Below are 57,671 nucleotides of genomic sequence, written 5' to 3' on the forward strand. Positions count from 1 at the left end.
CATGCCGGCCGGTGCCGAAGAAGGCATCAAGAAAGGCATGTACCTGCTCGAAGAAGACACCCGCGAAGCGGCACACCACGTACAGCTGATGGGCTCCGGCACCATCCTGCGTGAAGTGCGTGAAGCGGCGAAGATTCTGCGTGAAGAGTTCAACGTCGGCGCCGACGTGTGGAGCGTCACCAGCTTCAACGAACTGCGTCGCGACGGCCTGGCCGTAGAGCGCAGCAACCGTCTGAAGCCTGGCCAGAAGCCTAAGCAGAGCTACGTTGAAGAGTGCCTGAGCGGCCGTAAAGGTCCGGTTATCGCCTCTACCGACTACATGAAGCTGTTCGCCGAGCAGATCCGTCAGTGGGTACCGTCCAAGGAATTCAAAGTCCTGGGCACCGACGGTTTCGGCCGCAGCGACAGCCGCAAGAAACTGCGTCATTTCTTCGAAGTCGACCGTCATTTCGTGGTGCTGGCAGCCCTGGAAGCACTGGCTGACCGTGGCGATATCGAACCTAAGGTCGTGGCTGAAGCCATCACCAAGTTCGGCATCGACCCGGAAAAACGCAACCCACTGGACTGCTGAGGAGAAACTCTGTGAGCGAACTCATTCGCGTACCTGACATCGGCAGCGGTGAAGGTGAAGTAATTGAACTGTTTGTGAAGGTCGGCGACCGCATCGAAGCCGACCAGAGCATCCTGACTCTGGAATCGGACAAGGCCAGCATGGAAGTGCCGGCCCCGAAGGCTGGCGTCATCAAAAGCCTGAAAGTGAAGCTGGGCGACCGCCTGAAAGAAGGCGACGAACTGCTTGAGCTGGAAGTCGAGGGCGCCGCGCAAGCGGCCCCTGCGCCTGCCGCCGCGCCTGCTGCCAAAGCCGAAGAAAAACCGGCCGCCGCACCTGCTGCTGCCGCGCCAGCCGCTGCCCCTGCTGCCCCTGCTGCCGCTTCGGTTCAGCAAGTGCACGTGCCGGACATCGGTTCGTCGGGCAAGGCCCAGATCATCGAGATTCAGGTCAAGGTCGGCGACACCGTCGAGGCTGATCAATCGTTGATCACCCTGGAGTCCGACAAGGCCAGCATGGAAATCCCGTCGCCTGCTGCGGGCGTGGTCAAGGCCATCAGCGTCAAGCTCAACGACGAAGTCGGCACGGGCGACCTGATTCTGGATCTGGAAGTGGCAGGTGCTGCGGCACCGGCTGCAGCCGCTCCAGCTCAGGCCGCTGCGCCAGCCGCTGCTGCTGCGCCGGCTCCTGCTGCCGCTCCAGCGGCACCTGTAGCCGACAGCGTTCAGGACATCCACGTTCCGGACATCGGCTCGGCCGGTAAGGCCAAGATCATCGAAGTGTTGGTCAAGGCTGGCGACACCGTCGAGGCTGATCAATCGCTGATCACTCTGGAATCCGACAAGGCGAGCATGGAAATTCCATCGCCTGCTGCTGGCGTGGTGGAAAGCGTTTCCATCAAGCTGGACGACGAAGTCGGCACCGGCGACCTGATCCTCAAGCTGAAAGTCAAAGGCGCGGCCCCTGCTGCTGCCCCGGCTCCAGCCGCTGCTGCGCCAAGTGCTCCTGCGCCTGCCGCTGCTGCTCCGGCAGCCGCTGCACCTGCTGCTGCCGCGCCGGTTGCGGCGCCGGCCAAGCCGGGCGCCAAAGTGCACGCCGGCCCTGCCGTGCGTCAACTGGCCCGTGAGTTCGGTGTTGAACTGAACGCTGTCGGCGCCAGCGGTCCACACGGTCGCATCCTCAAAGAAGACGTGCAGGTTTACGTCAAAGCGATGATGCAGAAGGCCAAGGAAGCACCGGCCGCTGCTGCTGGCGCAACCGGTGGCGCAGGCATCCCGCCGATTCCGGTCGTCGACTTCAGCCGTTTCGGCGAAATCGAAGAAGTGCCGATGACTCGCCTGATGCAGATCGGCGCGTCGAGCCTGCACCGCAGCTGGCTGAACATCCCGCACGTGACTCAATTCGACTCGGCTGATATCACCGAGCTGGAAGCGTTCCGCGTTGCCCAGAAAGCCGTTGCAGAGAAGGCTGGCGTCAAGCTGACCATCCTGCCGCTGCTGCTCAAGTCATGCGCGCACATGCTCAAGGAACTGCCGGACTTCAACAGTTCGCTGGCGCCAAGCGGCAAAGCGATCATCCGCAAGAAATACGTGAACATCGGCTTCGCCGTCGACACCCCGGATGGCCTGCTGGTACCGGTCATCAAGAACGTCGACCAGAAGAGCCTGTTGCAACTGGCCGCCGAAGCCGCTGCGCTGGCCGCCAAGGCCCGCGACAAGAAGCTCACCGCTGACGACATGCAAGGCGCCTGCTTCACCATTTCCAGCCTCGGCCACATTGGCGGCACCGGCTTCACGCCGATCGTCAACGCGCCGGAAGTGGCGATCCTCGGTGTTTCCAAGGCAACCATCCAGCCAGTCTGGGACGGCAAAGCCTTCCAGCCGAAACTGATGCTGCCACTGTCGCTGTCCTACGATCACCGTGTGATCAACGGCGCCGCCGCTGCACGCTTCACCCAGCGTCTGGGCAGCCTGCTGGCGGACATCCGCACCATCCTGCTGTAATCCCAAGCGGCCCTCCGGTAACGGAGGGCCGCTTGTGCTTCACGTTTTCGAGCGCCACACGCTCGCACCTCAACCCCGTCAGTTTGACGGGGCTTTTTTTTGTCTCGCGAAAACCATGCTGCGGTTTTTTCCCACAGGTTGTACTGACATCAGCTACGACCACCGTCCACTTCGCGACGATATTTTTGTCCCCTACATAACTAGTCTTGATACAGCAAAGTTAATTAAAAATTCTTGCCTTAGTTATTCCCAATCAAACGTTAATTCGAATGGATTCGAACATGTTCAAACCGACTATCGGCCCACTCATCGGCCACATCACAACTAACCATGCGCGAATCCTTATTCGCGGCGACTATCAAAGCAATGCAGCAGTATTTGCTGCAATCCGTTACCGCAGTTCCGGATCACAACACTGGTCAAAAGGCACATTCGCCAAGTTAAGCGCGCTACGCGACATGATGGAAGTACTGACACTCAACAACTTGAGTACTGATACCGAGTATGAGTACCAGGCGGTATGGTTCAGCCCGATGAATCCCGTGCATACCGTCCACAGTGTGGCGGAGTTGCCGCTGCAGTGGCCGAGGGAGATTTACCGGTTTCGCACCCGCTCCAGCAAGGCCTTGCAACCTCGTGCTTACATCGTCGGCTCATGCCGCTACCTGCGCATGACAGCAGGTATCGCATCGCTGCCCCATTTAGGCGACCGGATCTTTGCATCTATAAACCAGTTGATCGAAGGCGCACAGCCGCCGATCAGTGCAACGCTCATGACGGGAGACCAAATCTATGTCGATGACCTGAACCTGATTGCACCGGATCGGGAATATAAAGATATTCTTGCAAAGTACCGCGCAGCGTTTTCACAACCCAACATACAACGACTGATGTCAACTACTTCGACCTACATGATTCTTGATGATCATGAGATCGAAGACAACTGGCCGGCAAACGCCGGTAAATCCGATCACGAGTTGTATCGCAATGCCATGGCCGCTTATGAGTTGTATCAAGTCAGTCACAGCCCGGCACACTCACTCACAACGAGTGGTCAAGTTGATCGTTCAACGCTTAAGCATTATTGGTATCAATTCAGCGACGGCGATATCGAGTGGTTTGTGACCGACAGTCGCACTCGCCGCAACGTGTCAGCCAGTGACCGCCGCATTCTCGATGAGGCGCAAGAGCAAGCATTGCTTAAATGGCTGATCAACAGCCCGGCACGGGTCAAGTTCGTGGTCACCAGCGTCATGTTCTACCCGGATCGCAAGCTTCACGGCGATGACGCCTGGAAAGCCTTTCCGGAACAGCGTCTGCGCCTGCTCGAAACCATCCGCACCCGACAGATCAAGAATGTCGTGTTCGTTTCTGGCGACGTACACGGCTCACTGACGTCGCGCCTGACACACAGCCAAGACCCGGACTTTGAAGTCCACACCATCGTTTCCTCGCCGCTGTGCAACAGCAAACTCTTGCCGTACGCCAAGGCGTCCACCTTCATCCTTGATCAGCCGTTGGTGCGCACGGCGGCGGGCGACTATATGCATGAATTGACCAGCGAGGTGGTCAGCAAGGACAACTTCGCCCACCTGGTGGTCGAGACTGATCAAATTTTGGTCAATTACCACGATCGCGACGGCAAAAAGCTGCAAACCATCAGCCTGAAACTGCGCTGAAACGCAAAAAAACGCAGTCTTCGGCAGCGCCTGCATAAGTTTCAACCCCCTGTAGGCACTGCCGCAAGCTGCGATCTTTGGCTCTTTTATCGCACCCACTGCAGAAATGCTCCGAGCAGCCGACACATTCTTATAGCACTTGGCCTTCATCACTCTTGTCAGTCAGTGCCGCAATGATGCAACCTTGCCGCAGGCAACAGTAAAGAGGGCGAGAGCCCGGCGCGTTCAGCATATTTCCAAGCGAGTTTCCTTCATGAAGAGCCAACCCGATGCCGCCAGCCGTATGGTGGCCGAGGTAGTGACACAGTTGCCTGTGCCCTCCCGGCTCGGCATGCTGCGTTTCGAGCGCTTGAATGAAGCCAGTTGGGCGATGCTGTTTCTTGATCCCAACTGCGAACGCCAGTTCGGTCAACCGGCCGTCGAACTCTGCGCACTGGTTGGCTCGCCTTACGCCAGCCTGATGGAGCCCGAAGCGCGTTATCAACTGCATGACGCGATCCAGCAGCAACTCAGCACGGGGCCGCACTATCTGGTGCGCTACACGTTGCACACCATGGCAGGCGTGTTGAGCATCCTCGAACTCGGCGAGGCGTATAAACAGCACAACCGTCATCTGCTGCGCGGCTATCTGCTGGCGGTTGATAACGTCTTTGACGATGCGCCGCCACTGCCCTCCGTTGACCTCGAAACCCAGAATTCCCGCCTGCAAATCGCTCTTGAACTGAACCAGCGCGCCCAGCAGGAACAACTGCAACATCTCGAACGCGTACGTGCCCAGCAAGATTTGATTCTGCTGCTCACCCGCCAACGCTACAGCTCGCACAACTCGCTGCAGGAAGCTGCCGAACTGATCACCCGCTGTGCCTGCGATATCTACGAAATCGACTGCGCCAGCCTGTGGAACCTCGACGGCCAGCAACTGGTGCCGATCTCGGCTTACCACCGCGCGACGCAGGAGTACATCCTGCCCGACGTGATCGACGTCAGCAGCTTCCCCGACTATATGGAGGCGCTGCACAGTAGCCGCGCCATTGACGCCCACAACGCGATGCGCGACCCGCGCACCCGCGAAATGGCCGAGGCCCTGCGCCCGCGTGACGTCAATGCCATGCTCGACGCCAGCATCCGCGTCGACGGCCAAGTAGTCGGCGTGTTGTGTCTGGAACAGACCGGTGTCACCCGCGCCTGGCAGTCCGACGAGATTGCCTTCGCCGGTGAGTTGGCCGACCAGTTCGCACAAGTGATCAACAACCACAATCGCCGCACCGCCACCAGCGCCCTGCACCTGTTCCAGCGTGCGGTCGAGCAAAGTGCCAACGCTTTTTTGCTGGTCAACTGCGACGGCGTGGTCGAGTACGTCAACCCCAGCTTCACCGCCATCACCCAGTACACCACCGAGGAAGTCCACGGCCAGCGTCTCTCGGAACTGCCGGCCCTGGAAAACCTCAGCGAGCTGCTGTTCGACGCGCCCTCGGCGCTGGCCAAGAGCAACAGCTGGCAGGGCGAATTCAAGAGCCGCCGCAAAAACCTCGAACCGTACTGGGGCCAGTTGTCGATCTCCAAGGTTTACGGCGACAACCGTGAGCTGACCCATTACATCGGCATCTACGAAGACATCACCCAGACCAAATTGGCGCAGCAACGCATCGAGCGTTTGGCGTACACCGACAACCTGACCAACCTCGGCAACCGGCCTGCATTTATTCGCAATCTGGACGAGCGCTTCGCCCGGGATAGCGACACCCCGATCAGCCTGCTGCTGGTGGACATCGACAATTTCAAACGGATCAACGACAGCCTCGGCCATCAGACCGGCGACAAACTGCTGATCAGCCTCGCCCGCCGTCTGCGCAACAGCCTGAGCCCGAGCGGCAGCCTCGCCCGTTTCGCCAGTAACGAATTCGCTGTGTTGCTCGACAACACCGACCTTGAGGCCGGCCAACAGATCGCCAGCCAGTTGCTGATGACCCTCGACAAACCGATGTTCGTCGACAACCAATTGATCAGCGTCACCGGCTCCGTAGGCCTGGCCTGCGCGCCGCTGCACGGCCGTGATCCACAAACCCTGATGCGTAACGCCGGTTTGGCCCTGCACAAAGCCAAGGCCAACGGCAAACATCAGGTGCAAGTCTTCACCGAGGCGCTGAATGCCGAGGCCAGTTACAAATTGTTCGTTGAGAACAACCTGCGCCGCGCCCTGACCCAGAATGAACTGGACGTGTTCTACCAGCCAAAACTGTGCTTGCGCAGTGGTCGCCTGCTGGGCATGGAAGCGCTGCTGCGCTGGAATCACCCGGAACGCGGAATGATTCGCCCGGACCAGTTCATCAGTGTCGCCGAAGAAACCGGCCTGATCATTCCGATCGGCAAATGGATCGCCCGTCAGGCCTGTCGCATGAGCAAAGCCCTGACAGCCGCCGGCATGGGCAATCTGCAAGTGGCGATCAATCTGTCGCCCAAGCAGTTCTCCGACCCTGACCTGGTCTCCTCCATCGCCAACATCCTCAAGGAAGAAGCGCTGCCGGCCAATCTGCTCGAACTGGAACTGACCGAAGGCCTGCTGCTCGAAGCCACCGAAGACACGCACTTGCAACTCGATCAGCTCAAGCGCCTGGGTCTGACCCTGGCCATGGACGACTTCGGCACCGGTTACTCGTCGCTCAGCTACCTGAAAAAATTCCCGATCGATGTCATCAAGATCGATCGCAGCTTCATCCACGAAATCCCCGACAACCAGGACGACATGGAAATCACCTCCGCGGTGATCGCCATGGCCCACAACCTGAAACTCAAAGTCGTGGCCGAAGGTATCGAGACAGCCGAACAACTGGCGTTCCTGCGTCGTCATCGCTGCGATGTCGGCCAAGGCTACCTGTTCGACCGGCCGATCCCGGGCGCCGAGCTGATACAGGCCCTCAAACGCTACCCACGCGGCCCGCTCTGCCTTTAACCCCTCCCCCGTGAGAAAGCCGCACATTTTGACTAGTGATTAACTGGGCATCATTGGGCACACTGGCGGTCTGACTTTTTACATCCCATCCTGACTGAGAGGAACGATCATGGTTCTGCGCTCGGAAATTCTGGTGAACAAAAACGTGCTCCCGACTAAAGATCAAGCTCTGCCCGGCCGCGAAACCGCGATGACCCTGCCGGAAAAACACTTCGTCTTCGAAGAAACCCCGCTGCTTGGCCCGTTTTTCCAGGACGTCGATTTTGCGATTTTCGGTCTGGGTTGCTTCTGGGGCGCCGAACGCCGCTTCTGGCAGCGTGAAGGCGTGGTCAGCACCGTGGTCGGTTACGCCGGCGGTTTCACGCCGAACCCGACTTACGAAGAAGTCTGCTCAGGCCTGACCGGCCACGCTGAAGTGGTGCTGGTGGTGTATGACAAGGCCAAGGTCAGCTACGAAGAGCTGCTGGCGATGTTCTGGGAACTGCACAACCCGACGCAGGGCATGCGTCAGGGCAACGACATCGGCACCCAGTACCGCTCGGTGATCTACGCGACCAGCCCTGCACATCTGGAAGCGGCGCTGAAGAGCAAGGCGACCTATCAGGCTGAGCTGTCGAAGGCGGGCCTGGGTGAAATCAGCACCGAGATCGAACAGGCACCGACCGTGTACTTCGCCGAGGCGTATCACCAGCAGTATCTGGCGAAAAATCCGGAAGGTTACTGCGGGATTGGCGGCACCGGCGTGTGCATGCCACCGAGCCTGGCGGGTAATTAAACCCCTTTGCTGATCGTTCCCACGCTACGCGTGGGAACGATCACTCAGTGATCAGCTCTCGGCAATCAACCAATCCATCTGCCACCCACCCTGGGTCTGGCCCAATTTCTTGGACAGCCACGGCAGCAACTCACGCAACTCTTCCTCCAGCCCCCACGGCGGATTGGCAATCGCCATCCCGGAGCCGTTCAGGCTGTTCGGCGTGTCCAGCGGATGCACCAGCAACTCCACGCGCAGCAACTTCGGCGCACCGGTGCCAGCCAAGTCCTGATAGAAACGGCGCAACGCGCGCTGATCCTTCACCGGATACCAGATCGCCGCCACGGTTTGGCGCATCCGGCCAATCGCCTCTTTCATCGATGCCGCACACCGCTGCATTTCATCGAGCTGTTCGAACGGCGGGTCAATCAACATCACCGCACGCTTCTCCTGCACAGGCAACATCGCCCGCGCCACATGCCAGCCCTCGCCCAGATGAACTTTCACCCGACGATCGCCGGCCATGTTGTCCTTGAGCAGCACGCCGTCTTGCGGGTGCTTCTCGTTGAGCATCAGCCGATCCTGCGGGCGGGTCAGACGTCGCGCCAGCTCCGGCGAGCCCGGGTAATAGCGCAACTGGCCATCCGGGTTCATCGCGTGCAGCACCTTCATGTAATCGGCGGTCAGCGCCGGCAAGTCGGGCTGATCCCACAACCGCGCGATGCCTTCCAGGTACTCGCCGGTGCGATTGGCCTGATCGCCCTGCAAGTCATACAGACCGATGCCGGCGTGGCTGTCGAGATAGGCAAACGGCTGCTCCTTGCGCGACATCAGGGCGATGAGGCGGGTCAAGGTCAGGTGTTTGAACACATCGGCGTGATTGCCGGCATGGAAGGCGTGACGATAATTCATGGCTGCTCCTGCGAAGGGCGCAAAGTTTACCTTTTACCGGCCGGCAAGTCAGGGGTTGGCGGCCGAGCGGCCTCTTACATGTTAAGAATCTGACCCACCCCCCTCGCCACAGGTCATTTATCTCGCTTAACTGGCAGGTACTCGCCGACAGGAAGTCCACCCCATGCGTCACCCGATCTTTTTCTCTCTGTGCCTGATCGGCTCAATGCACGCTGTTTCGGGCGAAAACCACATTGCGCAGGCCCGCCAAATGCTCAAGAACTACGGTTTGAGTCACTGCATCCTGAAGCCATTCAAAGAAAATTCAGCATTGAAAAAGGACATCGGTCTGTCCGCTGGTGCTTACTCGTTCATGGGCAAAGGCATGCAATCCGTCCTGCAAAATGAAGACACGCTGCAAGCGCTGCACGATCCATATAAAGAAACCAGAAACTATGTGTATGCGGCCTACGAGCAGACACCGTCGATCAGCAAACACTCGAACAGCAATGTCGTTTTTTATGGGTGCCTGGAGGTCTACAACTCAGAGGCTTTCGACAGTTTTATCAAGACTCAGGATCGCTACATCGCAGACTGACTGCCGTACCCTCAACGTCAAAAGATCGCAGCCTTCGGCAGCGCCTACAGGGAATTCTATGAGCTGCCGAAGGCTGCGATCTTTTGATCTTGCTCCTGAAAATTCAGGAAGGCATCGCGCGCAACCGCTTGCCGATGACATCGAGGACATCACACCCATCACGTAACGGAATCACGCAGAGCTGGGCGAAGTCGCTGAGGATCATCGAGTCGCACTCGATCGAGCCGCGCATGCACAGGTTTTCCAGCACCTGGACGACCGTGCGGATGCGATGGTTGGCAGCGTCCATCAGGATGTCGGAGGGGACGTGGGTGTCGATGAACAGGGTGGGCATGTCGCTGCAATTGCCGGTGAGGGCCATGAAGCGATTGTCGGGATGGGGGATGATTTTTTCGTAGGGTGGATCGGGATGCAAAGTCGTCATTTTGTTAGCTCCATGATTGATAAACGTAAGTCGCCAACGCACCTTCCTACAGGTTTGGGTGGCAGCTGTGCGCAAGAGTAGGAACCGAGCAATCATGGACCTCGGTCACGCCGAAGCGTGTCCCACGCACAGCCGCCGCGAACGATCTTACGGACTTGAATCAAGTGCCGCAAAAATCCAACGAACTGTAACGTCATGAAAGCGAGGGTTCCTACACCCTGCCACCACTCTCGCAGTGACAACGAAAAGACTATCCCTGCAACCCATCGCCCACCAGTTCATGAAAACCGCCGCAACTCGAAGGAAACGTCCGAAGCCTTCGCCCGGAAATGTCACTCCGACTCTGCCAGCAAATACGCCAACAACGCCGATTGCGACGATTCTTCCGACGTTGAACGCTGAAAAAACTGCCCGATCTTGCAGCGCAAAACCGCCTCGGGAAATGCCTCGAACAATGCGGGATGCTCCTCGCTCAGCCACTGCACGGCGTTGCCCACCCGGACGTCATTCCCCGCCGAAGCCAACACCGAGTCAGGCACCGTCCACCAAGGAAACACACGCCCCGAAACCTGCGCCCGCCCCCCGATGTCCAAGGCCTGACCATTGATCAGTCCGCGTGAAATCATCGGCAAAAGCTGCGCCGCATCCACTGCATCGGACTGCAAGATCGGCAACAAAAACCGCCCATCCCAAAACCGAAAAAACACCGTTTTACCGCTCGGCATCAGCACCTGAGTCAGGCTGCGAAAATGCTCGACCACCACTTCCAGGCTCGCCGAAGACACCGCCAACCAGCCCCAGTCACGGGACTCGGTAGTCGCCACCCAATCCAGAAACTCACTGTCCGCCGCGACAATTCCCACATAGGGCATCACCGCGTCCCACTCGGCGTAAATCGTGTCCGCCCAGATCGGGCTCGATGTCACCGGCGGCGGCTTGGCATCACTGGCATTGCTGAAGATCGCGAACAACTGCTCTGCCGGTTTCAGCGGTTCACGCGCCAACCATGCGCGCGGCTCAAGCAAGTCAGGCTGCACAGACACCGTCCTTGCAGCGCTCGCACTCTTCGCAGAACGGCGCATCGCCTTTAAAACTCATGATTTGCGCGGCCGTCAGCATTGCCGCCGGCGCCGCCGCCAATGTATCCGGCAACCCCGGCACACTCGGCGCCGCACTCATCGCCGCCATCGGCGCGCCACCCACAACAATCGGTACGCTGCTGAAAATCCCGCCGGGGCCGATGTTGATCCACTTCCCGCCCGCCTGAATCGTCGCGCTCGCGCCGCCGTCGATCACCACTTGCTGGCCGGCGCTGACGTGGAATTGCGCACTGGCGCTGGTCGCCTGACTGCTCACGCGGATATGCCGATCACCCACCACCGTCAGATGATCGTCCTGCTTCACCTCGGTCTGGCGCTGGCCGTGGGTGATGCGTTGTTCATCGGCCTTAAGCTCATGTTTGGCGGTGCCGGTGACGACGATGCTGCGCTGGTTGTCGACCTGCACCTGCTGATCGTGCAGCACATGCTGCGTCCAGTTGCGCTGGGCGCGCAGGTAGATTTCCTCGGCGCCTTTTTTATCCTCGATGCGCAGTTCGTTGTAGCCCCCGCCACCGGGGCTGCTCTGGCTACGGAAGAGGCTGCGGGTTTTCTCGGCCGGCAGGTCCAGCGGTACCGGGGTGGCGGCGTTTGGCAGGCAACCCATTACCAACGGTTTATCGGCATCGGCATCGATGAACCCGACCAGCACTTCCATGCCGACTCTTGGGATCAGCACACTGCCGTAGCCGTCGTGCGCCCAACCCGTGGCGACCCGCAGCCAGCAACTGGAATGTTCGTTGAACTCGCCGTCACGGTCCCAGGCCAGTTGCACCTTGACCCGACCGTATTCGTCGCAATGTATTTCGCTGTCCTGAGGCCCGGTGACGACGGCTGGTTGATACCCGCGCACCTGCGGCTTCGCCCCCAAGGCTGGGCGAAAGAACACGTCCCACGGTGTGGCGAGAAAGGTATTACGGTAACCCTGGAACTCTTCCCCATCACTGTTCACCGATTCCTCCAGCACTTGCGGCTGTCGGCCACGGTGTTCAATGGCCGTCAGCAACCAGAGATCGTTCCAGTCCTGACGCGGATGCTCGGTAAGTTGCAGGAAATGTCCGCTAACCAGTGCCGACTCATCGCTGATGCCTTCGGCCTGACGGTAATCGGCGGCATGCCGCTCAAGTGCACGTTGAGCCAGGTGTTTGCCGGTTTCCCGATCATCGAATTGTCCGGGAAAGTGATAATCCTCCAGCACCGGGCGCTGCTCGCCGTCGATGCGGCTTTCCAGTTGCAGGCGCGGCTTTTCAAAGTTGTAGTCGCGCCGGGTGACTACGCTGGTACGGGTTTCCACGCGAACGTTGAAACGCTTGATCGCTGGCCCTCCGCCCGCCATGCCACTTCCCGGCAAATACAGCTTCGGTTGCGCCAATCGCGGGAACACGGTTTGATCATCGCCGAACACCAGCAAGTGGCCTTCGGGACTGTGCTGAAAGTGGTAATGAATACCGACTTCCGCACACAGGCGCTGGATGAACGCCAGATCGCTCTCGGCGTACTGCACGCAATATTCACGCTGCGGGTAGTCGCTGGCGAGGTGAAACTCAAAGGCATCGCGCAGAATCGCGTGATCCTTAAGGATCTGCGCCACGATCTGCGGCACGGTCTGATGCTGGAATATCCGCTGATTGATCCGCTGCCCAAGGTATGTCAGACGCGGGACAAGGCTTACGTGATAGCGCGTCAGACGTTTCCCGGAGTCGCCCTGCCCAACCTGATAAATCTGACCATGGACGCCGGAACCGTCTGCATCAAAACTCAGAAACGCCTGACAGTGCAGCAGGCTTTCCAGGTCCAGATCCGGCCGCTCGCTGACCAGTTCCAGTTCAAAACGAAAGGGTTGGCTGATGGCTTCCTTGCCCGTGAACTCAAGAACCTTGAGGTCATGCTGGGCGCCTTCGAGGGTCAACGTGAAACGCGGTTGATTGGCAGGCGCGAACATCCGATGTCTCTCTGCAGAATGAGGGCGGGCGATTCTGCATCAGGGGCAAGGGGTGCTGAGCGGGTGACGGGAAAATCAGATTCCCCCTACTTTTACTGTCGAATAATCCTCCGAAAGTCGACGCATCCGACTACAGACACAGCCCTCAAAACCACCACGACCCCCTATAAGAGTGAGCCTGCTCGCTCCTATAGGGGGTCGTGGTGAATCAGAGATAGTGCAGGCACAAAAAAACGGCCCGCCTCTTGTAGGAGACGGGCCGTTTTCTGTGAGCCTCAGCTCAGTACAATCACTTGTTCAGGTGGAAATCTTTTTCCGCCGCTTCGAAGCGCTGCACCATGCCTTTGGTTGGCTCGCCCAGTTTGCTGACGATGAAGATAGCCAGGCTGGCGAAGATGAAGCCCGGGATGATTTCGTACAGACCCATCAGCTCGAAATGCTTCCAGACCACCACGGTGATCGCGCCGACCAGGATACCGGCCAGTGCGCCGTCGCGGGTCATGCCTTTCCAGATCACCGAGATCAGTACAACCGGACCAAACGCGGCACCGAAACCGGCCCAGGCGTAGGACACCAGACCCAGTACACGGTTATCCGGATTGGACGCCAGACCGATAGCGATCAGTGCGACCAACAGCACCATGGTGCGACCGACCCAGACCAGTTCGGTTTGCGAAGCGGATTTGCGCACGAAGGTTTTGTAGAAGTCTTCCGTCAGAGAACTGGAGCACACCAGCAACTGGCAGCTCAGGGTACTCATCACTGCCGCCAGGATCGCCGACAGCAGGACACCGGCAACCCATGGGTTGAACAGGATCTTGGTCAGTTCGATGAACACACGCTCAGGGTTTTCGGTGACTGCGCCTGCCATTTCCGGGTGCGCCGAGAAGTAAGCGATACCGAAGAAACCAACAGCCACGGTGCCAGCCAGGCACAGGATCATCCAGGTCATGGAGATGCGGCGAGCCTTGGCAATCGATTTCACCGAATCAGCGGCCATGAAACGCGCGAGGATGTGAGGCTGACCGAAGTAGCCCAAACCCCAGCCCATCAACGAGATGATGCCGATGAAAGTGGTGCCCTTGAGCATGTCGAAGTTGCTTGGGTCCTTGGCTTCGATGGCCAGGAACGTGGTGTCGACGCCACCGGTCGCCAGCAGCACGATGATCGGCGTGAGGATCAGAGCGAAGATCATCAGCGTGGCTTGCACGGTGTCAGTCCAGCTCACCGCGAGGAAACCGCCAATAAAGGTGTAGGCAATCGTCGCCGCAGCACCGGCCCACAGCGCCGTCTCGTAAGACATGCCGAAGGTGCTTTCGAACAGACGGGCGCCGGCCACGATGCCGGAAGCACAGTAGATGGTGAAGAACACCAGAATCACGATCGCCGAGATGATCCGCAGCAGGCCGCTTTTGTCTTCGAAGCGGCTGGCGAAGTAGTCCGGCAGGGTCAAGGCATCACCGTTGTGCTCGGTCTGCACACGCAGACGGCCGGCGACGAACAGCCAGTTCAGGTAGGCGCCGATCACCAGACCGATGGCGATCCAGCCTTCAGACAGACCGGACATGTAGATGGCGCCCGGCAGGCCCATCAGCAACCAGCCACTCATGTCGGAAGCACCGGCAGACAGGGCCGTTACGACACTGCCCAAGCTGCGGCCGCCAAGAATATAGTCAGAAAGGTTGTTGGTGGAGCGATAGGCCATCAAGCCGATCAGCACCATTGCTGCGATGTAGATCACGAACGTGATCAGGGTTGGATTGCTTACGCTCATTGAGTTACGCCCTGGCTTTGTTTTTATGTAGCAACGGTGGTGAATCGTGCACAAACGACTAAGTTTGGCAGACGATTCCGTATCCCGCGCATTTAGGACTGATGTTTCCCCAGGAAAGCCACCAGCCGGTACACCGGGTATCCCGGTTGCACCTTGGGCGCGAATGCTATGCAACAAATCAAATAAGGTGCAACCAGTTTCGACCGAATAAGTTGCACCTAGTCGGATTTATCGACAATCGCCCCGTTTTTGCTCCCTTTTGTGGCAGTCATGGCTCTTGGCTAGAAGCAAAAGCACCAAGCAGGGGCAGCACTTTCGTGCCAGAAATTAATTCCTGACGAACTGCCTGTTTTTCCGACAAAAAAAGGGTTGCACCCGGTTGCACCTCTTTCAACGCGCGGCTAATCTTGCCGCCAGCTGATGCCACGCAACTGTGGCAACCATGAGGATAAAAATATGGCTACCACCACCCTTGGGGTCAAACTCGATGACCCAACCCGCGAGCGCCTGAAGGCGGCCGCAACCTCGATTGATCGCACGCCGCACTGGCTGATCAAGCAGGCAATTTTCAATTACCTGGAAAAACTCGAGGGTGGTGCAACCCTGACCGAGCTGAACGGCCTGACCGCCAAGGACGCCGATGACGCGGGCGAAGTCCACACCGATCACGCCCACCAGTGCTTCCTCGAATTCGCTGAAAGCATCCTGCCGCAATCGGTACTGCGTGCTTCGATCACCGCCGCTTACCGTCGCCCTGAGCCGGAAGTGGTGCCGATGCTGATCGAGCAGGCGCGACTGCCGGCAACGATGGCCGAAGCCACCAATAAGCTCGCCGCGACCATCGCGGAAAAACTGCGTAACCAGAAGAGTGCCGGCGGTCGTGCAGGCATTGTTCAGGGCCTGCTGCAGGAATTCTCCCTGTCGTCCCAGGAAGGTGTGGCGCTGATGTGCCTGGCCGAAGCGCTGCTGCGCATCCCGGACAAAGGCACTCGCGACGCGTTGATCCGCGACAAGATCAGCACCGGCAACTGGCATCCGCACCTGGGCAACAGCCCTTCGCTGTTCGTCAACGCGGCCACTTGGGGCCTGCTGCTGACCGGCAAGCTTGTGTCCACGCACAACGAAGCCGGCCTGACGTCGTCGCTGAGCCGCATCATCGGCAAGAGCGGCGAGCCGATGATCCGCAAGGGCGTCGACATGGCCATGCGCCTGATGGGCGAGCAGTTCGTGACCGGCGAAACCATCGCCGAAGCGTTGGCCAATGCGAGCAAGTTCGAAGCCAAGGGCTTCCGTTATTCCTACGACATGCTCGGTGAAGCCGCACTCACCGAACACGACGCGCAGAAGTACCTCGCGTCGTACGAACAAGCCATTCACTCGATCGGCAAAGCCTCCCACGGTCGTGGGATTTATGAAGGCCCGGGCATTTCCATCAAGCTGTCGGCACTGCACCCGCGTTACAGCCGTGCGCAGTACGAGCGCGTGATGGAAGAGCTGTACCCACGCCTGCTGTCGCTGACCCTGCTGGCCAAGCAATACGACATCGGCCTGAACATCGACGCCGAAGAAGCCGACCGTCTGGAACTATCGCTGGATCTGCTTGAGCGCCTGTGCTTCGAGCCGCAACTGACGGGCTGGAACGGCATTGGTTTCGTGATCCAGGCTTATCAGAAGCGTTGCCCGTATGTGATTGATTACGTGATCGATCTGGCGCGCCGCAGCCGTCATCGCCTGATGATCCGTCTGGTGAAAGGCGCGTACTGGGACAGCGAAATCAAGCGCGCTCAGGTCGAAGGCCTGGAGGGCTATCCGGTCTACACCCGCAAGGTGTACACCGACGTTTCCTACATTGCCTGCGCACGCAAACTGCTGTCGGTGCCGGAAGTCATCTACCCGCAGTTCGCCACGCACAACGCCCACACCCTGTCGGCGATTTACCACATTGCCGGTCAGAACTATTACCCGGGCCAGTACGAATTCCAGTGCCTGCACGGCATGGGCGAACCGCTCTACGAGCAGGTTGTAGGCAAAGTTTCCGAAGGCAAGCTGAACCGTCCGTGCCGCGTGTACGCGCCGGTCGGTACCCACGAAACCCTGCTGGCGTATCTGGTCCGTCGTCTGCTGGAAAACGGCGCGAACACTTCGTTCGTCAACCGCATTGCCGACCAGTCGATTTCAATTCAGGAACTGGTGGCCGATCCGGTTGCTCAGATCGAGCAAATGGCAACCGTGGAAGGTGGCTTCGGCCTGCCGCACCCACGCATCCCACTGCCGCGTGACTTGTATGGCGCCGAGCGCGCCAACTCCAGCGGCATCGACATGGCCAACGAACATCGTCTGGCGTCGCTGTCCTGCGCCCTGCTCGCGACCGCGCACAACGACTGGAAAGCAGCGCCGATGCTCGGCTGCGCTTCCAGCAACGAAACGCCGGCAGCGGTGCTGAACCCGTCGGATCACCGCGATGTGGTCGGTCATGTGCAAGAAGCCACCGTCGAAGACGTCGACAACGCGATTCAATGCGCCCTCAATGCTGCGCCGATCTGGCAGGCTACCCCGCCCGCCGAACGCGCAGCGATTCTGGAGCGTGCCGCTGACCTGATGGAAGGCGAGATCCAGCCGCTGATGGGCCTGCTGGCGCGTGAAGCCGGCAAGACCTTCGCCAACGCCATTGCCGAAGTCCGTGAAGCAGTCGACTTCCTGCGTTATTACGCGGTGCAGGCGCGCAACGATTTCAGCAACGACGCCCACCGCCCACTGGGCCCGGTGGTGTGCATCAGCCCTTGGAACTTCCCGCTGGCGATCTTCAGCGGTCAGGTCGCTGCGGCACTGGCTGCGGGTAACCCGGTCTTGGCCAAACCTGCAGAGCAAACCCCGCTGGTCGCCGCGCAAGCCGTGCGTTTGCTGCTCGAAGCCGGTATTCCGGAAGGCGTGCTGCAACTGCTGCCGGGTCGTGGTGAAACCGTCGGTGCCGGTCTGGTCGGTGACGAGCGCGTCAAAGGCGTGATGTTCACTGGCTCCACCGAAGTGGCGCGTCTGCTGCAACGCAACATCGCTGGCCGTCTCGACAGCCAGGGCCGCCCGATTCCGCTGATCGCTGAAACCGGCGGCCAGAACGCGATGATCGTCGACTCCTCGGCACTCACCGAACAAGTCGTCATTGATGTGGTGTCCTCGGCCTTCGATAGCGCCGGTCAGCGTTGCTCGGCCCTGCGTGTGCTGTGCTTGCAGGAAGATTCCGCCGATCGTGTCATCGAAATGCTCAAAGGCGCGATGGCCGAGGCTCGACTCGGCAACCCTGAGCGCCTGTCCGTGGACATCGGCCCGGTGATCGACGCCGAAGCCAAGGCTGGCATCGACAAGCACATCCAGGGCATGCGCGATAAAGGTCGTAACGTTTACCAGGTGGCGATCGCCGACACCGAAGAAGTCAAACGCGGCACCTTCGTCATGCCGACCTTGATCGAATTGGAAAGCTTCGACGAACTGCAACGCGAGATCTTCGGTCCGGTGCTGCACGTGGTTCGCTACAAGCGTAAAGAGATCGACCAGTTGATCGGCCAGATCAATGCATCCGGTTACGGCCTGACCCTCGGCGTGCACACCCGCATCGACGAGACCATCGCCAAGGTGATCGACAACGTCAACGCCGGTAACGTCTACGTCAACCGCAACATTGTCGGTGCCGTGGTCGGCGTGCAGCCGTTCGGCGGCGAAGGCTTGTCGGGTACGGGTCCGAAGGCTGGTGGCCCGCTGTATCTGTACCGCTTGCTGTCGACGCGTCCTACCGACGCCATCGAACAATCCTTCGCTCGCGGTGATGCTGTCGTCGCCCCGGACGTTCGTTTGCGCGACGCCATGAGTAAGCCGCTGACAGCCCTGAAAGCCTGGGCTGAAAGCAACAAGTACGCGCAACTGAGCACGCTGTGCGCGCAGTACGCCGCACAATCGCAGAGCGGCATCACCCGCGTTCTCGCGGGCCCGACCGGCGAGAAGAACAGCTACGCGATCCTGCCGCGCGAGCACGTGCTGTGCCTGGCGGACGTCGAAGGTGATCTGCTGACGCAATTGGCGGCGGTATTGGCTGTAGGCGGTTCAGCGGTGTGGCCGGAATCCGACATCAGTAAGGCGTTGTTCGCTCGTCTGCCGAAGGAGATTCAGGCACGAATCAACCGGGTTGCTGACTGGAACAAAGACGAGGTGGTGTTTGATGCGGTTCTGCATCATGGCCATTCCGACCAGTTGCGCAGCGTTTGCCAGCAAATCGCCAAGCGCGCCGGCGCAATTGTTGGCGTTCAGGGCCTGTCCGAGGGCGAGACCAACATTGCGCTGGAGCGTCTGGTGATTGAGCGGGCGTTGAGCGTCAACACGGCAGCGGCGGGTGGTAACGCCAGCCTGATGACTATCGGTTAACACGCTGTAATTCCAGGCAACCGCAATGCTTGCCTGGAATGTCATTCCCCTGTGGGAGCGGGCTTGCTCGCGAATGCGGAGAATCAGTCGACATCAATGTTGCCTGACCCACCGCATTCGCGAGCAAGCCCGCGCCCACATTTGATTAGTGTTGCCCTCATTCCTGCATCACCGCCATCAATCATCCTGTTCAGCCTTTATTCCCCAGCCTAGACTCGGCCCAACCCAAAATTTCAGGTAGGCCGCCATGTCCGAGACGCTGCTCAGTTCCCGCAATCTGGCTTTCGAGCTGTATGAAGTCCTTGATGCCGAGGGCCTGACCCGGCGCGAGCGCTTTGCCGAACACAATCGCGAAACCTTCGACGCCGCCATCGGTACGGCGCGCAACATCGCCGAGAAATACTTCGCGCCGCACAACCGTAAGGGCGACGAGAACGAGCCGCGCTACGAGGACGGCCAGGCGATTCTGATTCCCGAGGTGAAACCGGCGGTGGATGCCTTCCTTGAGGCTGGCTTCCTCAACGCTGCGCGCAGTTTCGACGCTGGTGGCATGCAACTGCCTACTCTGCTTTCCCAAGCGTGCTTTGCGCACTTCCAGTCGGCCAACGCGGCTTCGACTTCGTACCCGTTCCTGACCATGGGCGCGGCGAATCTGATCGAGAGCTTTGGCACCGAAGAACAGAAGCAGCGCTTCCTGCAACCGATGATCGACGGCCGTTTCTTCGGCACCATGGCCCTCACCGAGCCGCATGCGGGCTCATCGCTGTCGGATATTCGTACCCGCGCCGAACCTTCGTCCGACGGCACTTACCGCCTCAAGGGCAACAAGATCTTCATTTCCGGGGGGGATCACCCGCTGTCGGAAAACATCGTGCACATGGTGCTGGCCAAACTGCCGGACGCCCCCGCTGGCGTTAAAGGCATCTCGCTGTTTATCGTGCCCAAGTTTCTGGTCAACGATGACGGCAGCCTGGGTAAACGCAACGACGTACTGTTGGCCGGGCTGTTTCACAAGATGGGCTGGCGCGGCACGACGTCCACCGCGCTGAACTTCGGCGATAACGGTGAGTGTGTCGGCTATCTGGTGGGCAAGCCGCATCAAGGTTTGAGCTACATGTTCCAGATGATGAACGAAGCGCGGATCGGCGTCGGCATGGGCGCGGTAATGCTCGGTTACGCCGGCTATCTCTACTCGCTGGAGTACGCCCGCGAACGCCCGCAAGGTCGCGTCCCGGACAGCAAAGACCCGACCACGGCGCCGGTGGCGATCATTCAGCACGCCGATGTCAGACGCATGCTGTTGACGCAAAAATCCTACGTTGAAGGGGCTTTTGACCTCGGCCTCTACGCCGCGCGGTTGTTCGATGACACCACAACACTGGAAACCGAAATCGAGCGCAAACAGGCGCATGAGCTACTGGATTTGCTGACGCCGATCGTCAAATCCTGGCCGTCGGAGTTCTGCCTGAAGGCCAATGAACTGGCGATCCAGATCCTCGGCGGTCACGGTTACACCCGCGAATATCCAGTGGAGCAGTATTACCGTGACAACCGCTTGAACCCGATCCACGAAGGCACCCACGGCATTCAGTCGCTTGACTTGCTCGGGCGCAAACTGGCGCAGAACGGTGGCGCGGGGCTCAAGCAATTGATCCGGTTGATCGCCGACACCGCCGAACGTGCCACCGCGTACGAATCGCTAACCGCATTGCGTGAGCCGCTGGAGAAACTGGTCGCGCGCCTGCAAGTGGTGACCATTGGTTTGCTGACCGATCTGGCGCAAGGCAAGGTCAATAGCAGCCTGGCGAATTCGGCGCTGTATCTGAAAGTGTTCGGGCATACGGTGATTGGCTGGCGCTGGCTGGAGCAGGCGATTCGCGCGGAGGAAGGCCTGGCCAAAGGTAATGCGGCGGATGCTGATTTCTATAAGGGCAAGTTACAGGCGGCGCGTTATTTTCTGACGTGGGAAGTGCCGGGTTGCCACCATGAGCTGGCGTTGCTCGAGGCGCGGGATGAAACGTGTCTGGGCATGCAGGATGCCTGGTTCTGAATCATCGCCCATGCGATGTCCCGAACACACTTCAACGGTCTTCACACCTGTCAGGTTTTACAGGTGTGGAGATCGGGAACTGGAGATAGGCTGTTTTCGCCTGACATGTAGTTTGCAGTTGCCCGGCAGGTACGGACACCAACGTCCGCTTCCCTTACCTCCTCCGAGTAAACACCATGAGCGAACATGTTCTCGAAGACCAATCCGTCAAACTCTCAGGTCTTGTGACACTGGACTATTGCGTCCTTGCCGCTATCTCCCAAGCGCCTGCCCGCAGCGGTACGGTATGGACGAACAAGGACTCTAGCGAGTCCATTGTCACCAGCAAAAACCATCACCGCCTCTCGGATGAAAAGTCGCAGATCAGCCTCACTACCTCGCCCGACAATGACGCGCCGAGCGTTGAAACGACGGCGGCAGGAATGTTTGAGATCATTTGTGCTGAAGACCGGTACGAAACCACCAACCGGGTTTCTTACAAAGACTACACCCGGCTCAGCGCCAACCAATGGCGGTCGGTGGTCTATGGCGGCGCGGGGTTGAACGATGAAACAGCCGTCACCGAAATCGATCCTTATGTGAATCTCACTGAAGACCAGTTTCTACTTTCCGCCAGAATCAATGATGTTGTGAAAGATCCCCAGGCAGTGCGAATCACCGGGAAACGTTACACCCTCAGAGGCGAGCGTTATCAAGTCACCGTCATCGCTCCGAACAACAGCTATGTCAGCGTGACGGATTTCAGCAAGGACGACATGTTCCGGACCCTGGCGGTGGGTGATAGCTATGTCGTCAATCAAGACATGCGGACAGTCAAAGAGAAACGCGTTTTCTACCTGGAGACTATTGGTGGCATCGACTTTTACGGACGGGAAATTCTTCTGGCGTGAAACAACTGATCCAAGGTCACGCCGACGCGCCACATCAGGCGCGCCGGTTCTTTTGAAAAAAGGCTGAACTCAACTCAACTTGAACCCACCCATCTGTCGCGCCAGATCATCTGCCAGCTTCTGCAGCATCTGACAATCCTCACGACACGCCCGAACCTCGCCCGCCGTGGCCCGGGCCAGATCGGAAATGCCCTGTACGTTTCGGTTGATCTCTTCGGTCACCGCCGATTGCTCTTCCGTCGCTGTCGCCACCTGATGGTTCATGTCGCTGATGCGCTCGACCTGCCCGGTAATCGCGGTCAGCGAGGCCCCGGTACGCTGGCTCGACTCCACCCCGGTGCCGGTCGCTGCCTGACCGGTGCGCATCGAGGACACGGCGTTTTCCGCGCCTTGCTTGAGGTTGCCGATCATCTGCTGGATCTCGTCGGTGGATGCCTGCGTGCGGCGTGCCAAGGTACGCACTTCGTCCGCCACCACCGCAAAACCACGCCCCATGTCCCCGGCGCGCGCCGCTTCAATGGCGGCGTTGAGCGCCAGCAGGTTGGTCTGTTCGGAGACCCCGCGAATCACCGCCAGCACCGAGTCGATCGACGCCACTTGATGCGCCAGTTCTCCCACCGCGCCCGCTGCCACGCCGATTTCGTCAGACATGCTTTCTATATGCCGGATGGAGCCGCCGACCACTTCTCGCGCTTGCATGGCTTCATCGCGCGCCGTTTGCGAGGCGAGCGCTGCGTTGCCAGCGTTTTGCGCGATTTCCTGTACGGTCAGGCCCATTTCATGGACGGCAGTGGCGACCATGTCGGTCATCTCCTGCTGACGACCAGAGCGCTCGGCGGTGTTATCCACAACCTTGGCCACTTGGCCGACGGCGGTGCGCAAACGCTCACTGGTGGTCAGCACTTCGCCAATCATCCCGCGCTGGCTGTCGAGGAAGCGGTTGAAGCCGCGAGCGAGATCGCCCAGCTCATCAGCGCGACTGGAATCTAACCGGTGGGTCAAATCTCCACCACCGCTACCGATGGCTACCAGCGCGGCTGTTACCTGACGAATCGGTCGCACCAAGCCTTGGGCCAACCACACCACCAGCGCCAGGCACACCAGCGCTACCGCCAGCCCGATGCCGCCACTGAGCCACATCGCCCGCCGGGCTTCAGCGTAGATCTGCGACTGCGGCACTTCGGCCACCAACGTCCAGCCCAGATCGCGCAAAGGCAGGCTGAACGCAAGGAAGTCCTCGCCATCACGCTGGAAGCTGCTGCTGACCGCATTTTTTTGACCGAGGACTGATTGCGCCGCCGCCGCTCCGATCTGCTCCGCGAGGGTGCGTTTGCCACTGAACTGCGCCTCGGGATGGACCTGGATCAAACCGTCGGAACGCACGAGATAGACCTTGCCGTGCTCGCCGAAGCTGAAGTTGTGGATCAGCTCCGACAGCTCTTTCATGCTCAGTCCAAGTCCGGCGACGCCGACCACTTTGCCAGCCTGCTCGACCTTCAAATCGATGAACAGCGCCAATTCGCCGGTGGCGCCATCGTTGTCAATATTCAGGGTGCGCGGCTGAGTGCTGTCGAGGAAGGAATAGAACCAGGCATCGGCCGGTTTGGCGCGACTGAGGGTGCGATCCAGGCCTTTTTCGGTGATGTAATGATTGGAGTCAGTGCCGATGATTAAAGCGGTAAATGCCTTGTGTTCGGCGCGGATGCCTTCCAGATACTGCGCGAAGGCCGCTGTTTTGCTGCTGTCTTCGCCATTGGCCAGCCAGTCGCGGACCATGGAATTGCTGGCGATGTCTTTAGCGGCGGTGAGGGGTTGAACGAGGATACGTTCGATGTCGTTGCGCGTCGCTTCGATGCTCGACGGCAACGCTTGTTCGACCAGATAGCTCTGGGCGAGGCGGTTGACCACCAGGGTATAAATGCCAACCACGATCAGAATGCTGACCAGCAGGGCGGTGCCCATGCTGAGAATCAGCTGCCATTGAATACTGCGTCGCCACAACTGCATGGAGCACCCCCAAAGAATAAGTGGCCGAAACAATGCAACAGCCGTGCCGATTGTATACAACTAAACCGACAATCTATTCTTTGGTTGTGCGCAACGCCATCAGCCCTGATTGATGGTCTTGGCGATGGTGTCGACCGTGGCGCTGACTTGCTCTTGGTAACGGTCGAGTTCTTCCTGGTGCTGCTTCTTCATTTCAATCTGCTGAGAGCACAGATTCATCGCCGCCAGCACCAACAAACGATCACCGATCAGGGTCGGGTATTTGCGTTTGGTGTCTTCCAGCGTGGCCTTGAGCATCATGGCCGCGTCCAGCAGGGTCTGTTCTTCCCCGGCCGGCGCCTTGATCGAATAGTCCTCCCCAAGAATGGAGATGACTTTTACCCCTGCTGTCTGGTGGTTCATGCGCTGACGGGACCTGCGTTGACGCGATCAACCAGTGCCTGGATGCGCGCTGCGGTGGCGCCGTGCTTCTCTTCCTGCTCCATCAGGTTCAGTTGCAGGCTCTCGTTTTCATCCTTGGCCTGGGCCAGTTCCGAAGCCAGGGTCTGGTTGGTTTGCGCAAGGGTCTGGTTCTGTTGCACCAGGTCGCTGACGAGCTGTTCCAATTGGCTGAGGGATGCTTCCAACATTTTGATCTTCCAAGCGTTTTTCAAAGGGCGCGTACGATAAAGAAAAGTCACCACAGATGCCAGGGTTAAACCGGCGCAAAGCCTTGATTTTCCTGGTGGGCGACCGTTCCTGCGAGTTTAAAAGACTGTGATCTGCCGATCTGGTTCCTGCACTTCGTCGCCAGAGGGGCTGTGCGACAAATACGCACACCGGTTCAAGACTTTAGTCGCATGACCGATAAGTCATCCATACAGCAGTTTCAGCCCGCATGGATGCGGCCCTTTTCGGTATCCGCACATGTCCCTTCGCAATATGAATATCGCCCCTCGGGCCTTCACCGGTTTTGCCCTGATCGGCGGCCTGATGCTGATCCTGGGCGTGTTCGCCCTGAACCAGATGAGCAAAATCCGCGGCGCCGCCGAGGACATCACCTCCAACAGCGTGCCAAGCATCAAGAACCTCGATGAGTTCACGCAACTGACGCTGCGTCTGCGCGTGCTCTCGTACCGTTTGCTGGTGAACCGCGAACCGGACGTTCAGCAGAAAACCATGGAGTTGCTGGACACGCGCAACGCGCAGATCCGCAAGGCCCAAACAGCTTACGAGCCGTTGATCGGTAGCGCTCAGGAGCGTGCGACCTATGATCAATACGTGCAGTTGCAGGGGCAATACCGCCAGATCGAAGAGCGCATGAAAAACCTGTCGCGCAACAATCAGGTGGATGAACTGCGCAACTTGCTCAACACCGAGTTGCTGAACAACTCCGAAGCGATGAACACCGCCCTTAACACGTTGATGCAGATCAACGACAAACAGGTGCGCGACACCAACGAACAGGCGGCCGAGCAGTACGCTACGGCTTTCGACCTGGTTGTCGCCCTGCTGGTAATCGCTACCGGTCTGACCCTGCTGTTCGCTTGGCTGCTGACCACCAGCATCACCAAGCCCATTGCCAAGGTTCTGGAAGCGGCGCAAACCATCGCCGAAGGCAACCTGACCCAGCCGATCCACGTTGACGGCACCGATGAAGCCGGGCGTCTGCTGGCGGCCATGGCCAAGATGCAGTCCAAGTTGCGCGACACCCTGCAGCGGATCTCCGGTTCGGCCACGCAGTTGGCCTCCGCCGCTGAAGAGCTGAACAGTGTCACCGACGAAAGCGCTCGCGGCCTAACTCAGCAGAACAATGAAATCGAACAGGCCGCCACTGCGGTCAACGAAATGACCAGCGCGGTTGAAGAAGTTGCCCGCAACGCGGTCAGCACCTCGGAAGCCTCGAAGAACGCCACTACCTCGGCCGGCGACGGTCGTGACCTGGTGCAGGAAACCGTCAGCGCCATCGAACGCATGAGCGCCGACGTGCAGAGCACCGCGACGTTGATCGGCGACCTGGCCAACGAATCCCGTGACATCGGCAAGGTGCTGGACGTGATCCGTGGTCTGGCTGACCAGACCAACCTGCTGGCTCTGAACGCGGCGATTGAAGCGGCGCGTGCCGGTGAGGCGGGGCGTGGTTTTGCGGTAGTGGCTGATGAAGTTCGCGCCCTGGCCCATCGTACTCAGCAGTCGACCAGCGAAATCGAGCGCATGATCGGCAGCATTCAAAGCGGTACCGAACACGCCGTGGACTCGATGCGCAACAGCACCGAGCGCGCCGAATCGACGCTGAATATTGCCCGTGGTGCCGGGATGTCGCTGGACACCATCAACACCGCCATCGTCGAGATCAACGAGCGCAACCTGGTGATCGCCAGCGCCGCCGAAGAACAGGCACAAGTGGCGCGAGAAGTGGATCGCAACCTGGTGAACATCCGCGATCTGTCGGTGCAATCGGCCACCGGGGCGAATCAGACCAGTGCGGCGAGCAACGAGCTGTCGCGATTGGCGCTGGACCTGAACAACATGGTTGGGCGGTTCAGCCTTTAACAGCAAGATCGGAGCCCATGGCAGTTACTGCACTGATCGTTCCCACGCTCTGCGCGGGAACGCAGCCCGGGACGCTCCGCGCCCCAACGCGCACGCAGAGCGGCCATTGAGGCATTCCCACGCGGAGCGTGGGAACGATCTGGCATCCTCGGTGTAAAAACCTTTTTGACAGCATCACATTTCAACAGGTTAGAATCGCTGGCACGCAGACTGCATGGTCAGTTTGTGCCCGTCTTCACGCTTCTGGAGTACTGCCTTTGAATGCGACGACCATCAACAGCCTGTTCTTGATCGGCGCGTTGCTGGTAGGTGCGAGCATTCTTGTCAGCTCACTGTCTTCGCGTCTCGGCATCCCGATTCTGGTCATTATTCTCGCGGTCGGCATGACTGCTGGGGTCGATGGCGCCGGGATCATTTTCGATAACTACCCGACGGCCTATCTGGTCGGCAACCTCGCACTGGCGGTGATCCTGCTCGACGGCGGCTTGCGCACACGGGTTTCAAGTTTCCGCGTGGCGTTATGGCCGGCGCTGTCGCTGGCCACGGTCGGGGTGCTGATCACCACCGGGCTGACCGGCATGGCGGCTGCATGGCTGTTCGATCTGAACCTGATCCAGGGCTTGCTGATCGGCGCCATCGTCGGCTCAACCGACGCCGCCGCGGTGTTCTCGCTGCTCGGCGGCAAAGGCCTGAACGAACGGGTGTCGGCCAGCCTGGAAATCGAATCCGGCAGCAACGACCCGATGGCGGTGTTTCTCACCGTCACCCTGATCGACATGCTCGCCAGCGGCCAGACCGGCTTGCACTGGAGCCTGCTGACCCACCTGATCCGCGAATTCGGTATCGGTGGCGTGATCGGTCTGGGCGGTGGCTGGCTGATGCTGCAACTGGTCAACCGGATCAACCTCGCCGCCGGCTTGTATCCGATTCTGGTGATTGCCGGAGGTCTGGCGGTGTTCGCACTGACCAACGCGCTGCACGGCAGTGGTTTTCTCGCGGTTTACCTGTGTGGCCTGGTGATCGGCAACCGCCCGGTGCGCAGTCGCCACGGCATCCTGCACATGCTCGACGGCATGGCGTGGCTGGCACAGATCGGCATGTTCCTTGTGCTGGGCTTGCTGGTGACGCCGCACGATTTGCTGCCGATTGCCCTGCCCGCTTTGGGCCTGGCGCTGTGGATGATTCTGTTCGCGCGGCCGCTGTCAGTGATCGTTGGCCTGCTGCCGTTCAAGGCGTTCCATGGCCGCGAAAAAGCGTTCATTTCCTGGGTTGGTCTGCGCGGTGCGGTGCCGATCATTCTGGCAGTGTTCCCGCTGATGGCCGGGCTGCCCCATGCGCAGCTGTACTTCAACCTCGCGTTTTTCATCGTGCTGGTCTCGCTGCTGGTGCAGGGCACGAGCCTGCCGTGGGTCGCCAAATGGCTCAAGGTCACGGTGCCGCCCGAGCCCGCGCCGATCTCTCGGTCCGCGCTGGAAGTGCATATCACCAGTGAGTGGGAGCTGTTCGTTTATAAGCTCGGTGCGGAGAAATGGTGCATCGGTTCGCCCCTGCGAGAACTGAAAATGCCCGAAGGCACGCGTATTGCCGCCCTTTTCCGTGGTCAGCAACTGCTCCATCCGTCGGGTAGTACGGTGTTGGAGGTCGATGATTTGCTCTGTGTTATCGGCCATGAACACAACTTGCCAGCCCTCGGAAAACTCTTCAGTCAGGCACCGCAACGCGGGCTCGACCTGCGTTTCTTCGGTGACTTCGTGCTCGAAGGAGACGCCCAACTTAAAGCGGTTGCCGCCCTTTATGGCTTGCCGGCCGAGGGCATCGATCCCGCCATGACCTTGGGCGCCTTCATTGCCCAGAAAGTCGGCGGTGCACCGATCGTGGGCGACCAGGTGGAGTGGAACAACACCCACTGGACCGTCGCGGTCATGGACGGGAACAAGATTGGCAAAGTGGGCGTCAGATTCCCCGAAGGAAGTCGCCCGGGCCCCGGACTCTTCCTCTAAACTGCCTCCACTATCACTTGCTTAACCGGTCTCTATGCCTACCCTGCGCTCCTTTTTTATCGCGGCCCTGCTGGGCCTGAGTCTTACCGTCGGCCCGCTTTACGCCGCCGAACCGCCGTCCAGCGAAGCCGTGCAGGCCAGCCTGGAGAAACTCGCCGACAGCAAACTGCCGGATGCCGATAAAAAGACCCTGCAAACCGTTCTGCAGAACACGCTCAACCAGCTCAACAACAAAAGTGATTACGAACAAAAACTGATCGACCTCAAGCAACAACTCGCGACCGCGCCAAAACAGACCATCGAAAACGCCCGTGAACTGACGCGTCTCAAAGCCAGCAGTGTGGTGCCGGTGGCGCAGCGTTTCCCCAAAGAGTCGATTCAGCAACTGGAACAGATCCTCACCGATCGCTCCACCCAGCAGAGCGATCTGCAAAAAGCCCTGGCCGACGCCAACAGCCTGATCATCACTGCGCAGACTCGTCCCGAGCGCGCTCAGGCAGAAATCTCCGCCAGCCAGACGCGCATTCAGCAGATCAACAACATCCTCAAGTCCGGCAAGGACAGCGGCAAAACCATCAGCGGCGAGCAACGCGACCTACTGAACGCTGAACTGGCAGCGCTGAACGCGCTGATCCCGCTGCGCCGTCAGGAACTGGCCGGCAACAGCCAGTTGCAGGATCTGGGCAATTCCCAGCACGACCTGCTCTCGGAGAAATCCGACCGCCTCGACCACGAGATTCAGGAACTGCAAACCCTGATCAACCAGAAACGACTGGCGCAGTCGCAGGAAACCGTCACCCAGCAGTCGATCGAAGCGCAGAAGGCCGGTGGCAGCAGCCTGCTCGCCAGCGAAAGCACGGCCAACCTGAAGCTCTCGGACTACTTGCTCAAAAGCACCGACCGCCTCAACGAAGTCACCCAGCAGAATCTGCAAACCAAGCAACAACTCGACACCCTGACCCAAAGCGATTCGGCTCTGGACGAGCAGATCAACGTACTCAAGGGCAGCCTGTTGCTGTCGAAGATTCTCTACAAGCAAAAACAGGCCCTGCCGCGTTTGAAGGTCGACCGCGATCTGGCGGACCAGATTGCCGACATTCGCCTGTATCAGTTCGAAGTCAGCCAACAGCGTGAGCTGCTGAGCAATCCGTCCACCTACGTCGACAACCTGCTGTCCACCCAGCCACCGGAACAAGTCACCCCGCCGTTGCGCAAAAGCCTGCTGGATCTGGCCAACACCCGCGCCGACTTGCTGGAGCGCCTGAACCGCGAACTGAGCGCGGTGCTCAACGAATCGATCACCCTGCAACTCAATCAGAAGCAACTGCTGAGCACTGCGCAAAGCCTGCGCGCGACCCTCGATGAGCAGATGTTCTGGATCCCGAGCAACAAACCGCTGGATCTGGAATGGATGCGCGGCGTGCCGGAACGCCTCAAGCGTCAGGTCGACACCCTGCCGTGGGCTTCCAGCCTGAGCGAGCTGACCGACGGCCTGACCCAGCGACCGCTGCTGTTCCTGCCGCTGGCGCTGCTGATCGGCGCGCTGCTGTTGCGCCGCAAAAACCTGTATGCGCGCCTGAACAAGGTTCACCAGGACATCGGCCACTTCAAACGCGACAGCCAGTGGCATACCCCGCAGGCGATTCTGATCAATATCCTGCTGGCGATGCCGGTGGCGCTCGGTCTGGGCCTGTGCGGCCTGGCCTTGCAGATCGATGCACGCGGACAGAACACCAACATGGGCGCGGCGTTGATACAAATGGGTCAGGCGTGGCTGGTGTTCTACACCGCTTACCGGATTCTTGCGCCGGGCGGCGTGGCGGAGTTGCACTTTCGCTGGGAAAAACCGCAGGTCGAATTCCTTCAAGGCTGGGTGCGGCGGCTGGGGCTGGTGGTCCTGGCGCTGGTGGCGGTGGTTGCCGTGGCCGAACTGCAACCGGCAGCACTGGCCGACGACGTACTTGGCATGCCGGTGGTGTTGATTTGCTACGCCCTGATGGCATGGCTGCTCAGTCGCCTGCTGATCAGCAGCCCGGCCCACGAAAACACCTCGCTGTTTCGCAAAGCCCTCGGCGTGATGTTCACCCTGCTGCCGATCGCCCTGTTCACCGCCGTGTGCTTCGGCTACTACTACACCGCACTGAAGCTCAGCGATCGCTTGATCAACACCCTCTATCTGCTGATGTTCTGGCTGGTGATCGAAGCCACCTTCGTCCGTGGCCTGGCGGTTGCAGCAAGGCGTCTGGCTTACCAGCGCGCCTTGGCCAAACGCCAGGCCGCAAAAGAAGCCGGTGAAGGCGAAGCGGTGATTGAAGAACCGACCCTGGACATCGAAAAGGTCAACGAACAGTCGCTGCGCCTGATCCGTCTGGCGCTGCTGGGCGGTTTCATCGCCGCACTGTACTGGGTCTGGTCGGATCTGATCTCGGTGTTCTCCTACCTAGACAACATCACCCTCTACGAATACACCAGCGGCACTGGCTCGAACATGAGCATGGTGCCGATCAGCATCGGCGACATGCTCGGCGCGCTGATCATCATCGGCATCACTTTCGCGCTGGCACGCAACCTGCCGGGCCTGCTTGAAGTGTTCGTGCTGTCGAAACTCAATCTGGCCCAGGGCAGTGCCTACGCGACGACGACGCTGCTGTCGTATGTGATCGCGGGTGTCGGCTTCGTCTCGACCCTGTCGACACTCGGCGTGAGCTGGGACAAGTTGCAATGGCTGGTGGCGGCGCTGTCGGTCGGCCTCGGTTTCGGCATGCAGGAGATCTTCGCCAACTTCATCTCCGGCATCATGATCCTGTTCGAACGCCCGGTGCGGATCGGCGACACCATCACCATCGGCAACCTGTCGGGCACGGTGAGCAAAATCCGCATCCGCGCAACGACCATCACCGACTTCGACCGCAAGGACATCATTGTCCCGAACAAGACGTTCATCACCGGGCAACTGATCAACTGGTCGCTGACCGACACCATTACCCGGGTCACACTCAAGCTGGGTGTGGATTACGGTTCGGACCTGGATCTGGTCAAGGAACTGCTCCTCAAGGCCGCCCGGGAAAACCCGCGAGTGCTCAAAGAACCCGAGCCGCACGTGTACTTCCTCAATTTCGGTGAAAGCACCCTCGACCATGAACTGCGCATGCATGTGCGCGATCTCGGTGACCGCAACCCGGTGATCGACGAGGTCAACCGCTTCATCAACCGCGAGTTCAAGACGCATCACATCAACATCTCGTTCCGCCAGATGGAGATTTACCTGAAGAATCTTCAAGGCGAGGAATACAAGCTGGTCCCCGTCGAGCCGAAGACGAAAACCGACGTAGCGGTGGTCGACGGCCAGAAACCGACACAAGAGCCACCGCCGGCCAAACTCGACTAACCGGTCTAATCCCAGCAGAATGCTCGGACATTCTGCTGGAGCAGGCCCTTGAAAGCCCTCGACGAACTGACCTTCGACAATCGCTTCGCCCGCCTGGGCGATGCGTTCTCAGCCCACGTGCTGCCTGAGCCGATCGACAATCCGCGTCTGGTCGTCGCCAGTGCCGCGGCCATGGCATTGCTGGACCTCGACCCGGCAACGGCTGAAACCGAGGAATTCGCCCAATTGTTTGGCGGCCACAAACTGTGGGCCGACGCTGAACCTCGGGCGATGATCTATTCCGGGCATCAGTTCGGCGGCTATACGCCACAACTGGGCGATGGGCGCGGTTTGCTGTTGGGCGAGGTCTACAACGCGGCGGGCGAACACTGGGACCTGCACCTCAAGGGCGCCGGGCAGACGCCGTTTTCGCGCATGGGCGATGGCCGGGCGGTACTGCGTTCGTCGATCCGTGAGTTCCTCGCGTCCGAAGCGCTGTACGCATTGAACATTCCTTCGTCGCGGGCAGCCTGCGTGATCGGTTCCGACACGCCGGTCTGGCGCGAAAAGCAGGAGCGCGCGGCGATGGTGCTGCGCCTGGCGCCGAGCCACATCCGCTTTGGCCACTTCGAATACTTCTACTACACCAAGCGCCCCGAGCAGCAGAAGCAACTCGGCGAGCACGTACTGGCGATGCATTTCCCCGAATGCCTGGAACAACCGGAACCGTATCTGGCGATGTTCCGCGAAATCGTCGAGCGCAACGCCGAACTGATCGCCAAATGGCAGGCCTACGGCTTCTGCCACGGAGTGATGAACACCGACAACATGTCGATCCTTGGCATCACCTTCGACTTCGGCCCGTTCGCCTTCCTTGATGATTTCGACGCCAACTTCATCTGCAACCACTCCGACGATCAGGGCCGCTACTCGTTCAGCAATCAAGTGCCCGTCGGCCAGTGGAACCTCAGCGCACTGGCTCAGGCGCTGACGCCGTTCATCAGCGTCGAAGCCCTGCGCGAAACCCTGGGCCTGTATTTGCCGCTGTTTCAAGCGCATTACCTGGACCTGATGCGCCGTCGACTCGGTTTCACCACCGCTGAAGATGACGATCAATTGCTGCTGGAAAACCTGCTGCAACTGATGCAGAACAGCGGCGTTGATTACACGCTGTTCTTCCGCCATTTGGGTGAAACCTCACCGGAGCAGGCCGTCGCACGCTTGCGTGACGACTTCGTCGATATCAAAGGTTTCGATGCCTGGGGCGAGCGTTATGTGGCGCGGGTTGCCCGCGAAGGCACGCTTGATCAGGAACAGCGCCGGGCGCGGATGCACGCGGTGAATCCGCTGTACATCCTGCGTAATTATCTGGCGCAAAAAGCCATTGATGCGGCTGAGCAAGGAGATTACTCGCAGGTGCGCCGTTTGCATGCGGTGCTGAGCAAGCCGTTCGAGGAGCAGCCGGGGATGGAGACTTATGCAGAGCGGCCGCCGGAGTGGGGCAAGCATTTGGAGATCAGTTGTTCTTCTTAAAGGGCTGGACTCCATCTTGATAAGCGATTCGTGCGTCTCCAGATAAGGCGTACGCATCGTTAACCTTCTCCGAGCCGAACATGACCAACCCACTCCTGATCCCCTGCCCCTCCTGCAACGGCCTTAACCGCATCCCCGCCGAGCGCCTCGCCGACCAGCCGAAGTGCGGCCGCTGCAAATCCGCGGTGCTGTTGAGCAAACCGTTCGAACTCAAGCAAGGCGACTACGCCAGCCAGATCAAGGGCGATCTGCCGCTATTGGTTGACGTGTGGGCCGACTGGTGCGGGCCGTGCAAGTCGTTTGCGCCGGTGTTCGAGCAGGCGGCGGCGCAATTGGCGGGCAAGTGTCGGTTGGCCAAGCTCGATAGCGAGGCGAATCAGCAGTTGTCGGCGCAGCTGGGGATTCGTTCGATACCGAGTCTGATTCTGTTCAAGAACGGCCGGGAAGTGGCGCGTCAGAGTGGCGCGTTTGCGTTGCCGCAGTTGATGAGCTGGCTGCATAGCCAGGGCATCTGACACACCCAAAACCCCATGTGGGAGCGGGCTTGCTCGCGAAGGCGTCAGATCCGTCAATTAAAGTATTGATGTGACGGCCCTTTCGCGAGCAAGCCCGCTCCCACAAGGGTTAAGTGTGTCTCAGAACCTCAGGCGTCCTCGAGCAGGTTGTGCAACTCGACAAACTGCTGGGTCAGTTTGTGTCGCGGATCGAGGTGGATCAGCGGCGTGCTGGCCTGGTGAGACTCGCGCATGCGCACTGAACTGGTCAGATACACCGGCAGTACCGGCAAGCCTTCGGCAATCAATTCGTCCAGCATCTGCTGCGGCAAAGTGGCCCGGGCCTGGAACTGGTTGACCACGATGCCTTCAACTTCCAGCCCTTCGTTGTGGTCTTCCTTCAACTCTTCGATTTCCGCCAGTAAGCCGTACAGCGCCTGACGCGAGAAGCTGTCGCAATCGAAGGGGATCAGCACGCGATCTGCGGCAATCAGCGCCGATACCGCATAAAAATTCAGAGCCGGCGGCGTATCGAGGTAGATCCGGTCGTAATCTTCCGACAGCTCATCGAGCAACTTACGCAGTTTGTTGATCTTGTGTTTGGCTTCGAGCTTGGGTTGCAAGTCCGCGAGTTCGGCGGTAGCGGTGATGATGTGCAGGTTGTCGAACGGCGTTTCGTAGATATCCGCCTGATTCTTTTTCGAGAAGGGTCCAGAAGACAGGGTCTGCTTGAAGAAATCGGCAATACCCATCGGGATGTCGTTGCCAGTGAGCCCCGTCAGATACTGAGTGGAGTTGGCCTGGGCATCGAGATCCACCAACAGCGTGCGATAACCCTCGCTGGCGCTGACCGCCGCCAGATTGCAGGCAATGCTGGATTTGCCTACACCACCTTTCTGATTGAACACCACGCGCCGCATGACAAAACCTCCGTGTATCAAAGAATGACCGAGTGTAGATGCGGGCGACCGTGCTTCGCTACCTTCACCGACACGGACTACAAGGTCATACATCAATATCCGGCGACAGGCAGCGTAAAAACCGCCATCAAACGCCGACATGTCCGACAGACAGACCGCATTCAGTGTGGATAATGGCCAAGTGACAGTTTTATCGCGAACCACTCGGTACATTTCATTGCGCAAAATGTAACCAGCATTTGCTACACACTCCTTGCACCGGGATAATGCGCGCCACCCGGCGCCAAGCGCCACGTCACCTCCAGCGCAGTCGGCTCATCTGCGCCGCGGCTTTGGCGACTCAAAATGCGTCAACAGAAGCCCGCAGGGGCGGGATGAACGTCCGTGATCAACTTCAACATCGCCCAATGGCGCGCGTGGGCCCCGGGGCTCGACAGCGTGGACGCCTGGCAGGCCTGGAGCCGACAACCGGTCGTGCTCCAGAGCAGTGATGCCGCGCCCGATGTATCGTTTTTGCCGGCCATGCAGCGGCGCCGACTCAGTCGCCTCGCCCGAATGGCCTTCAGTGTCGGCTGGCCGCTGGCCGACGGACGGGAACACCTGCCACTGGTGTTCGTCTCCCGCCACGGCGAAACCCCGCGCACCTACGAAATTCTCAGTGATCTTGCCAAGGACGAACCGTTGTCACCGACCCAGTTCAGCCTGTCGGTGCACAACGCGATCATCGGCCTGTGGTCGATCATGCGCGGCGAAACCAGCGAAATGACTGCCCTCGCTGCCGCGGGCGACGGCCTCGAACACGGCATGCTTGAAGCCGCCGCCCTGCTCAACGAAGGCGCTCCGGCGGTGTTGCTGGTGATCACCGAAGAACAGCCGCCCGAAGCTTATTCGCAGTGGATCGACGATGTGCCGTTTCCGTACGCACTCGGCCTGTTGCTGACCCCCGGTACCGACTGGCGGCTGAGCCTGAACAGCACCTCGCAAGCACTGTCCAAAGCACAATGGCCCCACGCACTGAGTCTGTTGCGCACCCTGCTCGGCCAACAACCCCTTTGCCAACATGCCTGGAAAAATCGTGTATGGACCTGGCAACGCAACCCATGACCGAGAAAAAACGTGACGCCTACTACTGGCGCCTGCTCGCCACCGCCGCCAGTTTCGCGCTGTTCGGGCTCGGTGGACTGTGCCTTCGCGTACTGGTGTTTCCGCTGCTCGCCTGCCTGCCCGGCGATGCCCTGGCCCACCGCCAGCGTGCGAGGCAGACCGTCAGTCGGCTGTTCTGGTTTTTCGTACGGTTCATGGCCCGCACCGGCGTGCTGACCTACGACATTCAAGGTGCCGAACGTTTGGGCCGACCGGGGCAAATGATCATCGCCAACCACCCGTCGCTAATCGATGTGGTGTTTCTCATCGGCCTCGTGCGTCAAGCCAATTGCGTGGTGAAGAAAAGCCTGTGGGAAAACCCCTTCACCCGGGGTCCGCTGCGCAGCACCGAATACATCAGCAACGACGGCAGCATGGACATGCTCGATGCCGCCGCCGAGTCTCTGCAAAACGGCCAGACCCTGATCATTTTCCCCGAAGGCACGCGCACTCAACCGGGACAGGCACCCGCCTTTCATCGGGGCGCCGCAGCCATTGCCCTGCGGGGTGCGAAGATCCTAACGCCGGTGATCATTACGGTCAGCCCGACCACTTTGACCAAAGCCGAACCCTGGTATCGGATCCCCAGTCGCCGTGTGCACTTCAGTTTTCGTGTCGGCGCCGATATAGACCCACAGACATTCGCAGCGCAAGGGCCTGCACCGCAGGCCTCGCGCAAGCTCAACGATTATTTGCACTCTTACTTTATTAAGGAGCTCGCCCAAGATGAGCGATCTGCATCGGGACATTAAAGAGCTGATCATCGACGCCCTCGGCCTCGAAGACATCAGCGTTGAAGACATTGGCGACGATCAGACACTGTTCGGCGAAGGCCTGGGCCTGGACTCCGTCGACGCACTGGAACTGGGTCTGGCGATCCAGAAAAAATACGGCATCAAGATCGATGCTGATGCCAAAGACACCCGTAACCATTTCTCCAACGTGGCGAGCCTTGCGGCATTCGTCACGGCAAAACAGGCAGCTTGAGACCGGACCATGCAAACTCGTGATGACATTTTCAACACCCTGCGCGATGCCCTGGTCGAGCTGTTCGAACTGGACCCGGCCCGTGTGAGCCTGGACTCCAACCTGTATCAGGATCTGGAAATCGACAGCATCGATGCGGTCGATCTGATTGATCACATCAAACGCCAGACCGGCAAGAAAATCGCCGCCGAAGAGTTCAAATCGGTGCGTACCGTTGGTGACGTGGTCGAGGCGGTCTACCGTCTGGTTCAACCGACCGCATGAGCCGATTGATCGGCCTCGGCCTGTTGCTGGCCGGCCTGCTGTACCCCTTTGCGGTGTATTTCGGCATGGAGCACTTCGCCCCATGGCAGTTCGGACTGCTGCTGGGCAGCCTGTGGCTGGCGCGGGCACTGACCGGCGAGCGCAAGCCGGGCAGCCTGTGGATGGCCGGCGTGGCCATTGTGTTCTGCATGCTGCTGGCGGTGTTCGACAGCCCATTGCTGCTGCGCTGGTACCCCGTGCTGATCAGCGGTTTCATGCTGGTGCTGTTCAGCCTGAGCCTGAAATTCGGCCCACCGATGGTCGAACGGCTGGCGCGGCTGCGTGAGCCGCAGTTGCCCGCCAACGCGATTCGCTACACCCGCAAGGTCACCGTAGCGTGGAGCATTTTTTTCTTCTGCAACGGTTTGTGCGCCGCCCTCCTAACGCTGTGGGCGCCGCTGAATTGGTGGATGTTGTACACCGGCCTGATCTCCTACGGATTGATCGGCCTGATGTTTGCCATTGAATGGCTGATACGACAACGGGTGAGAGGCCGTACATGAACTGGATAAAACTTGAGCAGCTATTGCTCAAGGCCCTGCCGGCGCGAGCGATCAGCCACGCACCGGCACTCGATCACGCGCAACTGTGTGAGCAGGCGCTAAGCGTTGCCGCCAGCCTGCAAGCTCAGGGTGTGCGGCGTTTGGCCGTGCATCTGGAGGATGCCGCCGATCTGGCCATCGCCCTGCTAGGCGCCTGGCGCGCAGGGGTCAGCGTGTTGCTGCCCTCGGATCTGCAAGCGCAGACCCGTCAGCGCTGGTCGAATGAAGTCGACCTGTGGCTGACCGATCAAAGCGGTGACAGCCATTTAGGGGACTTCGCTCAGCCGCCATTGCCCGGCGCGGAGCTGAATCTCGATGAGTGCCGCTTGAGCCTGTGTACTTCCGGCTCCAGCGGCGAGCCCAAACGCATCGACAAATCCCTGCGCCAACTGGCCAATGAAGTCCACGCGCTGGAGCAGCTCTGGGGTGCGGATCTCGGTGAAGCCTGCATCATCGGCAGTGTCGCGACTCAGCACATCTACGGTTTGCTGTTCCGTGTGCTCTGGCCGCTGTGCGCCGGTCGAACGTTCGTGCGCAAGCAACTGGCCTTCTGCGAAGATTTGCAACGCGCCAGCCGCGAGCACTCGACCTTTGCCTGGGTCGCCAGCCCGGCGCTGCTCAAGCGCATGGGTGACAACCTCGACTGGCCGGCCCTGAGCGCAGTGCGCCGGGTATTTTCCTCCGGTGGCGCGCTGCCGGCAGAAGCCGCACAGAGCCTGCATCAACGCCTGCAACAGTGGCCGACGGAGATCCTCGGCAGTTCCGAAACCGGTGGCATCGCTTGGCGTCAGGGCGCAGCGCTGTGGCAACCCTTCGCCGACGTCGAACTGACTCAGGACAACGACGGCGCACTGTTGATCGCCTCACCCTATCTGCCCGCCGGGCATGTCGAACACACCGCCGACGCTGCACGCATCAGCGCCGATGGTCGTTTCGAACTGCTCGGGCGACTGGACCGGATCGTCAAACTCGAAGAAAAACGCATCTCGCTGCCAATGCTGGAGCACGCCTTGGTCGCCCACGATTGGGTCGCTGAAGCGCGTCTGGGTGTGGTGCAGGAAAACCGTGCATCGCTGGGCGCCTTGCTGGTGCTCAGCGAGTCTGGCCTGTTTGCCCTGCGTGAACATGGCCGCCGCAGCCTCACAGAAGCCCTGCGCAAGCACCTCAGTGAGCATTGCGAAGCCCTCGCGCTGCCGCGTCGCTGGCGTCTGCTGCGTCAATTACCGCTGAACAGCCAAGGCAAGCTGCCGCAGGCCGATGTCGAAGCGCTACTGCTGGCGCCCCGGCCGAAAGCCCCCGACGTGCTGGAACAGCTCGAAATCGACGGTGAATGGAGCCTGCAACTCAGTGTTCCACCGGACCTGGCCTATTTCAGCGGCCACTTTCCCAAAGCCCCAGTGTTGCCGGGCGTGGTGCAAGTGGAATGGGCGCTGAACCTCGGCCGTCAACTGCTGAACCTGCCCGGCACGTTTGTTGGCATGGAAGTGTTGAAGTTTCAGCAACTGGTGCGCCCCGGCGATGAAATTCAGCTGCACCTGCGCTTCGATCCCGAACGCAGCAAGCTGTATTTCGCCTATCGCAACGACACCGCCACCTGCTCCAGCGGCCGGATTTTGCTGGAGACCGCTCATGCATAACCCCTGCGCCGTGATCCCGGTCTACAACCATGAAACCGCGATCACCACCGTGATCGAGGCCCTGCTCGCCCAAGGCCTGCCATGCATTCTGGTGGACGACGCGAGCACGCCGTCCTGCGCGCGCGTGCTCGAGGGTCTGGCCGAACGCGACAACGTTTTTCTGGTGCGCCTGACTGCCAATCAGGGCAAGGGCGGCGCGGTGATGACCGGCCTGCGCGAAGCCGCAAGACTGGGTTTCAGCCATGCACTGCAGGTCGATGCCGACGGCCAGCATGACTTGCACGACGTCGCTCGTTTCGTCGAAGAATCCCGAGCGCATCCACAAGCGATGATTTGCGGTTATCCGCTGTTCGATGAGAGCGTGCCCAAGGGCCGTTTGTACGCCCGCTACCTGACCCATGTGATGGTGTGGATCAACACGCTCTCGCTGCAGATCCGCGATTCGATGTGCGGTTTTCGGGTGTATCCGCTGGCCTCGACGCTGGCGTTGATCAACTCGGCGAAAGTCGGCAAACGCATGGATTTCGACTCGGACATTCTGGTGCGCCTGTCGTGGCGCAATCAACCGATGCGCTGGCTGCAAACCAGCGTGCATTACCCGTTGGATGGCGTCTCGCACTTCCGTCTGTTCCACGACAACGCACTGATTTCCAGCATGCACACCCGGTTGTTCTTCGGCATGTTGCTGCGCTTTCCGCTGATCCTCTGGCGGCGGTGGCGCCGATGAATACCGAGACCGACAAAAAACACTGGGCCGACCGCGAGGAACGCGGCAGTTTCCTGTTGATGAAATTCACCGCGCTCGCCGCCAAAGTCCTTGGACGTCGGCTGCTGAGCCCATTGCTGTACGGCATCGTCCTTTACTTTTTCCTGTTTGGGCGAGTCGCGCGGCGCAGTACCTGGCAATACCAGCAACGCTTGGCCGACTGGAGCCTGCGTGAAGACTTGCAGCCGAACCATTGGCGGGTGTTCGGCCAGTTCATGGCCTTCGCCGATTCGATGCTCGACAAGCTCGACGTGTGGAACGGCAAACTCAAAATCGAGCAGATCGAAATCATCGATCCGGCGCTGCTGCGCAATCAGTTGCGCGGCAGTCGCGGGCAACTGCTGGTCGGCGCGCACCTGGGCAATCTCGAAGTGTGCCGCGCACTGGCCGAGATCGGCGAAAAGGTCACCATGAATGTGCTGGTACACACCAAGCACGCCGAGCAGTTCAACCGTTTGCTCGGCGAGGCCGGGGCGACCAATCTGCGCCTGATTCAGGTCAGCGAACTCGACCCGGTGATCATGCTGCAACTGCACGAACGCCTGGAGCGTGGCGAGTGGCTGGCGATTGCCGGCGACCGCGTGCCTTTGCACGGTGGGCGCAGCGTGACCGTCGATTTTCTTGGCCACCCGGCACCGTTCCCACAGGGGCCATGGCTGCTGGCCGGTCTGCTCAAATGCCCGGTCAACCTGCTGATGTGCCTCAAGCAACCCGATGGCCACTACCGCCTGACCCTCGAACCGTTCGCTGACGCCGTGGTGTGGAAGCGCAGCGAGCGCGAGCAGGTCATTCATCAGTGGGCGACCCGCTATGCGCAGCGCCTGAGTCACTATTGCCTCGAAGCGCCGCAACAATGGTTCAACTTTTACCCTTTCTGGAAGACCGATGACGACGCCAACCCATGAGCCGGTAACCTTCGGCGAACGCCCTTTGCGCATCGAAGACGTGCTGGCCCTGGCCAACCGTCAGGCGCCCGTGCAGTTGCAGAGCGACGCGGTTTACCGTGAACGCATCGCCAAAGGCGCACGGTTCCTCGATTCGCTGCTGGACAAGGAAGGCGTGATCTACGGCGTGACCACCGGTTACGGCGATTCCTGCGTGGTCGCGGTGCCGCTGCATCACGTCGAAGCGCTGCCGCGTCATCTCTACACTTTCCACGGTTGCGGATTGGGCAAACTGCTCGACGCCCAAGCCACCCGCGCCGTGCTGGCGGCGCGCTTGCAGTCGCTGTGCCACGGTGTTTCCGGGGTGCGGATTGAACTGCTCGAGCGTCTGCACGCCTTCCTCGAATACGACATCCTGCCGCTGATCCCCGAAGAGGGTTCTGTCGGCGCCAGCGGCGACCTGACGCCGCTGTCCTACGTTGCGGCAACGCTGTCCGGTGAACGTGAAGTGATGTTCCGTGGCGAACGCCGTCAGGCTGCCGATGTGCACCGCGAACTCGGCTGGACGCCATTGGTGCTGCGCCCGAAAGAAGCGCTGGCACTGATGAACGGCACCGCTGTGATGACCGGCCTCGCCTGCCTCGCCTACGCCCGCGCCGACTATCTGCTGCAACTGGCCACGCGCATCACCGCGCTCAACGTGGTGGCGCTGCAAGGCAATCCGGAGCACTTCGACGAGCGCCTGTTCGCCGCCAAGCCGCATCCGGGGCAAATGCAGGTCGCCGCGTGGCTGCGCAAGGATCTGGCCATCGACGCGCCGACTGCGCCGCTGCATCGTTTGCAGGATCGCTATTCGCTGCGCTGCGCCCCGCACGTGCTCGGCGTACTGGCCGACAGCCTGAACTGGCTGCGTTCGTTTATCGAGACCGAACTCAACAGCGCCAACGACAACCCGATCATCGACGCCGAAGCCGAGCGCGTATTGCACGGTGGGCACTTCTACGGCGGGCACATCGCGTTCGCCATGGACAGCCTGAAAAACCTCGTGGCCAACGTGGCCGATCTGCTCGACCGTCAACTGGCGTTGCTGGTGGACGAGCGTTACAACCACGGCTTGCCGAGCAATCTGTCCGGCGCTACGGCTGATCGGGCGATGCTTAACCACGGCTTCAAGGCTGTGCAGATCGGCACCAGCGCCTGGACCGCCGAAGCGTTGAAAAACACCATGCCGGCCAGCGTCTTCTCGCGCTCCACCGAGTGCCACAACCAGGACAAGGTGAGCATGGGCACCATCGCTGCCCGCGACGCGATCCGCGTGCTGGAACTGACCGAACAGGTTGCCGCCGCCACGCTGCTGGCCGCGAACCAAGGCGTGTGGCTGCGAGGTCAGGCCGCAGACGCTCGGCCACTGCCACCCGCACTGGCCGCGATGCACGAGGAACTCGCCCATGACTTCCCGCCGGTCATCGAAGACCGTGCACTGGAAGGCGAACTGCGCCTGTGCCTGCAACGCATCGCCGCGCAACACTGGAGGTTGCATGCGTAGTGCCGGAGTGCTTCACGCCGATACGGAAATCCTCGTACCGTTCTTTGACGTCGATACCATGCACGTGGTCTGGCACGGCCATTACGTCAAATACCTCGAAGTGGCGCGTTGCGCGCTGCTGGACAAGATCGGCCACAACTACACACACATGGTCGAGTCCGGTTACGCCTGGCCGATCATCGACCTGCAACTGCGCTATGTGCGTGGCGCGGTGTTCGGCCAGAAGCTGAACGTGCGCGCCAGTCTGGTCGAGTGGGAAAACCGTCTTAAGATCAACTACCTGATCACCGACCTGCAAACCGGCGAACGCCTGACCCGCGCCAGCTCGGTGCAGGTCGCGGTCGAGGTCAGCCGTCGCGAGATGCAACTGGCCTCGCCGAAAGTCTTCACCGATGCCGTGGAAAGGATGCTGCGATGAACCTGTTTCTTAGAAGTCTCGGCGCGCTGGCGCTGTTGGCCGTGTCGACGTTGGCCAACGCCTTCGACCTGCAACAGCTCAGCGAGCAACTGGCCAAACCGGACGTGATCCACGGCCAGTTCATTCAGGAAAAACACCTGCGCGCCCTGCCTCAGCCGCTGGTCAGCAAGGGCCGTTTCGTCCTCGCCAAAAATCTTGGCCTGCTCTGGCGGCTGAAAACCCCGCTGCAGCAAGACTACCGCATCAGCGCCAAAGGCATTGCCCGGCGTGACGCCAGTGGCTGGCAATGGCTGCCGAACAAGAGCGCCGGGGCTGAACAGAACCGTTTGTTCCTCGCCGTGCTGCAAGGTGATAGCAGCGGTCTGCAACGGGATTTCGAACTGGCCCTGAGCGGCGATGCGCAGAAGTGGACACTGACCCTGACCCCGCGCTCGTTGCTGCTCAAGCAAGTGTTCAACCAGATCAACATCAACGGCGGCGCACTGGTGCAAACCATCGAACTGCTGGAAACCCAGGGCGACAGCACCGTACTGCGCATGCAGGACAGCACCGCCGACCAACCGCTGAGCGACGCGGAGCAACATGACTTTGCCGAGTGAACGCAGGCTGCCGTGGCTGTTTCTGATCCTGCTGCTGGCGGTGATCGCACTGGCCGGTTGGCAGTGGCGCAACGGTGCGCCGTTGTCGGCCAACCTGATGGAACTGGTGCCGGGCACAAACCCTGACGCCCTCCAATTGCGCGCCGAACAACGCATGCAGGAACCGCTCAACCGCGAAATGCTGGTGCTGGTCGGCCACACTGATCGTCAGCAAGCGGTGGCCATGGCCCAGACCCTGGGCGAGCAATGGCAAGCCAGCGGACTGTTCGAAACAGTGCAGTGGAACCTGCAAGCGGACCTGCCGGCCCTGCGCACGCAACTGCTGGACGGCCGGCTGGCGATGCTCTCGGCGAATGATCGGCAGTTGCTCAGTGAACATCCCGACGCCTTCATCCAGCAACGGGTGCAGGCGCTGTACGACCCCTTTACCGGCTTCAGTCTGGTACCCAGTCAGGATGACTGGCTGGGTCTGACCGGGCGCATCCAGAACAGCCAGCCCAAGCACGGCGCAGTGCAACTGGACATCGGCAGCGGTGCATTGGTCGCTGATGCCGACGGCAAGAGCTGGGTCATGCTGCGCGCGCGCACCACTGGCAACGCCTTCGACATGAACCTGCCGCTGCAAGTCGCCGCCCTGCTGCAAAACAGCCGCGAGCAAGCGGCTAAATCAGACGTGCAACTGCTGGCCGCCAGCGGTCTGCTGTACGCGGCCAATGGTCAACAGCAAGCCACTCGCGAGATGACCTGGGTCGGCGGCGGTGCCACCGTCGGTGTTTTGTTGCTGCTATTGCTCGCCTTTCGCCGATGGCAGGTGTTGCTGGCGTTTATGCCGGTGCTGGTCGGCATGTTGTTTGGTGCGGTGACGTGTGTGGCGCTGTTCGGCCACATGCATGTGATGACGCTGGTACTGGGCTCCAGCCTGATTGGCGTGGCGGTGGATTACCCGCTGCACTACCTGTCCAAGAGCTGGAGTTTCAAGCCCTGGCGCAGTTGGCCGGCCTTGCGTCTGACCCTGCCCGGGCTGACCTTGAGCCTGATCACCAGCGCCATCGGTTATCTGGCACTGGCGTGGACGCCCTTCCCGGCGCTGACCCAAATTGCCGTGTTCTCCGCCGCCGGGTTGCTCGGTGCGTACCTGTCGGCGGTGTGCCTGCTGCCGGCGCTGTTGAGGAATGTCGAACTGCGCCCGGCACAATGGCCACTGCATCTGGCCGAGCGTCTGGTGAATCTGCGAGAAAGGCTGCTCGAACACATCCGCACACCGGTGCTGTTGGCGCTGCTGATCGCCTTCTGCATCGGCGGCCTGGTACAACTGCAAAGCAAAAACGACATCCGCCAATGGGTCGGCACGCCACAACGCCTGACCGATGAAGCGCAGACCATCGCACGCATCACCGGCTATCAGCCGACCAGCCAGTTCTTCCTGATTCGCGCAACCAATCAGCAGCAATTGCTCGAACGTCAGGCCGCGCTAAGCGGGCGTCTGCAACAACTGGTCAACCTCGACAAGCTGCAAGGGTATCTGGCGCTCGATCAACTGGTCAGCCCGCCTGGTCAGCAGCAGAACGTACGCGATGCGTTGAACAAACTGGCGCAGCACTGGCAACCGCTGCTCGACCTCGGCGTGCCCCTCGCCGCGCTGCAAAACGAGCTGCAACAGCTACAAAATCTACCCGCCAAGGACATCGACGCCGCGCTGGCCGGCCCACTTGGCGAACCCTATCGCACGCTATGGCTGGGCCCGACCGAGCAGGGCGTTGCGGCGATGACCAGCCTGCAAGGCCTGAACAACCCGGCGCTGTTGCGGGTGCAGACGCAAGACCTGCCGGGCGTTGTCCTGGTGGATCGTCTCGGCAAGCTCAATGATGTTTTCGCCGCGACCCAGGTCAGCGCCGCCGAACTGAAACTCGCCTCCTGCGTGTTGATCGTACTGGTGCTGATCGTGCCGTTCGGTTTAGGCGGCGCGTTGCGCATCGTGGCCCTGCCATTGCTCGCGGCGCTGTGCAGCCTGGCCAGTCTTGGCTGGCTCGGCCAGCCGCTGACTCTGTTCAGTCTGTTCGGCTTGTTGCTGGTCACGGCCATCAGCGTCGATTACGCGATCCTCATGCGTGAGCAGGTTGGCGGCGCGGCGGTCAGCCTGCTCGGCACGTTGCTGGCCGCCGTGACGACGTGGCTGTCATTCGGTCTGCTGGCGGTGTCGAGCACACCGGCGGTGAGCAACTTCGGTCTGTCAGTGAGCCTCGGACTGGCCTTCAGCTTCATTCTTGCCCCTTGGGCCGGGCGTCATGTCCACACGCCCCTGAATACCACCGCCATCGCGCCCGAGAGTTCACATGCCCATCATTGAAACGCAGCGTCGCCAGGTCGTCATCATCGGCGCTGGCCCCTCCGGCGCCATCGCCGCCGCGCTGCTCAAGCGCAAGGGCCACGATGTGCTGGTGATCGAGCGCCAGCACTTCCCACGCTTTTCCATCGGTGAAAGCCTGCTCAGTCATTGCCTGGATTTCGTCGAAGAGGCTGGCATGCTCGACGCCGTCAACGCCGCTGGCTTCCAGCGCAAGACCGGCGCGGCGTTTGCCTGGGGCGAGCGCTACAGCGCGTTCGATTTCAGTGACACCTTCACCGACGGCAAACCGACGACATTCCAGGTGCAACGCGCCGATTTCGACAAACTGCTGGCCGACCAAGCGGCGCTGCAAGGTGCTGAATTCCGCTATGGCGATGCCATCGTCGGCGTCGATTTCGACCGGGCAAAACCACACCTTGATGTGCGCCGCGAAAACGGCAGTGAGTACCGCGTCGAGGCGGATTTCGTGCTCGATGCCAGTGGTTACGGGCGCGTGCTGTCACGTTTGCTCGATCTCGAAGCGCCGTCGAATTTCCCAGTGCGCCAAGCGGTGTTCACCCACGTCGAAGACCACATCGACCACCCGGCCTTCGACCGCGAAAAAATTCTCGTCACCACCCACCCGCAACATCGCGATATCTGGTTCTGGACGATCCCGTTCAGCAACGGCCGCTGCTCGGTGGGCGTGGTCGCCGCCGCAGAACATTTCACGGGTCGCGATGCTGATCTCGATGCCTGCCTGCGCGGTTTCATCGCCGAGACGCCCAGCCTCGCCAGCGTGCTGAAAAACGCCGTGTGGGACACCCCGGCGCGCACCCTCGGCGGTTACGCGGCCAACGTCAAAACCCTGCACGGGCCGGGCTTCGCTTTGCTCGGTAATGCCGCTGAGTTTCTCGACCCGGTGTTCTCCTCGGGCGTGACCATCGCCATGCGTTCGGCGAGCATGGCCGCGGCCGTGCTGCACCGTCAGTTGCAAGGCGAAACCGTCGATTGGCAAAGCGAATTTGCCGAGCCGCTCAAACGTGGCGTCGACACCTTCCGCTGCTACGTCGAGGGCTGGTACGCCGGCACTTTTCAAGACGTGATTTTTTATGAAGACAGCCAGGCGGAGATTCGCCGGATGATCTGCTCGATCCTCGCCGGTTACGCCTGGGACGAACGCAACCCGTTCGTCAGCGAAGCGCGCCGCCGGCTGAAGATGATTTCCGAACTTTGTGCAAAGGACGCCCCATGAGTTACCTGAGCGACAGCTACGTCGAGGAAACCCGCTTCGGTTTCTGGTTCCTGCGCAGCCATACCTGGCAGCACCATGTGTTACGTGTAGCGATCAACGATTTACGCAGCCTGTTCAGCGAAACGCTGCCCGCGAACCCGGTGCTGCTGGACGCCGGCTGCGGCCAGGGCAAGTCGTTCCGCTACCTGCGCCAGACCTTCGCCCCGCAACGGTTGATCGGTATCGATGCCGATCCGCACAGCCTTCAATTGAGCGGTGAAGAAGCGGCGCGGCAGGGTTTGGACGTCGAGTTGATCGGCAGTGATTGCGCAACCCTCAACGTGCCGGATGCCAGCGTTGATCTGCTGTTCTGTCACCAGACGTTCCATCACTTGGTCGAACAGGAAAAAGCCCTGGCCGAGTTCTATCGCGTGCTCAAACCGGGTGGCTATCTGCTGTTCGCCGAGTCAACCGAGGCCTACATTGATACGTGGGTGATTCGTTGGCTGTTCCGTCATCCGATGCATGTGCAGAAGAGTGCGGCGCAGTATCTGCAGATGATTCGTGAACAAGGTTTCGAGTTTGGCGAGCGCAATGTCTCGTACCCGTATTTGTGGTGGAGCCGCTCGAAAGATTTTGGCTTGCTGGAACGGTTTGGATTGCGCAAGCCCAAGCCGTTTGGCCAGCGGGAGGAAACGTTGGTGAACGTTGTCGCCCGAAAACCATTAGCAGGGGCTTGCTGATGCAACTCCTAACCTGTGAGAGCGGGCTTGCTCGCGAAAGCGGTGGATCAGCTTGCATTGATGCCGGATGTGCCGACGCCTTCGCGAGCAAGCCCGCTCCCACAGGGGTTGTGGTGTGGCTGGTATTGTTGGTAACGGCCCTGTTGAGTGGTTGCGCCAGTCAGGCGCCATTGCCAGCAGGCAATCCAACACTGCCGCTGCCGCTGCAACTGCACATCGAGCGACTTCAGGCCGATCAGCGTCAGGACTGGCTCTTGGTGATCCAGCGCGAAGGCCCCGGCATTCGCTGGTCGATGATGGACCCGCTCGGCATTCCTCAAGCGCGCCAGCAATTGATCGACGGTCATTGGCAGGCCGACGGTCTGCTGCCGCCCAACCCGCAGGCCCGGGAACTGTTCGCCGCGCTGCTGTTTGCCCTGACCCCGTCCGGCGAACTGCTACGCAATTACCCCGCCGCGCAGCAGCACGACGGGCAACGTTCCTTGGCGCCGCGCTGGAACATTCGTTATTCACAACCGTTGAGCTTCGATGTGAACCTGCCTCAAGGCCCGCACTATCGCGTGTCCCCACTCGGTGAACCGACGCCATGACTGCCTACCTGAATGCCCTCGGCGTGATCTGCGCCTTGGGTCGCGACAAACAAGAAGTGGCCCGCCAGCTGTTTGCTGGCGATTGCTCGGGCATGTGCCACGAATCAGGCTGGGTGGCAAATCGCGAACTGCCGGTGGCGGCGGTGCACGGTGAACTGGCGCCGATTCCACCAGCGCTCGCGGACCAGAGCAGCCGCAACAATCAACTGTTACTGGAAGCCGCGCTGCAGATCCGCGAAGACATCGATCAGGCGATCCAGACCTACGGCCGCGAGCGCATCGGCGTGGTGCTCGGCACCAGCACCTCGGGCATCGACGAGGCCAGTCGTGGCCTGGCGCACTTCATTCGCGAGCAGCAGTTCCCGGTCGAGTATGACTATCGGCAACAGGAACTCGGCGCGCCGGCCAACTTCCTCGCTGACTGGCTGCAATTGAGCGGCCCGGCTTATGTGATTTCTACCGCCTGCACCTCCAGCGCCCGCGCCTTGATGAGCGCACAGCGCCTGCTTGATCTGGGCCTGTGCGACGCGGTGCTGTGCGGCGGTGTCGACAGTTTGTGCAAGCTGACCCTCAACGGTTTCTCGTCGCTGGAAGCCGTGTCCGACGAGCGCTGCAATCCGTTCTCGGCCAACCGCAACGGCATCAACATCGGTGAAGCGGCGGTGCTGTTCGTGATGAGCAAGCAACGAGGCGACGGCCCGGCCATCGCCTTGCTCGGGGCGGGTGCCAGCTCTGACGCGCATCACATTTCCGCCCCGGAACCGAGCGGTCGCGGTGCACTGCAAGCGATGCACAAAGCCTTGAGTCGTGCCCATCTGCAGGCAGCGCAGATCAACTATCTGAACCTGCACGGCACCGCGACCCAACACAACGACGCCATGGAAAGCCTAGCCGTCGCCACGCTGTTTCCCGACGGCGTGGCGTGCTCATCGACCAAACCGATGACCGGTCACACCCTTGGTGCTGCCGGTGCGCTGGAAGCTGCTTTCTGTTGGCTGAGCCTGAGCGCCGACAATCACGAGCACGCACTACCACCGCACGTCTGGGATGGCCAGGCCGATCCCGCGCTGCCGCCGCTCAAGTGGGTGACTGCGAGCGAACGCCTGACGTCCATTGCACCGCGCTACCTGATGAGCAACTCGTTTGCCTTCGGGGGCAACAACGTCAGCCTGATTATCGGAGACGCCCCATGACCGACTGGCCGCTCGCCGAATTACTGCCGCACGCCGGCGACATGATCCTGATCGACAAGATCATCAGCTTCGATGAAGAGCAGATTTACACCCGGCTCACGGTCAAGCCTGACGGCCTGTTCAGCCTGCCCGACGGTAGCCTGCCCGCGTGGGTGGGCATCGAACTGATGGCGCAAAGCGTCGCTGCCTTCGCCGGTTGCCATGCACGATTGAAAGGCAATCCGGTGGAACTGGGCTTCCTGCTCGGCACGCGCAAGTTCGAGTGCAACGTCGCCGCGTTCGCGGCTGGCAGCGAGTTGACCGTTCACGGCATCCGCTCGCTGGAAGACGACAACGGCATGGGCGTATTCGAATGCCATATCAACGCTGACGGCATCCACGCCAGCGCCCGGCTGAATGTATTCCGCCCACCTGCGGCGGCTGATTATCTTGAACAGAAAAAGGCGTCGAACGATGACTGAATCCGTACTGGTCACCGGCTCCAGCCGTGGCATCGGCCGCGCCATTGCGTTGCGCCTGGCGCAAGCCGGGCACGACATCGTCCTGCATTGCCGCAGCGGCGTTGCCGAAGCGCAAGCGGTACAGGCTGAAATCGAAGCGCTGGGCCGCCACGCGCGCATCCTGCAATTCGATGTAGCCGATCGCGAAGCCTGCAAAAGCATCCTCGAAGCCGACGTCGAAACCCACGGTGCCTATTACGGCGTCGTGCTCAACGCCGGCCTGACCCGCGACGGCGCTTTCCCCGCGCTGAGCGACGACGATTGGGACGTGGTACTGCGCACCAACCTCGACGGTTTCTATAACGTCCTGCACCCGGTGATGATGCCGATGATCCGCCGCCGCGCCGCCGGTCGCATTGTCTGCATCACGTCAGTGTCGGGCTTGATCGGCAACCGTGGCCAGGTCAACTACAGCGCCTCCAAGGCTGGCGTGATCGGTGCGGCGAAAGCGTTGGCGATTGAACTGGGCAAGCGCAAAATCACCGTTAACTGCGTCGCGCCGGGCCTGATCGACACGGCGATGCTCGACGAAAACGTGCCGGTGGAAGAACTGATGAAAATGATCCCCGCGCAACGCATGGGCACCCCTGAAGAGGTGGCCGGTGCGGTGAATTTCCTGATGTCGGCGGAAGCCTCGTACATCACCCGCCAGGTCCTGGCGGTCAACGGAGGCTTGTGCTGATGAAGCGCGTTGTCGTCACCGGCATGGCCGGCATCACCTCGCTGGGCAGCGACTGGGAAACCATCTCGGGCAACTTCGCGGCCAACCGCAGCGGCATTCGGCGGATGGACGAGTGGGATCGCTTCAGCGAGCTCAATACGCGTCTGGCCGGGCCCATCGATGATTTTGTCGTCCCTGCACATTGGACGCGCAAACAACTGCGCAGCATGGGCCGGGTGTCGCGACTCGCCGTCGGCGCGGCGGAAAAAGCCCTCGCCGATGCCGGTTTGCTCGGCGACGAATCGATCAGGGACGGGCGCATGGGCGTGGCTTGCGGCTCGTCCACCGGCAGCACCGACGAGATCAAAGCGTTCGGCAACATGTTGCTGAACTCGGTAGCAGAAGGCCTGAACGCCAACTCCTACGTGCGAATGATGCCGCACACCACCGCCGCCAATATCAGCATCTTCTTCGGCCTCACCGGGCGCCTGATCCCGACGTCCAGCGCCTGCACCAGCGGCAGTCAGGGCATCGGCTACGCCTATGAGGCGATCAAGTTCGGCCGCTTGCCGCTGATGCTCGCTGGCGGTGCCGAAGAACTCTGCCCGACCGAAGCCATGGTCTTCGACGCGCTCTACGCCACCAGCCTGAAAAACGATGCGCCACAAACCAGCCCTCGCCCCTACGACAAGGGCCGCGACGGTCTGGTGATCGGTGAGGGCGGCGGCATGCTGGTGCTCGAAGAGCTGGAACACGCCCTCGCTCGCGGCGCGCATATCCATGCCGAAATCGTCGGTTTCGGCAGCAACGCCGACGGCCAGCACACCACCCGCCCGGAACAAACCACCATGCGCCGCGCAATGGAACTGGCGCTGGAAGACGCCGGGCTGACGCCGCAGGCCATCGGTTATGTCAATGGTCACGGCACGGCGACAGAACAGGGCGACATTGCCGAAACACTGGCGACCAGCAGCTTGTTCGGCGAACGCATGCCGATCAGCTCGCAGAAGAGTTTCCTCGGCCACACGCTCGGAGCCTGCGGGGCACTGGAGTCGTGGTTCAGCATCGAGATGATGAATCGCGATCTGTACGTGCACACGTTCAATCTCGACGAGGTCGATCCGCACTGCGGCAAACTCGATTACCTGCGCGGCGAATTCCGCCCGATGCATCACGACTACGTGATGAACAACAATTTCGCTTTTGGTGGCGTCAACACCTCGTTGATTTTCCGCCGCTGGCCGCAACCGAATTAATCCAGGTCAAGGAGACCTCCATGCACTTCAAGAAACTCGCTGCCTTCACTCTGATGCTTTGCGCCTTGCCGGCCGTCAGCCAGGCCCGTGACACGGCGGTTTACCTGCCGTTCGACAAGGCCGTCGCCGAAGCGACCCGCTCGGGCAAAATCGATGGCAGCGTGAAGTTCTATCTGGCCGGCAACACCCCGGCCGGCAAAGTCACCGTACTCAGCCCCGGCGCCGTGACCAACAAGAAAACCAACGCTTTCAACAAATCCGACACCGTCGCCTGCGAGTGGGTCGTTCAATCGGCAATCATCAGCCTGCATCAAGCGGCGAAAAATGCCGGGGCCAATGCAGTGACCAATATCGTCAGCTTCTACAAGAGCAACGAGCGCAAGGATGCACAGACGTACGAATGCCACGCGGGCGCGATCCTGGCGGGGGTTGCGTTGAAGGGCGATCTGGCGAAGGTTCAGTAAGACGGTGATGCATTGTCGTCATGGAGCTTGCCTGCGACGCCAATGCCGTAATCAACATCGCCAGCGTCGACCAGCGTGACCTTTACAAAGACACCGGAAATTCCAGTGCAGCGCTGGGATGTTGGTGTCGAGCGTGGCGTTGCGTGGGGATTTGGCGTACGTGGATTGGTGGGACTGCAGAAACGACAAAGGGCGCCTGAATTGGCGCCCTTTGTCGTTCGACTCAACTCAAGTGCTGGCATGTAACTTCAGTCCTAAAGCTTTCACTACTTTCACGATTGTCCCGAACTCGGGGTTTCCTTCACCTGACAATGCGCGGTAGAGGCTCTCTCGGGAAAGCCCAGCGTCACGTGCGACTTGAGTCATGCCTCGCGCTCTCGCAAGGGTGCCAAGCGCCTTGGCGATGAAGGCCGGTTCGTCTCCAGCCTCCTCCATACAGGCATCGAGACAGTTAGCCATGTCCTCTTCTGTCTTGAGGTACTCGGCTGAGTCCCAACGAGCGAATTGTTCGGTCATGGATTGTTCTCCTGCCAGGACTCCGCGATGAGCCTGGCTTGCTTGATGTCTCGGGGTTGGCTGCTCTTATCTCCACCACAAAGGAGGATGACTAGTTCTACACTCGTTAAATCGTTGAGTTTCGCTCACTGAGTCAAGGAGATGACCATGCAAGTGAAAGCCCTGATCGCCGCGACGCTCTTCAGTCTGCTCCCCAGCGCCAGCCATGCCACCAATCTGATGTACATGCCCTTCGAGACGGTGTTGTCGCACGCGATTCGTGCCGGGCGGCTGGATGGCAGTGTGAAGTTTTATCTGGCCGGAAATGGGCCGCAGGGCACTCAGCAGTTGCTGCAACGCGATGTGATCAGTGATTTGAAGACCAACGGTTTCAACAAGAGCGATCACGATTCCTGCGAGTGGGTGTTGCAGTCGAACCTGATCAGGTTGCAGGCCGAGGCCAAGCGGGTCGGGGCGAATGCGGTGGTCAATATCGTCAGTTATTACGACCAGCATGTGCGCAAGGATTTGAATACGTATGAGTGTCGGGCGGGGATTTTTGTCACGCGGGTAGCGTTGAAGGGGGATCTGGTGCGGTTGCCATAAAAGAGGTGGTGTGGGTGCGGAGGCCTTCGCGAACAAGCCCGCCTCACTCTGGAATGCGGCCCCCTGTGGGAGCGGGCTTGCTCGCGAAGAGGCCCGCAGCCATTACCCAATTGAAGGCTCAACCTTAAGCGTGAGCAGCTCAACGAACGCCTTGGCCATCGGTGATTTCTGATCCTTGCGCTGCACCAGCCACACCGCTGAAACCGCTTCAGGATCCAGCAGCGGCCGGTAGACCACGCCGTCGATGCGCATCCGCTGGTAGGACGCAGGCAATACCGAGACGCCCAACCCCGCCGCCACCAGTCCGATGATGGTCATGGCCTCCCCGGCCTCTTGGGCGAAGTGCGGACTGAAGCCGGCGTCACGAGCCAGGCTGAGCAGTTGTGCGTAGAGACCGCTGCCATAGCTGCGCGGGAAGAACACGAAGGGTTCCAGCGCCAGCGCCGAGAGGAACAGGCCTTCCTCGCTGCCTTGGGCCAACGGATGCTTGGTACTGAGCACCGCCACCAGCGGTTCGCGCATCAACTCGACGACGCTCAACGAATCCGGCAACCCCAGCGGGCGCATGATGCCGACCTCGATGGACTCATCGACCAGCGCCTCAGCCACTTGGGTACTGCTCATCTCCCGCAGGTTCAGGTGCACCGCCGGGAAACGCTGGCGAAAGGAAAAGATCGCCTGGGGAATGGTCGAGTTGAACGGGGCCGACGAGGTGAAACCAATCTTCAATTCCCCCAACTCCCCGAGTTGCGCACGCCGGGCAACGTCCGCCGCCTTATCGACCTGCGCCAGCACCAACCGCGCCTCTTCCAGGAACAGCCGACCGGCCTCGCTCAACTCGACCCGACGATTGGTACGCTCGAAAAGTCGCGCGCCAACCTCTTGCTCCAGCGCCTGAATCTGCTGGCTCAGCGGCGGTTGGGAGATGCCCAATGCCTGTGCGGCACGGCCGAAGTGCAGTTCTTCGGCGACGGCAATGAAGTAACGAAGGTGGCGCAGTTCCATGAAAACCCCATTAGGTCGTTAAAGCTATCAAACAGGTCGAACAATATATTGGATAGAAACATTAGCCAGCTATATGATTTTTTCATTGCCTGCCTGGCCGTGCCCTTCGAGGTCTGATGTGAAAACCGCCGCTGCCCCTCTTGCTCATGAAGTCCCGCCCACAGCGGCGGACGATGTCGTCGCCGAGCTGCAAGAGATCTACATCGAAAAAGGCACGCCGATGTTCATGCGTACGGTACTGGCGCTGTTCAGCGGTGGGTTTGCGACCTTTGCCCTGCTGTACTGCGTGCAGCCGATGATGCCGTTGCTGTCCCACGAATACGGGATCAACGCGGCGCAGAGCAGCCTGATTCTGTCAGTGGCCACGGGCATGCTCGCTATCGGCCTGCTGATTACCGGGCCGATTTCCGATCGGGTCGGGCGTAAACCGGTGATGGTCACTGCACTGTTCGCGGCGGCGCTGTGCACCATCGCCAGTTCAATGATGCCGAGCTGGCACGGTGTGCTGATCATGCGCGCACTGATCGGGCTGTCGTTGAGCGGTCTGGCGGCGGTGGCGATGACCTATTTGAGCGAGGAAATTCACCCGCAGCACATCGGCCTGGCGATGGGCTTGTACATTGGCGGCAACGCGATTGGCGGGATGAGCGGACGATTGATCACCGGGGTGCTGATCGACTTCGTCAGTTGGCACACGGCGATGCTGGTGATTGGCGGTCTGGCGCTGATTGCGGCGGCGGTGTTCTGGAAAATCCTGCCGGAGTCGCGCAACTTCCGTTCGCGCTCGCTGCACCCGCGCAGCCTGCTCGACGGCTTCACCATGCACTTTCGCGACGCCGGTTTGCCGTTGCTGTTCCTTGAAGCGTTCCTGCTGATGGGCGCGTTTGTCACCCTGTTCAACTACATCGGCTATCGCCTGCTGGCGGCGCCGTACAACCTCGATCAGGTGTTCGTAGGCCTGCTGTCGGTGGTGTACCTGTCGGGGATCTACAGCTCGGCGAAGATCGGTTCGCTGGCGGACAAACTGGGCCGACGCAAAGTGTTGTGGGCGACGATTGCGCTGATGTTTGCAGGTTTGTCGCTGACGATGTTCACCCCTGTGCCGCTGATCATCATCGGCATGCTGATCTTCACCTTTGGCTTCTTTGGGGCGCACTCGGTGGCGAGTAGCTGGATCGGGCGGCGGGCGACCAGAGCCAAAGGACAGGCGTCTTCGCTTTACCTGTTTAGCTATTACGCCGGATCAAGCATTGCCGGGACGGCGGGTGGGGTGTTCTGGCACTTGGGCGGGTGGAACGGGATTGGTTTGTTTATCGGCGCGCTGTTGCTGGTGGCGTTGTTGTTGGCGTTGAAGCTGGCGAAGTTGCCGCCGTTGGGCGGCGTCAAAGCCTGACAAAAATCCCCTGTGGGAGGGGGCTTGCTCCCTCCCACAGTTGATCTGTTTTCGGCTCCGGATCGTGGAAACAAAAACGCCCGGCATTTGCCGGGCGTTTTGCTTTGCTGAACTTAGAGCTGGGCGTCGATCACTCGTGATACTGCGCCGACAACTCATGCACGGCGCGCAGGAAGGCGCCCGCGTGTTCCGGATCAACCTCAGGCGTGATGCCGTGGCCGAGGTTGAACACGTGGCCGCTGCCCTTGCCGTAGCTGGCCAGAATGCGCCCGACTTCGGTGCGGATCGCTTCCGGTTTTGCATAAAGCACGGTCGGGTCCATGTTGCCTTGCAGCGCAACTTTGTCGCCGACGCGATCGCGGGCGTTACCGATGTCGCAGGTCCAGTCCAGGCCCAATGCGTCAGCGCCGGCGTCAGCGATGCTTTCCAGCCACAGGCCGCCGTTTTTGGTGAACAGGATCACCGGCACCTTGCGACCGTCGTGCTCGCGGATCAGGCCGCTGACGATTTTCTTCATGTAGGCCAGCGAGAACTCCTGATACGCCGCCGCCGACAGATTGCCGCCCCAGGTGTCGAAGATCTGCACCGCTTGCGCGCCGGCCATGATCTGGCCGTTGAGGTACGAAGTCACCGACTGCGCGAGTTTATCCAGCAGCAGGTGCATGGCTTGCGGGTTGTCGTAGAGCATCGCTTTGGTCTTGCGGAAGTCTTTCGACGAGCCGCCTTCGACCATGTAAGTGGCCAGGGTCCAGGGGCTGCCAGAAAAACCGATCAACGGCACACGGCCATTGAGTTCGCGGCGGATGGTGCTGACCGCGTCCATCACGTAGCCAAGGTCTTTGTGCGGATCAGGGATCGGCAGAGCTTCGATGTCGGCGAGAGTGCTGACGACTTTCTTGAAGCGCGGGCCTTCACCGGTCTCGAAGTACAGGCCTTGGCCCATCGCGTCGGGAATGGTGAGGATGTCGGAAAACAGGATCGCCGCGTCCAGTTGTGGGTAGCGGTCGAGCGGTTGCATCGTGACTTCGCAGGCGAATTCCGGATTCATGCACAGGCTCATGAAGTCACCGGCGTGGGCACGGCTAGCGCGGTATTCCGGCAGGTAGCGACCGGCCTGACGCATCATCCACACCGGGGTGACGTCAACGGGTTGCTTGAGCAGGGCGCGGAGGAAACGGTCGTTCTTCAGGGCAGTCATGTCGGCATCCGGAAAAAAAGTGCGGGCATTTTCTCAGAGCGCGACGCAAAAGGCACGGATGCAGGTCAGCCTTTTGTCTATCGGGTCAATTTGTCGCGCTGATTACAGCGATTTCAGCAACACCCTGAAACCAATGTGGGAGCGGCGGTGCGACGATTCGACTTGCTCGCGAAAGCGGCGTGTCAGTCAATACATCGGATGACTGATACAAAGCATTCGCGAGCAAGCCCGCTCCCACAATTTGATCGCATTTCAGGTTGAAAAGTGATCAGACGCCCAGGTAATCCAGAATCCCTTCGGCGGCATTACGGCCTTCG

48 protein-coding genes and 2 pseudogenes (1 of these 50 running past the window's edge) are annotated in these 57,671 nt (G+C 60.3%); 37 read left to right on the plus strand and 13 right to left on the minus strand.

Annotation, left to right across the window (positions count from 1 at the left end; all coding sequences use genetic code 11):
• The 5 genes from ACIOU6_RS18930 to msrA form a co-directional block, all read left to right on the plus strand.
• Positions 1-571: transketolase-like TK C-terminal-containing protein (locus ACIOU6_RS18930; RefSeq protein ID WP_401138606.1), on the plus strand; the 571-nt coding region annotated here is incomplete at its 5' end.
• Positions 572-582: 11 nt separating this feature from the next.
• On the plus strand, positions 583-2,553 hold the full coding sequence (gene aceF, locus ACIOU6_RS18935) for a dihydrolipoyllysine-residue acetyltransferase (protein WP_221731253.1): 1,971 nt from the start codon (positions 583-585) through the stop codon (positions 2,551-2,553).
• A gap of 281 nt (positions 2,554-2,834) precedes the next feature.
• Positions 2,835-4,232, plus strand: a complete 1,398-nt coding sequence (locus ACIOU6_RS18940; RefSeq protein WP_401138607.1) for an alkaline phosphatase D family protein — start codon at positions 2,835-2,837, stop codon at positions 4,230-4,232.
• 253 nt (positions 4,233-4,485) lie between these two features.
• Positions 4,486-7,182 (plus strand): putative bifunctional diguanylate cyclase/phosphodiesterase, encoded by a 2,697-nt coding sequence (locus tag ACIOU6_RS18945; protein ID WP_401138608.1) that lies wholly within the window; start codon positions 4,486-4,488, stop codon positions 7,180-7,182.
• A 109-nt stretch (positions 7,183-7,291) separates the two neighbouring features.
• Positions 7,292-7,957 carry a peptide-methionine (S)-S-oxide reductase MsrA gene (msrA, locus tag ACIOU6_RS18950; protein ID WP_221731256.1) on the plus strand — a complete coding sequence of 222 codons (666 nt, stop codon included), beginning with the start codon at positions 7,292-7,294 and terminating at the stop codon, positions 7,955-7,957.
• A gap of 51 nt (positions 7,958-8,008) precedes the next feature.
• Here msrA and ACIOU6_RS18955 read toward each other — a convergent pair whose 3' ends face one another.
• On the minus strand, positions 8,009-8,848 hold the full coding sequence (locus ACIOU6_RS18955; RefSeq protein WP_221731257.1) for a 23S rRNA (adenine(2030)-N(6))-methyltransferase RlmJ: 840 nt from the start codon (positions 8,846-8,848) through the stop codon (positions 8,009-8,011).
• Between the two features lie 163 nt (positions 8,849-9,011).
• Between ACIOU6_RS18955 and ACIOU6_RS18960 the strand changes: the two genes are divergently transcribed.
• Positions 9,012-9,425 (plus strand): hypothetical protein, encoded by a 414-nt coding sequence (locus ACIOU6_RS18960; RefSeq protein WP_401138609.1) that lies wholly within the window; start codon positions 9,012-9,014, stop codon positions 9,423-9,425.
• A 103-nt stretch (positions 9,426-9,528) separates the two neighbouring features.
• Here the strand turns inward: ACIOU6_RS18960 and ACIOU6_RS18965 are convergent, their stop codons facing one another.
• The 4 genes from ACIOU6_RS18965 to putP all read right to left on the minus strand — a co-directional run bounded on the left by ACIOU6_RS18965 (position 9,529) and on the right by putP (position 14,662).
• Entirely contained in the window at positions 9,529-9,849 is a 321-nt protein-coding gene (locus tag ACIOU6_RS18965) for a hypothetical protein (protein ID WP_123448335.1), read from the minus strand.
• Between the two features lie 332 nt (positions 9,850-10,181).
• Positions 10,182-10,886, minus strand: a complete 705-nt coding sequence (locus ACIOU6_RS18970) for a DUF4123 domain-containing protein (protein WP_401138610.1) — start codon at positions 10,884-10,886, stop codon at positions 10,182-10,184.
• Positions 10,876-12,888 carry a type VI secretion system tip protein VgrG gene (locus tag ACIOU6_RS18975; RefSeq protein WP_401138611.1) on the minus strand — a complete coding sequence of 671 codons (2,013 nt, stop codon included), beginning with the start codon at positions 12,886-12,888 and terminating at the stop codon, positions 10,876-10,878. Before ACIOU6_RS18975 ends, ACIOU6_RS18970 begins: the two co-directional genes overlap by 11 nt.
• Positions 12,889-13,177: 289 nt before the next feature.
• Entirely contained in the window at positions 13,178-14,662 is a 1,485-nt protein-coding gene (gene putP, locus ACIOU6_RS18980; RefSeq protein WP_221731262.1) for a sodium/proline symporter PutP, read from the minus strand.
• Positions 14,663-15,118: 456 nt separating this feature from the next.
• Between putP and putA the strand changes: the two genes are divergently transcribed.
• The 3 genes from putA (at position 15,119) to ACIOU6_RS18995 (ending at position 22,012) form a co-directional block, all read left to right on the plus strand.
• Positions 15,119-19,072: a trifunctional transcriptional regulator/proline dehydrogenase/L-glutamate gamma-semialdehyde dehydrogenase gene (gene putA, locus ACIOU6_RS18985; RefSeq protein WP_221731263.1), complete on the plus strand. Its 3,954-nt coding sequence runs from the start codon at positions 15,119-15,121 to the stop codon at positions 19,070-19,072.
• Positions 19,073-19,319: 247 nt separating this feature from the next.
• On the plus strand, positions 19,320-21,122 hold the full coding sequence (locus ACIOU6_RS18990; protein ID WP_401138612.1) for an acyl-CoA dehydrogenase: 1,803 nt from the start codon (positions 19,320-19,322) through the stop codon (positions 21,120-21,122).
• Between the two features lie 176 nt (positions 21,123-21,298).
• The gene (locus tag ACIOU6_RS18995; RefSeq protein WP_401138613.1) at positions 21,299-22,012 is read left to right on the plus strand and encodes a hypothetical protein; all 714 of its coding nucleotides are present in this window, start codon (positions 21,299-21,301) and stop codon (positions 22,010-22,012) included.
• Between the two features lie 69 nt (positions 22,013-22,081).
• On the opposite strand, the gene ACIOU6_RS19000 is transcribed toward ACIOU6_RS18995, so the two are convergent.
• The 3 genes from ACIOU6_RS19000 to ACIOU6_RS19010 form a co-directional block, all read right to left on the minus strand.
• A complete protein-coding gene (locus ACIOU6_RS19000; RefSeq protein WP_221731266.1) occupies positions 22,082-24,019 on the minus strand; it encodes a methyl-accepting chemotaxis protein in 1,938 nt (645 codons plus the stop codon).
• Between the two features lie 99 nt (positions 24,020-24,118).
• The gene (locus ACIOU6_RS19005; RefSeq protein WP_401138614.1) at positions 24,119-24,421 is read right to left on the minus strand and encodes a cell division protein ZapA; all 303 of its coding nucleotides are present in this window, start codon (positions 24,419-24,421) and stop codon (positions 24,119-24,121) included.
• Positions 24,418-24,648, minus strand: a complete 231-nt coding sequence (locus ACIOU6_RS19010) for a hypothetical protein (RefSeq protein ID WP_401138615.1) — start codon at positions 24,646-24,648, stop codon at positions 24,418-24,420. The genes ACIOU6_RS19005 and ACIOU6_RS19010 overlap by 4 nt, the downstream gene beginning before the upstream one ends.
• A gap of 343 nt (positions 24,649-24,991) precedes the next feature.
• Between ACIOU6_RS19010 and ACIOU6_RS19015 the strand changes: the two are divergent.
• The 6 genes and pseudogenes from ACIOU6_RS19015 to trxC form a co-directional block, all read left to right on the plus strand.
• A pseudogene (locus ACIOU6_RS19015) lies at positions 24,992-25,648 on the plus strand (MCP four helix bundle domain-containing protein); the annotation flags it as partial.
• 303 nt (positions 25,649-25,951) lie between these two features.
• Positions 25,952-26,551: pseudogene (locus tag ACIOU6_RS19020) on the plus strand (methyl-accepting chemotaxis protein); the annotation flags it as partial.
• Positions 26,552-26,808: 257 nt separating this feature from the next.
• On the plus strand, positions 26,809-28,551 hold the full coding sequence (locus ACIOU6_RS19025; RefSeq protein WP_221731270.1) for a potassium/proton antiporter: 1,743 nt from the start codon (positions 26,809-26,811) through the stop codon (positions 28,549-28,551).
• A gap of 34 nt (positions 28,552-28,585) precedes the next feature.
• Positions 28,586-31,939 (plus strand): mechanosensitive channel MscK, encoded by a 3,354-nt coding sequence (gene mscK / locus ACIOU6_RS19030; protein WP_221731271.1) that lies wholly within the window; start codon positions 28,586-28,588, stop codon positions 31,937-31,939.
• Between the two features lie 48 nt (positions 31,940-31,987).
• On the plus strand, positions 31,988-33,451 hold the full coding sequence (gene selO / locus ACIOU6_RS19035) for a protein adenylyltransferase SelO (protein WP_221731272.1): 1,464 nt from the start codon (positions 31,988-31,990) through the stop codon (positions 33,449-33,451).
• An 80-nt stretch (positions 33,452-33,531) separates the two neighbouring features.
• Positions 33,532-33,966 carry a thioredoxin TrxC gene (gene trxC / locus ACIOU6_RS19040; RefSeq protein WP_221731273.1) on the plus strand — a complete coding sequence of 145 codons (435 nt, stop codon included), beginning with the start codon at positions 33,532-33,534 and terminating at the stop codon, positions 33,964-33,966.
• 128 nt (positions 33,967-34,094) lie between these two features.
• On the opposite strand, the gene ACIOU6_RS19045 is transcribed toward trxC, so the two are convergent.
• Entirely contained in the window at positions 34,095-34,865 is a 771-nt protein-coding gene (locus ACIOU6_RS19045) for a ParA family protein (RefSeq protein ID WP_221731274.1), read from the minus strand.
• Between the two features lie 384 nt (positions 34,866-35,249).
• Here ACIOU6_RS19045 and ACIOU6_RS19050 point away from each other — a divergent pair, with 384 nt between their 5' ends.
• From ACIOU6_RS19050 to ACIOU6_RS19145, 20 genes are read left to right on the plus strand one after another with little or no spacing between them, the layout of a single operon-like run.
• Positions 35,250-35,969 carry a beta-ketoacyl synthase chain length factor gene (locus ACIOU6_RS19050; RefSeq protein ID WP_221731275.1) on the plus strand — a complete coding sequence of 240 codons (720 nt, stop codon included), beginning with the start codon at positions 35,250-35,252 and terminating at the stop codon, positions 35,967-35,969.
• Positions 35,945-36,760: a 1-acyl-sn-glycerol-3-phosphate acyltransferase gene (locus ACIOU6_RS19055; RefSeq protein WP_221731276.1), complete on the plus strand. Its 816-nt coding sequence runs from the start codon at positions 35,945-35,947 to the stop codon at positions 36,758-36,760. The genes ACIOU6_RS19050 and ACIOU6_RS19055 overlap by 25 nt, the downstream gene beginning before the upstream one ends.
• Positions 36,735-36,995 (plus strand): phosphopantetheine-binding protein, encoded by a 261-nt coding sequence (locus tag ACIOU6_RS19060; protein ID WP_221731277.1) that lies wholly within the window; start codon positions 36,735-36,737, stop codon positions 36,993-36,995. The genes ACIOU6_RS19055 and ACIOU6_RS19060 overlap by 26 nt, the downstream gene beginning before the upstream one ends.
• Positions 36,996-37,004: 9 nt before the next feature.
• Entirely contained in the window at positions 37,005-37,259 is a 255-nt protein-coding gene (locus tag ACIOU6_RS19065) for an acyl carrier protein (protein ID WP_221731278.1), read from the plus strand.
• Positions 37,256-37,801, plus strand: a complete 546-nt coding sequence (locus ACIOU6_RS19070) for a hypothetical protein (RefSeq protein ID WP_401138616.1) — start codon at positions 37,256-37,258, stop codon at positions 37,799-37,801. The genes ACIOU6_RS19065 and ACIOU6_RS19070 overlap by 4 nt, the downstream gene beginning before the upstream one ends.
• Positions 37,798-39,477, plus strand: coding sequence for an acyl-CoA synthetase family protein (locus tag ACIOU6_RS19075; RefSeq protein WP_221731280.1), 1,680 nt, complete (start codon positions 37,798-37,800; stop codon positions 39,475-39,477). Before ACIOU6_RS19070 ends, ACIOU6_RS19075 begins: the two co-directional genes overlap by 4 nt.
• Positions 39,470-40,204 (plus strand): glycosyltransferase family 2 protein, encoded by a 735-nt coding sequence (locus tag ACIOU6_RS19080; protein ID WP_221731281.1) that lies wholly within the window; start codon positions 39,470-39,472, stop codon positions 40,202-40,204. Before ACIOU6_RS19075 ends, ACIOU6_RS19080 begins: the two co-directional genes overlap by 8 nt.
• On the plus strand, positions 40,201-41,148 hold the full coding sequence (locus ACIOU6_RS19085) for a glycosyl transferase (protein ID WP_221731282.1): 948 nt from the start codon (positions 40,201-40,203) through the stop codon (positions 41,146-41,148). Before ACIOU6_RS19080 ends, ACIOU6_RS19085 begins: the two co-directional genes overlap by 4 nt.
• Positions 41,129-42,673 (plus strand): histidine ammonia-lyase, encoded by a 1,545-nt coding sequence (gene hutH / locus ACIOU6_RS19090; RefSeq protein ID WP_221731283.1) that lies wholly within the window; start codon positions 41,129-41,131, stop codon positions 42,671-42,673. Before ACIOU6_RS19085 ends, hutH begins: the two co-directional genes overlap by 20 nt.
• Positions 42,666-43,091 (plus strand): thioesterase family protein, encoded by a 426-nt coding sequence (locus ACIOU6_RS19095; protein WP_221731284.1) that lies wholly within the window; start codon positions 42,666-42,668, stop codon positions 43,089-43,091. The genes hutH and ACIOU6_RS19095 overlap by 8 nt, the downstream gene beginning before the upstream one ends.
• Complete coding sequence (locus ACIOU6_RS19100; RefSeq protein WP_221731285.1) at positions 43,088-43,690, plus strand: outer membrane lipoprotein carrier protein LolA; 603 nt, start codon at positions 43,088-43,090, stop codon at positions 43,688-43,690. Before ACIOU6_RS19095 ends, ACIOU6_RS19100 begins: the two co-directional genes overlap by 4 nt.
• Complete coding sequence (locus tag ACIOU6_RS19105; protein WP_401138617.1) at positions 43,674-46,037, plus strand: MMPL family transporter; 2,364 nt, start codon at positions 43,674-43,676, stop codon at positions 46,035-46,037. The genes ACIOU6_RS19100 and ACIOU6_RS19105 overlap by 17 nt, the downstream gene beginning before the upstream one ends.
• Complete coding sequence (locus ACIOU6_RS19110; RefSeq protein WP_401138618.1) at positions 46,024-47,271, plus strand: NAD(P)/FAD-dependent oxidoreductase; 1,248 nt, start codon at positions 46,024-46,026, stop codon at positions 47,269-47,271. The genes ACIOU6_RS19105 and ACIOU6_RS19110 overlap by 14 nt, the downstream gene beginning before the upstream one ends.
• The gene (locus ACIOU6_RS19115; RefSeq protein ID WP_221731288.1) at positions 47,268-47,993 is read left to right on the plus strand and encodes a class I SAM-dependent methyltransferase; all 726 of its coding nucleotides are present in this window, start codon (positions 47,268-47,270) and stop codon (positions 47,991-47,993) included. The genes ACIOU6_RS19110 and ACIOU6_RS19115 overlap by 4 nt, the downstream gene beginning before the upstream one ends.
• Positions 47,993-48,583, plus strand: a complete 591-nt coding sequence (locus ACIOU6_RS19120) for a hypothetical protein (protein ID WP_401138619.1) — start codon at positions 47,993-47,995, stop codon at positions 48,581-48,583. Before ACIOU6_RS19115 ends, ACIOU6_RS19120 begins: the two co-directional genes overlap by 1 nt.
• Complete coding sequence (locus tag ACIOU6_RS19125) at positions 48,580-49,776, plus strand: beta-ketoacyl-[acyl-carrier-protein] synthase family protein (protein WP_221731290.1); 1,197 nt, start codon at positions 48,580-48,582, stop codon at positions 49,774-49,776. The genes ACIOU6_RS19120 and ACIOU6_RS19125 overlap by 4 nt, the downstream gene beginning before the upstream one ends.
• A complete protein-coding gene (locus ACIOU6_RS19130; protein ID WP_221731291.1) occupies positions 49,773-50,237 on the plus strand; it encodes a hotdog family protein in 465 nt (154 codons plus the stop codon). Before ACIOU6_RS19125 ends, ACIOU6_RS19130 begins: the two co-directional genes overlap by 4 nt.
• On the plus strand, positions 50,230-50,958 hold the full coding sequence (fabG, locus tag ACIOU6_RS19135) for a 3-oxoacyl-ACP reductase FabG (protein ID WP_221731292.1): 729 nt from the start codon (positions 50,230-50,232) through the stop codon (positions 50,956-50,958). The genes ACIOU6_RS19130 and fabG overlap by 8 nt, the downstream gene beginning before the upstream one ends.
• Entirely contained in the window at positions 50,958-52,193 is a 1,236-nt protein-coding gene (locus ACIOU6_RS19140) for a beta-ketoacyl-ACP synthase (protein ID WP_401138620.1), read from the plus strand. Before fabG ends, ACIOU6_RS19140 begins: the two co-directional genes overlap by 1 nt.
• A gap of 20 nt (positions 52,194-52,213) precedes the next feature.
• A complete protein-coding gene (locus ACIOU6_RS19145; RefSeq protein WP_221731293.1) occupies positions 52,214-52,657 on the plus strand; it encodes an excinuclease in 444 nt (147 codons plus the stop codon).
• Positions 52,658-52,885: 228 nt separating this feature from the next.
• On the opposite strand, the gene ACIOU6_RS19150 is transcribed toward ACIOU6_RS19145, so the two are convergent.
• Positions 52,886-53,173, minus strand: a complete 288-nt coding sequence (locus ACIOU6_RS19150; protein WP_401138621.1) for an addiction module antidote protein — start codon at positions 53,171-53,173, stop codon at positions 52,886-52,888.
• A gap of 147 nt (positions 53,174-53,320) precedes the next feature.
• Between ACIOU6_RS19150 and ACIOU6_RS19155 the strand changes: the two genes are divergently transcribed.
• Positions 53,321-53,758: an excinuclease gene (locus ACIOU6_RS19155; protein ID WP_401138622.1), complete on the plus strand. Its 438-nt coding sequence runs from the start codon at positions 53,321-53,323 to the stop codon at positions 53,756-53,758.
• Positions 53,759-53,860: 102 nt separating this feature from the next.
• Here ACIOU6_RS19155 and ACIOU6_RS19160 read toward each other — a convergent pair whose 3' ends face one another.
• A complete protein-coding gene (locus ACIOU6_RS19160) occupies positions 53,861-54,763 on the minus strand; it encodes a LysR substrate-binding domain-containing protein (RefSeq protein ID WP_401138623.1) in 903 nt (300 codons plus the stop codon).
• Positions 54,764-54,881: 118 nt separating this feature from the next.
• Here ACIOU6_RS19160 and ACIOU6_RS19165 point away from each other — a divergent pair, with 118 nt between their 5' ends.
• Positions 54,882-56,156 carry an MFS transporter gene (locus ACIOU6_RS19165; protein ID WP_401138624.1) on the plus strand — a complete coding sequence of 425 codons (1,275 nt, stop codon included), beginning with the start codon at positions 54,882-54,884 and terminating at the stop codon, positions 56,154-56,156.
• A 130-nt stretch (positions 56,157-56,286) separates the two neighbouring features.
• Here the strand turns inward: ACIOU6_RS19165 and hemE are convergent, their stop codons facing one another.
• Together hemE and ACIOU6_RS19175 are read right to left on the minus strand one after the other, a co-directional pair.
• On the minus strand, positions 56,287-57,354 hold the full coding sequence (gene hemE / locus ACIOU6_RS19170; protein WP_401138625.1) for a uroporphyrinogen decarboxylase: 1,068 nt from the start codon (positions 57,352-57,354) through the stop codon (positions 56,287-56,289).
• A 268-nt stretch (positions 57,355-57,622) separates the two neighbouring features.
• Positions 57,623-57,671: the end of an FAD-dependent oxidoreductase gene (locus ACIOU6_RS19175; RefSeq protein WP_401138626.1), read on the minus strand. 1,370 nt of this gene lie beyond the right edge of the window; the window shows 49 of its 1,419 coding nt (coding positions 1,371-1,419); its start codon lies beyond the right edge, outside the window; it ends in the stop codon at positions 57,623-57,625.

Source organism: Pseudomonas sp. NPDC087615 (assembly GCF_044743445.1).
Classification (GTDB): Bacteria; Pseudomonadota; Gammaproteobacteria; order Pseudomonadales; family Pseudomonadaceae; genus Aquipseudomonas; species Aquipseudomonas baetica_A.

What these genes read in the sequence shown, in the direction of transcription:
- ACIOU6_RS18940 (WP_401138607.1), top strand. Translation starts at nt 2,835, where the DNA reads ATGTTCAAACCGACTATCGGCCCACTCATCGGCCACATCACAACTAAC.
- ACIOU6_RS18945 (WP_401138608.1), top strand. Translation starts at nt 4,486, where the DNA reads ATGAAGAGCCAACCCGATGCCGCCAGCCGTATGGTGGCCGAGGTAGTG.
- msrA (WP_221731256.1), top strand. Translation starts at nt 7,292, where the DNA reads ATGGTTCTGCGCTCGGAAATTCTGGTGAACAAAAACGTGCTCCCGACT.
- ACIOU6_RS18955 (WP_221731257.1), bottom strand. Translation starts at nt 8,848, where the DNA reads ATGAATTATCGTCACGCCTTCCATGCCGGCAATCACGCCGATGTGTTC.
- ACIOU6_RS18960 (WP_401138609.1), top strand. Translation starts at nt 9,012, where the DNA reads ATGCGTCACCCGATCTTTTTCTCTCTGTGCCTGATCGGCTCAATGCAC.
- ACIOU6_RS18965 (WP_123448335.1), bottom strand. Translation starts at nt 9,849, where the DNA reads ATGACGACTTTGCATCCCGATCCACCCTACGAAAAAATCATCCCCCAT.
- ACIOU6_RS18975 (WP_401138611.1), bottom strand. Translation starts at nt 12,888, where the DNA reads ATGTTCGCGCCTGCCAATCAACCGCGTTTCACGTTGACCCTCGAAGGC.
- putP (WP_221731262.1), bottom strand. Translation starts at nt 14,662, where the DNA reads ATGAGCGTAAGCAATCCAACCCTGATCACGTTCGTGATCTACATCGCA.
- putA (WP_221731263.1), top strand. Translation starts at nt 15,119, where the DNA reads ATGGCTACCACCACCCTTGGGGTCAAACTCGATGACCCAACCCGCGAG.
- ACIOU6_RS18990 (WP_401138612.1), top strand. Translation starts at nt 19,320, where the DNA reads ATGTCCGAGACGCTGCTCAGTTCCCGCAATCTGGCTTTCGAGCTGTAT.
- ACIOU6_RS18995 (WP_401138613.1), top strand. Translation starts at nt 21,299, where the DNA reads ATGAGCGAACATGTTCTCGAAGACCAATCCGTCAAACTCTCAGGTCTT.
- ACIOU6_RS19000 (WP_221731266.1), bottom strand. Translation starts at nt 24,019, where the DNA reads ATGCAGTTGTGGCGACGCAGTATTCAATGGCAGCTGATTCTCAGCATG.
- ACIOU6_RS19005 (WP_401138614.1), bottom strand. Translation starts at nt 24,421, where the DNA reads ATGAACCACCAGACAGCAGGGGTAAAAGTCATCTCCATTCTTGGGGAG.
- ACIOU6_RS19010 (WP_401138615.1), bottom strand. Translation starts at nt 24,648, where the DNA reads ATGTTGGAAGCATCCCTCAGCCAATTGGAACAGCTCGTCAGCGACCTG.
- mscK (WP_221731271.1), top strand. Translation starts at nt 28,586, where the DNA reads ATGCCTACCCTGCGCTCCTTTTTTATCGCGGCCCTGCTGGGCCTGAGT.
- trxC (WP_221731273.1), top strand. Translation starts at nt 33,532, where the DNA reads ATGACCAACCCACTCCTGATCCCCTGCCCCTCCTGCAACGGCCTTAAC.
- ACIOU6_RS19045 (WP_221731274.1), bottom strand. Translation starts at nt 34,865, where the DNA reads ATGCGGCGCGTGGTGTTCAATCAGAAAGGTGGTGTAGGCAAATCCAGC.
- ACIOU6_RS19055 (WP_221731276.1), top strand. Translation starts at nt 35,945, where the DNA reads ATGGACCTGGCAACGCAACCCATGACCGAGAAAAAACGTGACGCCTAC.
- ACIOU6_RS19060 (WP_221731277.1), top strand. Translation starts at nt 36,735, where the DNA reads ATGAGCGATCTGCATCGGGACATTAAAGAGCTGATCATCGACGCCCTC.
- ACIOU6_RS19065 (WP_221731278.1), top strand. Translation starts at nt 37,005, where the DNA reads ATGCAAACTCGTGATGACATTTTCAACACCCTGCGCGATGCCCTGGTC.
- ACIOU6_RS19070 (WP_401138616.1), top strand. Translation starts at nt 37,256, where the DNA reads ATGAGCCGATTGATCGGCCTCGGCCTGTTGCTGGCCGGCCTGCTGTAC.
- ACIOU6_RS19075 (WP_221731280.1), top strand. Translation starts at nt 37,798, where the DNA reads ATGAACTGGATAAAACTTGAGCAGCTATTGCTCAAGGCCCTGCCGGCG.
- ACIOU6_RS19080 (WP_221731281.1), top strand. Translation starts at nt 39,470, where the DNA reads ATGCATAACCCCTGCGCCGTGATCCCGGTCTACAACCATGAAACCGCG.
- ACIOU6_RS19085 (WP_221731282.1), top strand. Translation starts at nt 40,201, where the DNA reads ATGAATACCGAGACCGACAAAAAACACTGGGCCGACCGCGAGGAACGC.
- hutH (WP_221731283.1), top strand. Translation starts at nt 41,129, where the DNA reads ATGACGACGCCAACCCATGAGCCGGTAACCTTCGGCGAACGCCCTTTG.
- ACIOU6_RS19095 (WP_221731284.1), top strand. Translation starts at nt 42,666, where the DNA reads ATGCGTAGTGCCGGAGTGCTTCACGCCGATACGGAAATCCTCGTACCG.
- ACIOU6_RS19100 (WP_221731285.1), top strand. Translation starts at nt 43,088, where the DNA reads ATGAACCTGTTTCTTAGAAGTCTCGGCGCGCTGGCGCTGTTGGCCGTG.
- ACIOU6_RS19105 (WP_401138617.1), top strand. Translation starts at nt 43,674, where the DNA reads ATGACTTTGCCGAGTGAACGCAGGCTGCCGTGGCTGTTTCTGATCCTG.
- ACIOU6_RS19110 (WP_401138618.1), top strand. Translation starts at nt 46,024, where the DNA reads ATGCCCATCATTGAAACGCAGCGTCGCCAGGTCGTCATCATCGGCGCT.
- ACIOU6_RS19115 (WP_221731288.1), top strand. Translation starts at nt 47,268, where the DNA reads ATGAGTTACCTGAGCGACAGCTACGTCGAGGAAACCCGCTTCGGTTTC.
- ACIOU6_RS19120 (WP_401138619.1), top strand. Translation starts at nt 47,993, where the DNA reads ATGCAACTCCTAACCTGTGAGAGCGGGCTTGCTCGCGAAAGCGGTGGA.
- ACIOU6_RS19125 (WP_221731290.1), top strand. Translation starts at nt 48,580, where the DNA reads ATGACTGCCTACCTGAATGCCCTCGGCGTGATCTGCGCCTTGGGTCGC.
- ACIOU6_RS19130 (WP_221731291.1), top strand. Translation starts at nt 49,773, where the DNA reads ATGACCGACTGGCCGCTCGCCGAATTACTGCCGCACGCCGGCGACATG.
- fabG (WP_221731292.1), top strand. Translation starts at nt 50,230, where the DNA reads ATGACTGAATCCGTACTGGTCACCGGCTCCAGCCGTGGCATCGGCCGC.
- ACIOU6_RS19140 (WP_401138620.1), top strand. Translation starts at nt 50,958, where the DNA reads ATGAAGCGCGTTGTCGTCACCGGCATGGCCGGCATCACCTCGCTGGGC.
- ACIOU6_RS19145 (WP_221731293.1), top strand. Translation starts at nt 52,214, where the DNA reads ATGCACTTCAAGAAACTCGCTGCCTTCACTCTGATGCTTTGCGCCTTG.
- ACIOU6_RS19150 (WP_401138621.1), bottom strand. Translation starts at nt 53,173, where the DNA reads ATGACCGAACAATTCGCTCGTTGGGACTCAGCCGAGTACCTCAAGACA.
- ACIOU6_RS19155 (WP_401138622.1), top strand. Translation starts at nt 53,321, where the DNA reads ATGCAAGTGAAAGCCCTGATCGCCGCGACGCTCTTCAGTCTGCTCCCC.
- ACIOU6_RS19160 (WP_401138623.1), bottom strand. Translation starts at nt 54,763, where the DNA reads ATGGAACTGCGCCACCTTCGTTACTTCATTGCCGTCGCCGAAGAACTG.
- hemE (WP_401138625.1), bottom strand. Translation starts at nt 57,354, where the DNA reads ATGACTGCCCTGAAGAACGACCGTTTCCTCCGCGCCCTGCTCAAGCAA.